Raw genomic sequence first — 54,903 nt, forward strand, 5'->3', positions numbered from 1 at the left:
GATGCTCGACCACTACCAGCAGACCAAGAACCTGCTGGTGAGCTACGACATCAACCCGCTGGGCTTCTTCTAGTAGGACCCCGGACCGGCCGCGACCGCTCTTTCCCGGAGCGGTCGCGCCGGCTCGTGAAACACGCCGCCGAGGCTGACGGCGGCGCCCCTTCCACCTCCTCGCCAGGCCGATTGCAGAGCGGCTGGCATAGCTATTGCCTGCGTTCACCACGTACAGCACACCACCGGGAAAACCGGGGTCGATAACAACAAGATTGAGGTGAAAAACCCATGTCCCTCGAACAAACCGGCCATGCGCCCACAACTTCCGGGGTCGACTTCGAAAGCGTCGACGCCGACTACTTCCAACACCGTCAACTGAAGAAAGGCGCCGCCGGCTGGGTCCTGCTGGTCGGGCTCGGCGTCGCCTACGTGATCTCCGGCGACTACGCCGGCTGGAACTTCGGCCTGGCCCAGGGCGGCTGGGGCGGGATGTTCCTCGCCACCCTGCTGATGGCTACCATGTACCTGTGCATGTGCTTCTCGCTCGCCGAGCTGTCTTCGATGATCCCTACCGCCGGCGGCGGCTACGGCTTCGCCCGCAGCGCCTTCGGGCCCTGGGGCGGCTTCCTCACCGGCACCGCGATCCTCATCGAATACGCTATCGCCCCGGCGGCCATCGCCTGCTTCATCGGCGCCTACTGCGAGTCGCTGTTCGGCGTCGGCGGCTGGCTGATCTACCTGGTGTTCTACATCGTATTCATCGGCATCCACATCCTCGGCGCCGGCGAGGCGCTGAAGCTGATGTTCGTCATCACCGCGGTGGCGGCCATCGCCCTCGGCGTGTTCATTGTCGCGATGGTTCCGCACTTCGACTCGGCCAACCTGTTCAACATCCCGCAGACCGCGGCGACCGGCGCCAGCAGCTTCCTGCCGTTCGGCTATGTCGGGGTCTGGGCGGCGATCCCCTACGCGATCTGGTTCTTCCTCGCCGTCGAAGGCGTGCCGCTGGCCGCCGAGGAAACCAAGAACCCCAAGCGCGACCTGCCGCGCGGACTGATCGGCGCCATGTTGGTGCTTCTCGCCTTCGCCGCACTGATTCTGGTCGTCGGTCCCGGGGCCGCCGGAGCCAAGGAGCTGATGGGCTCGGGCAATCCCCTGGTGGAAGCGCTGGAGTCGGCCTACAAGGGTTCGACCTGGATGAGCCAGTTCGTCAACCTGGTCGGCCTGGCCGGGCTGATCGCCAGCTTCTTCTCGATCATCTATGCCTACTCGCGGCAGATCTTCGCCCTCTCCCGCGCCGGCTACCTGCCGCGCAGCCTCTCGCTGACCAACCGCAAGAAGGCGCCGGTACTGGCCCTGGTGGTGCCGGGGGTGATCGGCTTCGGCCTGTCGCTGACCGGCCAGGGCGACCTGCTGATCCTGGTCGCGGTGTTCGGCGCGACCATCTCCTACGTGCTGATGATGGCCGCGCACATCACCCTGCGCATCCGCCGCCCGGACATGCAGCGCCCCTACCGCACCCCTGGCGGCATCCTCACCTCCGGCGTAGCCCTGGCGCTGGCCTGCGTCGCGGTGGTCGCCGGCTTCCTGGTCGACCCGCGGGTCGTGGTCGGCGCGGTGGCGATCTACGCTGTACTGATCGGCTACTTCGCCCTGTACAGTCGGCATCACCTGGTGTCCGGCACCCCGGAAGAAGAGTTCGCCGCGATCCAGGCGGCGGAACAGGACCTGCGCTGAGAGCGACAACGACAAAGCCCGGCCCGCCGCATGGCGAGGCCGGGCACTGGAGACACACATGGCACGTTTCACCCATAGCGTCGGCGGCGAAACCTACCGCTTCGACAGCCTCAAGGACGTGATGGCCAAGGCCAGCCCCGCGCGCTCCGGCGATTTCCTCGCCGGCGTCGCGGCGAGCAACGACGGCGAGCGGGTCGCCGCGCAGATGGCCCTGGCCGACATCCCGCTCAAACACTTCCTCGACGAGGCGCTGATTCCCTACGAGGACGACGAGGTCACCCGCCTGATCATCGACACCCACCAGCGCGACGCCTTCGCCCCGGTGTCCCATCTCACCGTCGGCGGCTTCCGCGACTGGCTGCTCGGCGACGCCGCCGACGAGGCCAGCCTGCGCGCCCTGGCTCCGGGCCTGACGCCGGAAATGGCAGCGGCGGTATCGAAGATCATGCGTGTCCAGGATCTGGTCCTGGTGGCGCAGAAGATCCGCGTGGTCACCCGCTTCCGCAACACCCTCGGCCTTCGCGGCCGGCTCTCCACCCGCCTGCAACCGAACCACCCGACCGACGACCCGGCCGGAATCGCCGCGAGCATCCTCGACGGCCTGCTGTTCGGCAATGGCGACGCGATGCTCGGGATCAATCCTGCCACCGACAGCATGGTCTCGATCTGCGCCCTGCTGGAGATGCTCGACGCGATCATCCAGCGCTACGAGATTCCTACCCAGGCCTGCGTGCTGACCCACGTCACCAGCTCCATCGAGGCGATCAACCGCGGCGTGCCGCTGGACCTGGTGTTCCAGTCGATCGCCGGCACCGAGGCGGCCAATGCCAGCTTCGGCATCAGCCTGAAGATCCTCCAGGAAGGCTACGAGGCCGGGCTCAGCCAGAAGCGCGGCACCCTCGGCAACAACCTGATGTACTTCGAGACCGGCCAGGGCAGCGCGCTCTCGGCCAACGCCCACCACGGCGTCGACCAGCAGACCTGCGAGACCCGCGCCTATGCGGTGGCTCGTCACTTCAAGCCGTTCCTGGTGAACACCGTGGTCGGCTTCATCGGTCCCGAGTACCTGTACAACGGCAAGCAGATCATCCGCGCCGGCCTGGAAGACCACTTCTGCGGCAAGCTGCTCGGCGTGCCGATGGGTTGCGACATCTGCTACACCAACCATGCCGAGGCCGACCAGGACGACATGGACATGCTCCTGACCCTGCTGGGCGTCGCCGGGATCAACTTCATCATGGGCATTCCCGGCTCCGACGACGTGATGCTCAACTACCAGACCACCTCCTTCCACGACGCCCTCTATGCGCGCCAGACGCTGGGCCTGAAGCCGGCGCCGGAATTCGAGGACTGGTTGCAGCGGATGGGAATCTTCACCCAGGCCGACGGGCGCATCCGCTTCGGTGACGAGTTACCGCCGGCGTTCCGCCAGGCCCTGGCGCAACTGGCCTGAGGAGATGCCGATGAACGACAAGCACCTGCCCGACGCCAGCGCCGAGAACCCCTGGCTGCCGCTGCGCCAGCTGACCCCCGCGCGGATCGCCCTGGGCCGCACCGGCACCAGCCTGCCGACCCGCCCGCAACTGGACTTCCAGTACGCCCACGCCCAGGCGCGCGACGCCGTGCACCTGCCCTTCGACCATGCGGCCATCAGCGACGGCCTGCGCCAGCGCGGCCGCGACAGCCTGCTGCTGCACAGCGCCGCCGCCGACCGCCACGTCTACCTGCAACGCCCGGACCTCGGCCGGCGCCTCGACGAGGCCTCGGTGCAACGCCTGCGCGAACACGCCGCCGGCTACGACGGGCAGATCGACCTGGCCATCGTGGTCGCCGACGGCCTCTCCGCGCTGGCCGTGCAGCGTCACACCCTGCCCTTCCTCGAACGCCTGGAGGAACAGGCGCTGGCCGAAGGCTGGTCGCTGTCGCCGGTGGTCCTGGTGGAACAGGGACGGGTGGCGGTGGCCGACGAGATCGGTGAATTGCTGCGGGCGAAGATGAGCGTGATCCTGATCGGCGAGCGTCCCGGCCTCAGCTCGCCGGACAGCCTCGGCCTGTACTTCACCTGGGCCCCGCGGGTCGGCCTCACCGACGCCTATCGCAACTGCATCTCCAACGTCCGCCTGGAAGGCCTCAGCTACGGCATGGCCGCGCACCGCCTGCTCTACCTGATGCGCGAGGCCTGCCGGCGGCAGCTTTCCGGGGTCAACCTGAAGGACGAGGCGGAGGTCCAGGCGCTGGACGGCGAGGCTCCGCGCACCGGCAACTTCCTCCTGGCGAGGGACTGAGCCTCCCGGCCGAAGGATGGGCCGGCGCGCGTCGCCCCTCCTTCGGCCGATTCAAACGTTCGCTTGGATTGCGCTTTCCAGGGAGATTGGGCAGCATCGAAGCGTTGCTGGCATGCAGCCTGCATCGTCCCGGCAGCCCCTTCCCGCAATGCGAGGCCCGTCATGCGAATCGTGCAAGCCACCCTCGAACACCTCGACCTGCTGGCGCCGCTGTTCGTCAAGTACCGCGAATTCTACGGCATGCTCTCCTACCCCGAGTCCTCGCGGAAATTCCTCGAGAAACGCCTGCGCCGCAAGGAATCGGTGATCTACCTGGCGCTGGCCGACGAAGAAGACCGGCTGCTCGGTTTCTGCCAGCTCTATCCGAGCTTCTCCTCGCTGTCGCTCAAGCGCGTCTGGATCCTCAACGACATCTACGTCGCCGAGGAGGCGCGCCGGCAACTGGTCGCCGACCACCTGCTGCAACACGCCAAGCAGATGGCCCGGGAAACCCATGCGGTGCGCATGCGTGTCTCCACCAGCGTCGACAACGAGGTAGCGCAGAAAGTCTACGAGTCGATCGGCTTCCGCGAAGACCAGGAGTTCAAGAACTACACCCTGCCGATCAGCGACGAACTAAGCTGAAGACAAAGGCACGGCACCTCCCAACCGATCGCTCAGAGCAGAGGCATCCATGGGTTCGCGCACCTGGCACTGGCCCGGCGTCCTGCTCGGCCTGCTCCTCGCCACGGCCGGCGCGCAGGCCGACACCCTGCGCGTGGCGACCCTCGACTGGGCGCCCTACGTCGGCCCCGACCTGCCGGGCAAAGGCCTCGCCAGCCGCATCCTCGACGAAGCCCTGGCCCTCGACGGGCACCGCGCCGAACTGGTGTTCCTGCCCTGGCAACGTGCCCTGAAGGAAGCCGCCGAGGGGCGCTTCGACGCTCTCATGCCGGCCTACCTGTCGCCCGAGCGGCGCGAACTGTTCCACGCCACCATCCCCCTGCTCGACTCGCAACTGGGCTTCTTCCGCCAGCGCGAGCGCCTGCTGCCGGTCAATCCCGCGCATCTGGAAAGCCTGCGTCCGTACCGCATCGGCGTGGTCCGCGGCTACGTCAACCGGGAGGATTTCGACGCCGACCGCAGCCTGACCAAGGACGCGGTGACCAACGACTGGCAGAACCTCGAGAAGCTCCTGCGCGGGCGTATCGACCTGGCCGTGGTCGATCGCTACACCGGCTACCACCTGCTGGCGCGCAACGTGCCGGCGCTGAAGGATCGCCTGGTGTTCATCGAACCGCCGCTGGAGGTCAAGCCGCTCTATGTACTGGTGCCGAAAAGACACGCCCGCGGCGCCGCCCTTGCCGCCAGCCTCGACCGCAACCTGCGCCTGATGCGTCGCAGCGGCCGGCTGGAACAACTGATCGCCGAAGCGCACCTCGAACGCAGCGGGCAGACCCGCACGCTGGCCGTCGATCCGTTAACCGGCCAGGCCGACCAGCAGCGCAGCCCCGGCCAGGAGCAGGACCAGGGCCAGCACGCCCCGTTGCAACCGGCGTGGCGCGAAGACCCGCTGGGGATGCGCTAGCGGCTTCTGCAAGGCCAGCCAGAATTCCGACAACGCTTCGAAGCGCGCCTCCGGACGCGGCGCCAGGGCCCGCGCCAATACCCCATCCCAGCCGACCGGCAGGTCCGCCTGACGCTCGCCCAGGGGCTGGTAGCGGCATCCGCCGTCGCTCTCCGGGCAGGCGATCGACGGCCAGCGACCACAGAGCAGCCAATAGAACAGCGCCGCCAGGGCGAACTGGTCGGCCCGGCCATCGAGCGCCTCGCCGCGACGCAACTCCGGCGCCAGCGGCACGCTGTCCGCAGGCAGCGCCTGGCGCGCCACCCCCGGCAGGATCGCCGCCGCCTCGGGGAGGAACAGCAGGCGCCCGCCCTCGTCCAGCAGGATCTGCCGCGGCGCCAGCCACAAGCCCTGTACGCCGCGCCGCTGCAAGGCGCGAACCGCATCGATAAGTTGCTCCAGGAGGACCAGCGCGCATTGCGGTTCCAGCGGCAGGTGCGCTGGCGCCCAATCCAGCAGGCTGCGCATCGGCCAGCGCGGCGGAGCGAACAACTGGAAGGCATGACGACGCAACCGGGGCGACGACAATACTCGCGGCAGGCTCTCCGCACGGCAGCGCCGCAATGCCCATTCGCGCTGCCAGAACGCTTCGTCGGCATCGACCGCCGCGAGCAGCAGCAACGCCTCGCGTCCTTGCTCGTCGCAGGCGCGGAATAGCCGCCCGGGCGGGCCGAACGCGCAAGCTGCCTGCAAGGTCCAGCCATCCACGCAGTCGCCGGGGCACGCCGCGCCCAGCGCTGGCCAGCCGGTATGCCGTGGCGCCGCCGGGGCGCCCTCGAGCGCCCCCGGCAAGACCAGCGCCACCGCCCCCGGCGCATGCAGCAACGGCTGCAGCACGCCCTCCAGGCGCCCCGTGGCCAGCCCGGCACAACGTTCTCCGAGGGCGCGCAGGTCGGCCACTTCGAGCAGCGGCTGGGGCGCCAGCAACAAGGGCTCGCCGGCCACCTGGGTCAGGTTGTGCTGGACCAGCGCCAGCTCCGCGCTGCTACCCAGCGGCTGGCCGCTCCCTCCCAGGCGCTGCAGGCTGCCCTGGCGATAACGCAGCAGGCCGACGGCGCCGCACTGGAGAAAGTGCACGCCTCCGGCATGGACCAGCAGCAACCCCGCCGCCAGCTCGAGCACGCCCGGCTCGCCTTCGCGGCGCCGGCGATAGAGCTGCATGTTCAGCGAAGCCAGGACCTGCCGCGCCGCCTGCGCTTCCGGCCAACCCTCGGGGGTACAGGCGTAGTCGGCGAACAGGGCGTCGAGATGGCCTTCGATGGCCTGCACCACGTTGGCGCAACCGCGTCCCCAGAGCAGCGCCAGGAGAAACGCCGGAGCCCGTCCGGGGCGAGGCGCGAGCCATTCGGCGCGAACCCGCGCGGCCTGCCCCGGGAGGTCGCGCCCGGCGCCCAGGGCGAGACTGAGCGGTGGCTGGGTAAAAGGCTGGAGTGTCATCGCACGCCCTTCCCTGCTAGAAATTTCTCCTGTTCTTGCAGACTTTATGCCGACCAATTTCGGAAAAATTACCGAAACATCCTGCAATCAGTGGTTTTGCCGGGATCGCGACAAACAGCCCCCCACCCATCCGGACGCCCCCCTATAATGGCGGCCCTCTGCCGCTCAACGCGTTGTCTCCGCAGGTTGCTCAATGGACTTCAACCCAATCGATCTGATTCTCCACCTGGATACCTACCTGGCCATGCTGGTCAGCAACTATGGCGTCTGGATCTACGCCATCCTGTTCCTGGTGATCTTCTGTGAAACCGGCCTGGTGGTGACTCCGTTCCTCCCCGGCGACTCGCTGCTGTTCATCGCCGGCGCCATCTGCGCCACCGGCGGCATGGACCCATGGCTGCTCGGCGGGCTGCTGATGGTCGCGGCGATCACCGGCGACAGCACCAACTACGTGATCGGCCGGACCCTCGGCAAGCGGCTGTTCAGCAACCCCGACTCGAAGGTATTCCGCCGCGACTACCTCGACCGCACCCATGAGTTCTACGAACGCCACGGCGGCAAGACCGTGACCCTGGCGCGCTTCCTGCCCATCGTGCGGACCTTCGCGCCCTTCGTCGCCGGCATGGCGAAGATGCACTACCCGCGCTTCGTCATGTTCAGCGTGGTGGGCACCGTGGCCTGGGTCGGCGGCCTGGTGACCCTGGGCTACTTCTTCGGCAACGTGCCGTTCATCAAGAAGAACCTGTCGCTGCTGGTGATCGGCATCATCCTGCTGTCGCTGCTGCCGATGATCCTCGGCTTCATTCGCCATCGCCTGCAGGCGAGCGCCGCCAAACAGGCCAAGGCCCAGAGCGACTGAGCATGTGGTCGTTCCGCGCCTGGCGGCGCCGGCGCCTGCTGGCACGCCACCCGGTGGCCGAAGAGCTCTGGCAGCGGGTACGCCGGCACCTGCCGATCCTCGACGGCCTGGACGCCGACGAGGACCGCCGCCTGCGCGAGCGGGCCGTGCTGTTTCTCGCCGACAAGCACCTGACCGCACTCGCCGGCGTCGATCTCGACGACTTCGGCCGCCTGCTGCTGGCGGCGCAGGCGCAACTGCCGCTGTTGCACCTGCCGGAGCTGAACTGGTACCAGGGCTTCCACGAGCTGGTGCTGTATCCCGATGATTTCGTCAGCCCGCAGAAACACCGCGACGCCAGCGGCGTAGTCCATGAGTTCGACGACGAACGCAGCGGCGAGACGTCCCTGCAAGGGCCGGTGGTCCTGGCCTGGCCCGGCGTCGTCGGCGGGGGTGGCTGGGATGCCTACAACCTGGTGATCCACGAACTGGCGCACAAGCTGGACATGCTCAACGGCGACGCCAACGGCCTGCCGCCGCTGCACGCCGGCATGCGCATCGGCGACTGGGCGAGCGCCATGCAGGCCGCCTACGACGAGATGAACGCCCTGCTCGACCGCGACCCCGACGCGCAGACCGCCATCGCCCCCTATGCGGCGGAAGATCCGGCGGAGTTCTTCGCCGTTACCAGCGAGTATTTCTTCACCGCCCCGGATCTCCTCCACGAGGCCTATCCGGCGGTATACCGGCAGCTCCAGTTGTTCTACCGCCAGGACCCGCTGCAACGCCTGCGCCGCCTGCAGGCCGAGCATCCGGACTACCGCGAGGCGGCGGGCGACACGACTAACGGCTGAATGCCGGTACATGGCATCGACAACCGAATATGCCTATAATCGCGGCCTCTTTTTTGGCCAGAAACCTCTGGAGTCACCCATGAGCTACAGCAAGATCCCGGCCGGCAAGGACCTGCCGAACGACATCTACGTCGCTATCGAGATTCCGGCCAACCATGCGCCGATCAAGTACGAGATCGACAAGGACACCGACTGCCTGTTCGTCGACCGTTTCATGGCCACCCCGATGTTCTACCCGGCCAACTACGGCTTCATCCCGAACACTCTGGCCGACGACGGCGACCCGCTGGACGTGCTGGTGGTGACCCCCTATCCGGTCGCTCCCGGTTCGGTGATCCGCGCGCGCCCGGTTGGCGTCCTGCACATGACCGACGAGGCAGGCGGCGACGCCAAGCTGATCGCCGTGCCGCACGACAAGCTGAGCGTCCTGTACAAGGACGTGAAGGAATACACCGACCTGCCGGCCCTGCTGCTGGAGCAGATCAAGCACTTCTTCGAGAACTACAAGGATCTCGAGAAAGGCAAGTGGGTCAAGGTCGAAGGCTGGGGCAACGCCGACGCCGCCCGCGCCGAGATCACCAAGGCCGTGGCCGCGTTCCAGAAGTAAGCGCGCCTCGCCGAAAAGAAGCCCCGCAGCCGCGGGGCTTTTTCATTCTCCCTCGCCGACCGCCAAGGTCGGTCTCGCCCCCGCGCCGCTCAGTCGACCGTCGCCACGCTCTCCAACCGATATCCGTAGCCGTAGATGGTCAGCAACTGCCAACCACGCTCGGCGGTCAGGCCAAGCTTGTTGCGCAGGCGATAGATGTGCGTATCCAGCGGCCGCGAGGACAACACTTCCTCGTGGGGCCAGAAGCGCTCGTAGAGATATTCCCGCGATAACGGCCGTCCCAGGTTGGCGAACAGGCAGCGGGCCAGGCGGTATTCGCGCTCGGTCAGGCTGATCGGCGCGCCGGCCCGGGTCACGGTCAGCTCGGCATCGTCGAAGCTGAGGTCGTTGAAAGTCTGCACCTCATGCTGCGCGGGACGCGTTCCCCCGTGGCGACGCAGCACGGCGGCTACCCGCGCCTTCAGTTCGTTGGGCCGGAACGGCTTGCTGACATAGTCGTCGGCGCCGCTGTTCAACGCCTGCACGATGTCCTGTTCGGCGTCACGGCTGGTCAGCATGATCGCCGGCGGCGGCGCATCCAGATGCTCGCGGCTCCAGCGCAGCAATTGCAGGCCGCTGAGGTCCGGCAACTGCCAGTCGAGGATCAGCAGGTCGAAGGTTTCCCGCTTGAGCTGCTTGAGCAGGTCCTCGCCACGGGCGAAACGGTGCACCGTCCAGGCCTGTTCGCCCTGCGCGGGTATCTGCTGCAAGGTCTGCTCGACCCGGTCCAGTTCGGCCGACTCGTCGTCCAGTATCGCGACACGCATAAAAGCTGGTCCTGTTCAATCGGGCTAACGCCCCTTTTTCGCTCCAGGAACGGCGAATTACGTACAAATCTGAAGAATTGTGACGAATCTCTCTGGTCGCGACCAGCCCTTGATAGCCTGATTCCAAATAGCCATTAAGCGGGACGAAGAGCCCGTGAGCCAGCGCCAGCCTGACCTATCAAGGAGTCGTAGCCATGGGTTTCCGGCCAGTTAGCCAACGTTTGCGTGACATCAACCTGCAGGCCCTCGGCAAGTTTTCCTGCCTTGCCCTGGTCCTCGGCCTGGAATCGGTGAGCCATCCGGCCGGTCCGGTCCAGGCCCCATCGTTCAGCCAGGGCACCGCCAGCCCGTCCTTCGCCACTCCGCTCGGCCTCGACGGCCCGGCCCGCGCCAGGGCCGAGATGTGGAACGTCGGCCTGTCCGGCGCCGTCAGCGTGCGTGACGAGTTGCGCTGGGTGTTTTGAACGCGACGAATCTGAAATAGCGCGGAAGAATCTGAAGAAATATGGCAAATCTCACAGCAGACAAATCGCGCTTGGTAGATTTCCAACCGCTGAGTAGGCCAAGGAGCAAATGGATTGCTCCGACACAGGGATGTGTAAACCCGCTCCGGCGGGCCGTGGGACGAGACCACTCGAACCACAGTCAGGGGTCGGTGACGGACGATCGCCCCAGGCAACCGAGCCAATCCCCCCAGGGCTGGCTTCGACACACGGATGTGTCATCTCCCCTTCCTTGTTCGAATCATCCCCTCCCGCTATCCGGACGCCTCGATCCGCGTCCCACCCTGGATCTGAAAAGGACCTCATCATGAAGCAATACGGAGCAGAGTTCTTCGGCACCTTCTGGCTGGTATTGGGCGGCTGCGGCAGCGCAGTGCTCGCCGCCGGCGTACCGGAACTGGGAATCGGCTACCTCGGCGTGGCCCTGGCGTTCGGCCTCAGCGTGCTGACCATGGCCTATGCCATCGGCCCGATCTCCGGCGCCCACCTGAACCCCGCGGTATCGGTAGGCCTGTGGGTCGGCGGGCGCTTCCCGGCCAGCCAACTGCTGCCCTATGTCGTCGCCCAGGTCCTCGGTGGCCTCGCCGCCGGCGGCGTGCTGTACCTGATCGCCAGCGGCAAGGCCGGCTTCGACCTGGCCGCCGGCTTCGCCTCCAATGGCTACGGCGAACACTCGCCGGGCGGCTACTCGTTGCAAGCCGCGCTGGTCAGCGAAGTGGTACTTACCGGCATGTTCCTGCTGATCATCCTCGGCGCCACCTCCAAGCGCGCGCCGCAGGGCTTCGCGCCGATCGCCATCGGCCTGACCCTGACCCTGATCCACCTGATCAGCATCCCGGTCACCAACACCTCGGTGAACCCGGCGCGCAGCACCGCGGTCGCCCTGTACGTCGGCGACTGGGCGGTTTCCCAGCTGTGGCTGTTCTGGGTCGCGCCGATTCTCGGTGCGGTACTCGGCGCCCTGGCCTATCGCCTGATCGGCGACAAGAACGACTGAACCGAAGCGCCTGGCCCAACCGCCAGGCGCTGCGGCCGAGGAAACGACAAGGGAGCCTGCGGGCTCCCGATGTCGTTGCAAGGATTGCGAAACCGGCGCCCGATCAGGCAGATTGCAGCCTGACCGGACCGCCAGCGATACCTGACCCGCCGCCCAGTGAAGCCTATGACAGCCCTCGCCCTTACTTCCCGATCCCTCTTTCCGGCTTGCGCCGCCCTGGCGCTGGGCGGACTGTTGACGCTGCTCGCCGGCTCCGTCGCGGCCGCGCCGGCCAAGACGAAACGGCCACCGTTCATCGAGCAGGGCGAAACGTGCCTGCCCCAGCCGCTCCCCGCCAGCGTGCTCTATCTCGCCGGCGACGCCTGGAAGCTCGACGCCAAGGGCAACCAGACGCCCCTGGAAGAAGGCATGGACATCGACGAACTGGAAGGCGTCAAGACCTCTCCGACCGCCTTCGTCAGCCTGCTGCTCGGCGACGGCAGCCGCATCGTCCTGCCCTCCAGCTCGGAAGTCACCCTGCACCTCGACGAGGACACCGGCATTCCGCAGATCGCCCTGCGCGCGGGGCAGGTCGAGTCCTATGTCCTGAAGAGAAAGAGCGATCACGACCGCTTCCAGGTGTTGACCCCGGTCGGCGTACTGGGCGTGCGCGGTACCCACTTCCGCGCCCGCACCGAAGACGGCCAGGCGCTGACCGAAGTGCTCGACGGGCGCGTCGCGGTGAACCGCGAGCTGACCAGCGACGACCTGCCGCTCAACGGCAGGCGCCCGGCCCGCAAGGCGGCGCAGGCCGAGCCGGACGAGGACGTGCTGGTCGACGCCCGCCGCGGCCTGAAGGTCAAGCCGCAGGGCAAGCTGACGCCGGTGGACCTGCTACCCGCCCCGCAATTGCGCGGCCAGGGCGGCGAGCACGGCGAGTCGCCGGTTTGGAAGCTCTATCTTGCCCCGCTGCACGGCGCCAAGCGCTACCGTGCCCAGGTAGCCAGCGATCCGGACTTCCTGCGCATCCAGCAGGAGCGTTTCTCGAGCACCCCGGAAGTCAGTTTCAGCGGACTCAAGGCGGCCTTCTACCACGTCCGTCTCTCGGCCTTCGACAACGACGGCCTGGAGGGCGAGACCAGCGTCTACGACATTCTCTACTACCCGCGAGGCGGCAGTGCCCGATAGGGCGCCGGGGCCTCGCCGATGAAGGCGCTCGACCGCCAGGACGAGCCCAGCCAGGCGCAGCGGCTGTTCCGCGGCCTGGTGCGCGAATGGCTGCTGGTCAGCCTGCTGCTCCTTCCGCTCACCGCCCTGCTTTCGCTGAGCAGCGGCCTGCCGCTGAACAACCTGCTCTACGACCGCCTGCGCAACCTCGCCCCGCTGGCCGTCGATCCGCGCATCCTCGTCGTCGCCATCGACGACCGTAGCCTGGAAAGCCTCGGTCGCTGGCCCTGGCCGCGCAGCGTCCACGCCGAGCTGCTGGATCGCCTGGCCGCCGCCGGCGCACGCAGCGTACTGCTCGACGTGATCTTCAGCGAACCCTCCTCCAATCCGGACAGCGACCGCCAGTTGGCAAGATCGCTGTGCCGGGCCGGCAACGTCCTCCTGCCACTGCTGCGCGAAAGCGTGCCGCGCTACGGCGAACCGCCACGGGAGATACCGCCGACCGCGCCGCTGGCCGGCTGCGCCGCCGGCATCGGGCATATCAACGTCGAAGCGGACAGCGACGGCACGGTGCGCAGCGTCTACCTGCGCGAAGGACCGCTCGGCCAGCCGCGCCCGCTGCTCGCCTGGCAAGCATTCGCCGATGCCGGCGCCATGCCCATGCCCGGCCTCGACGACATGCGCAACCTGCCCGGCTGGCAGCGTGACCACGCCATCCGCATTCCCTTCATCGGTGCCGACGCGGGCTTCCCCAGCGTGCCCTACGTCAGCGTGTTGCGCGGCGAGGTGCCAGACAGCCTGCTGCGCGACCGCCTGGTCCTGGTCGGCGCCACCGCGCCGGGCCTCGGCGACCGCTATGTCACCCCGCTGTCGGCCAGCCTCGGCACCACGCCGGGGGTGGAGATCCAGGCCAACATTCTCAACGGCCTGTTGCAGCAGCGCACCGCCGTCGACCTGCAACCCTGGCTCGCCGCCCTGCTCTCCGCCGCCAGCGTAGCGCTGCTGCTCGGCCTGATGCTGTTCCGCTCGCGCCACGCCTTGCTCCTCACCCTGGCCTGCGCGGCCCTGGCCCTGGGTCTTTCCTGGGCGCTGCTGCTCAACGGCTGGTGGTGGTCGCCGCTGGCCAGCCTGGTCGGCCTGCTGCTGGCCTACCTGATCTGGAGCTGGCGCCGGCTGAACGCGGTGCTCGCCTACTTCGGCTGGGAACTGGCGCGCCTCGACCGCGAGCCCAAGGTGCTGCCCGAGCGGGCCAGCCCCCCGCGCGCCGGCAACGATCCATTGCAGAACCGCATCGCCGCCCTGGAGCAGGCGGTCAGCCGCACCCGCGACAGCCGGCGGTTCATGGCCGACGGCCTGGAAGGCCTGCCGGTGGCGACCCTGATCTGCGACCCGCAGGGGCAGATCCTGCTGGCCAACCGCAAGGCACGCGACCTGTTCGGCGGCGAGCTGCGCGGCGCCGAACTGCGCCAGCGCCTGGCCGAACTCGGCCATCCGAGCCTCGCCGGTGGCGCCCGCCCAACGCTGGAAACCCTGGAAGCCATCGAGTTCCGCGACCACCGGGAACGCGACCTGCGCCTCGACCTGGCGCGCCTGCTGCCGGTCGAAAGCGAAACCGCCATCGGCTGGCTGGTGAGCCTGATCGACCTGAGCGCCGAACGCGATGCCGAGCGCCAGCGCGCCACCCTCCTGCGCTTCCTCTCCCATGACCTGCGCGCGCCGCACTCGGCGATCCTCGCCCTGCTCGACGTCCGCCCCGCCGAGGACGAAGCCGGCCAGCAGGTCTACCGACAGATAGAGCAGCAGGTCCGTCGCGCCCTGGGCCTGACCGACGCCTTCGTGCAACTGGCCAAGGCCGAATCCGACGCCTACCGCTTCGAAGCGTGCATGTTCACCATGTTGGCGATGGACGCCGCCGACCAGCTCTGGCCCCTCGCGCAACAGAAAGACATCGACCTGCGGCGCGACTGGGACGACGAGCAGGAACCGATGGTCTGGGCCGACCCCGGCCTGCTCACGCGCGCGCTGTTCAACCTGCTGGAGAATGCGGTCAAGTACAGCCCGGCGGGGACCGTCGTCAGCCTGAGCATCCGCCTCGAAGGCGACTGGCTGAGCTGCCGGATCGTCGATCAGGGCAAAGGTATCGCGGCCGCCGAACTACCGCGCCTGTTCAGCCAGTACCAGCGCTTCGCTTCCGCCGAGGGCAGCGCCGGCCTGGGCCTGGGGCTGGCCATGGTCAAGACGGTGATCGACCGGCACGGCGGCAGAATCGGCTGCCAGAGCCAGGTTGGCCAGGGCACCACTTTCGAGATTCGCCTTCCGCTGCTGAAAGGCGAGGAATAACCGCTACTGGCGGAAGTCGGGTTTTCCTCCAACTTGCATTGGTCTCGAAGTTCGGAAGATCCAGGCGGCCGGGCTATTCCGCTTCCCGTCTATCGAAACGGCAACTGCCTTCCCTCGTGAAACTCCGCAGGGGGAATCGACGCGTCCCCAACATAGGCACCAGCGAGCGCGACATGGCCGCGTTCCCACAGCGGAACCAAGGCGCTGCGCCAGCTACAGGGCTGCCCTGGAAGTCTCGATAACTTCCATCTTTTAACGAGAGTTCGTAGGAAGTTTCCCAACAATATAAGTAACTAATCTTAAAAAGAGCCCACTGGAAAAACCAGCCAATAACTCCCGGTAATCTACCGCGCTCATGCGATCCCCTACGCATATCAGCAAACGGCTCAACTTCCAGTGAAACCATGATCGACATAGACAGACTGAGCAAACGCTTTTCCGGCCGGACGGTGGTAAACGACTTGAGCTTCCGCATCGACCGGGGAGAGATCGTCGGTCTCCTCGGCCCCAACGGAGCGGGCAAGTCGACCACCCTGAAGATGCTTTCCGGCTTCCTCGCGCCGAGCGCCGGCAGCGTACGCATCTTCGGCTTCGACATGCAGGACAAGGCGCGCCAGGCACAGAAGCTGATCGGCTACCTGCCGGAGAACGCTCCCAGCTACGGAGAAATGACGGTCGAGGGCTTTCTCGCCTTCGTCGCGTCCATCCGCGACTACAGCGGACGGGAAAAACGTCGGCGCATCGACAGCGCCATGGACTGCATGGAGCTGCGGGATGAGCGCAGGAGCATCATCGAAACCCTGTCCAAGGGCTTCAAGCGCCGCGTCGCGCTGGCCCAGGCGATCCTCCACGATCCCGAGCTGCTCCTGCTCGACGAGCCCACCGACGGCCTCGACCCGAATCAGAAGCACCAGGTCCGGCAACTGGTGAAGAACCTCTCGGAAAGCAAGATCGTGGTGATTTCCACGCACATCCTCGAGGAAGTCTCGTTCATGTGCAGCCGCGCCCTGGTGATCAACGGCGGCCGCCTGCTGGCCGACAACACCCCGGGCGAACTCAGGACCCGCAGCCGCTACCACCATGCCGTCAGCCTCAGCATCGAAGCACCGGTAGACCCGCTGGCCATCGCCATGCTCCCCGGCGTCGCCGGTATCGAAGGACGCCCCGACCGGGCCGGCACCCTGACCATTCTGGCCCGCCCCGGCGCGCAGATCCTTCCCGCGCTCAACCGCCTGATCCACGGCAGCGGCTGGCGGGTATCCGGGGTGCGTACCGAACACGGCCAACTGGAAGAAGTGTTCCGCCAACTGACCCGAGAAACCCCCGCATGACCGCCATCGGCACCATTTTCAGACGCGAGCTGGGCAGCTACTTCGCCACGCCGCTCGCCTATGTGTTCACCCTGGTATTCCTCGTCCTCTCCGGCGTGGCCACCTTCTACCTGGGCGATTTCTTCGAGCGCGGCCAGGCCGACCTGGCGCCGTTCTTTTCCAGCCTGCCCTGGCTCTACCTCCTGCTGATCCCCGCGCTGGCCATGCGCCTGTGGGCCGAGGAGCGCAAGTCCGGCTCCATCGAGATGCTGATGACCCTGCCCGTCTCCCGCGCCACCCTGGTCACCGGCAAGTTCCTCGCGGCCTGGTTCTGCGCCGGGCTGGCGTTGCTGCTGACCTTCCCGATGCCGCTGACGGTGAACTACCTCGGCTCGCCCGACAACGGCGCGATCATCGCCGGCTACCTGGCCGGCTGGCTGCTGTCCGGCGGCTACCTGGCCATCGGATCCTGCATGTCGGCGCTGGCGAAGAACCAGATCATCGCCTTTGCCCTGACCGTTCTCGTCTGCCTGCTATTCGTCGGCGCCGGCACTCCCCACGTACAACAGGCGCTCTCCGGCTGGCTTCCGCAATGGCTGCTGGACGGCATTGCCTCGCTGAGCGTGCTGGTCCGTTTCGAGGCGCTCGGCCGGGGCGTGCTCGACGTCCGCGACCTGGCCTACTTCTGCAGCCTGATCGTCGCCTGGCTGGTCGCCACCACCATCGTCATCGACCTGAAAAAGGCAGCGTAGGAAACATCCATGAAACGAACCCTGTACTCGGGCGTCGGCCTGCTGCTGGTCGGCCTGCTGTTCCTCGCTTTCAACCTGCTGTCCAGCCTGCTGCTGCGCGACCAGCAGTTCGACCTCACCCAGCAGAAGCTCTACACCTTCAGCGCCGGCACCCAGGAAGTCCTCGACAGTCTCGACGAACCGCTCAACCTCTACCTGTTCTTTTCGAAAAGCCGCGCCAGTGACCTGCCCGCCCTGCGCAACTACGCCCGCCGCGTCGAGGAAGTGCTGGACCTCTATGCACGGCGGAGCCATGGCAATGTCCGATTGTTCGTGATCGATCCCCTGCCATTCTCCGACGACGAGGACCGTGCCGCGCGCTTCGGCCTGCAGGCGCCGCCCATCGGCCCGAATGGCGAAGCCATCTACTTTGGCCTGGCGGCCACCAACCCGACCGACGGCCTCCAGGTGATCCCGTTCTTCTCGCCGGAAGAAGAGCCGCTTCTGGAGTACGATCTCAGCCGCCTGGTCCAGGCACTCGCACAGCGGGAACGCACGGTAGTCGGCCTGATGAGCTCGCTGCCGATGACCGGGCAGGCGCCCACCGACGGGCAGCCGGGCAGCAGGCCCTGGGCGATGATGGACAAGCTCTACCAACAGTTCGACATCCGCACCCTGGGGCTCGCCTCGACGGAAATCCCCGCCGACATCTCGGTGTTGATGCTGGTGCACCCCAGGCAATTGTCCGAACAGACCCAATACGCCATCGACCAGTTCGTCCTGCGCGGCGGCAAGCTGCTGGCCTTCGTCGACCCTCTGAGTCTCGCCGATGCAGACGGCGGGAAAAGCTCCGACCTGGCCCCGTTGCTGCGCTCCTGGGGCGTCCAGTTGCGGCCGGATACCCTGCTGGCGGATGCCTCGTTCGCCATGATCAAGCCCAACGCCGAACGTCGCCCGGAGCGCAATCCGACCTGGCTACACCTCCCCGGCGACACGTTCCCCCACGACAACGTGCTGACCACCGGCCTGGAAAGCCTCAACCTCGCCAGCGTCGGCCTGCTCGAACCTCTCGGCGGAGCCTCGACGCGCTTCATTCCGTTGCTGCACAGCTCGGCGCACAGCATGCCGCTGTCGCTGGAACGCTTCCGCCAATCCTCGACGGAGCAGCTCAACGCGACCCTGGTCCCGACCGGGGAACGCTACGTGCTGGCCGCCAAGGTCGAGGGGCCGGCGACGAGTGCCTTCCCTGCGGACCGCGGGAAGCAAGGCGAAGGCCTGAGCGACAGCGCGAACATCCATGTGCTGTTGGTCGCCGATACGGACCTGCTGAGCAATCCGCTCTGGCTCCAGGAACAGCCCGGCCACAATGAGCCGCAGGTATGGGCGGACAACGACCTGTTCGTCGGCAATGCCCTCGACTACCTCTCCGGTTCGGACGCGCTGATCGACCTACGCTCGCGAGGCCATACGAAGCGCCCGTTCACCCGCGTGGAAGCGCTCCGCCGCGAGGCCGGGCTGCGCGCCCAGGAACAGCTCAACGCGCTGCAGCAAAGCCTCAACGACACCGACAGGAACCTGCGCACCTTGCAGCAATCGATGGACGCCGGCGACCAGGAGGTGACTCCGGAAATGGAAGCGACGCTGCGCCGCTTCATCGATGACAAATTGCGCATCCGCCAGCAACTGCGTCAATTGCAGTTCCAGCTGAATGCCGATGTCGAGCGCCTGGGGGAACAGGTGAAACTGGCCAATACGGTCCTGCTGCCGGCACTGCTCACCCTGTTCCTCCTGCTGCATTGGAGCTGGCGCAGCATGCGCCGGAGGAGGGGCTGACATGCGCCTGCGTAACGTAGCGGGACTCGCTCTCGCCCTGGCGCTGTTCGCCGGAATCTTGGGCTGGCTCCACGAACGGCAGCAACCGCCCGCGCAACCGCCTGCGAGCCGCGCCTGGCTGCCAGGGCTGAAACCGCACCAGGTGACCGCGCTGTGCATCGCCACCCCCGGCCAACCGACGATCCGCGCCAGGCGCGATGGCAAGGACTGGACGCTCGCCAGCAAGGACGGCTATCCCGCCTCGGGGGAAACCATCCGGCAGCTGTTGCGCAGCCTGGCCGACGCGCGCCTGCTGGAGGAAAAGAGCGCCTCGCCGGAAAACCGCGAACGCATGGGACTCTCCGACCAGGGCAAGGGCCAGGCCAGCCGGATCACCCTGGAGCGCGGCGACGCGCCGCCGCTGGTCCTGTTGCTGGGCAAGCGCACCTCGCAGGGCGGGCAGTTGGTCAGGCAGGCCGACGATGAGGGGGCCTGGCTGATCGACCGAACGGTCGGCCTGCCGGTCAACGACCTGGCCCTGCTCGACCCTCGGTTGACCGACCTGCCATTCGAACAGTTGCGCGAACTGACCCTGTCCTATGGCAACGGCGTACGGCTGAACATTTCCCGAGCCAGTGAAAAGGACGATGGCATCCGCCTGCGACAGTTCCCATCCAGGCCACAGTTGATGGGCGAGGCGGAAGCCGAGCAGGCCGCACGCCTGTTCGCTGCGCTCAGGCTGCTGGAGGTCGCGCCGGCCAAGGCCTCGCGGCAAAAACCGCTGCTGACCTTCACGCTCAAGAGTTTCGCCGGCGGCACGCTGCAGGGCCAGCTTCTGGAACTGGAGCGCCAGTACTGGTTGCAACTGACCGACAGCAAGGGCTTCGCCGACGGGCAGGTCTCAGCCGTCAAGGGTTGGCGCTACCGCGTGGAGGGTCTGAGTCCGGATACCGCTCCCGCGCCCCAGCCACCCAAGGCATCGCCGGTGAAGCAAAGCAAGCCGGCCAAGCCCTCGTCGCCCAAGTGCTGAGCGCTCTCGCCAGGCGCCGCTCGCAGCCGGCGAAATAGAGCCCCGCGGGATGCTGGGCAGGACTGGCCGAGTTTGCTAGAGTAGCGCTTCCTTCATGAGCCCTCGGCTCGTCGATGCAGAATTCCTAAGGCAGGCGCGGCTTATCAGAAGTAAGCCAACCCCACCCCAGAAAAGCCGGCCACAAGCCGGCTTTTTTAATGCCTCCGCACAACCCCAGCCAATCACCGTTCTCTAGGCCTCCAGAAGCTTGCGGAACAGCCCGGCAAGTGTCGCCTGGCGCTCGAAGCCGATACCAGGCGATTGTGGCAATCCCGCCAATCCCGAGGAAAACGGCAGGGCACCGGCGAAATCGTCGAATGGCCGGAAAGCCGACGGCGTAGCCTCGGCCCAGCCCAGGCGCAGGGCCGCCACCAAGTGCAGGCTGAACAGGTAGCCGGCGTGCGGGCGGAAGGCCGCGCGCGGCCAACCCCGGGCGCACAGGTGGTCGAGTATCGCCAGGTAGCCCGGCAGGCCATAGCAATGCACGGGGTCGAACACCAGCACGTCGCGCTCCCGCCGCACGCCGCCATAGAGATCCAGCAAGCGAGCCTCGGCCAGAGAGAACAAGGCCTCACCGGCACCGATGGGCCCCGGATAGATATCCGCCACTTCGGCCTGGGTAGGGAAATCGTGGGGGTCGCAGATGTCCTCGAACCACCACAACCCCAGCGGCGCCAGGGCTTTCGCTGCGTCGACCGCGCCCTCCGCGTCGTAGCGGTTCATCGCGTCGACCGCCAGCCGCGAAGCGTCGCCGAGAACCCGCAGCGCCCTGTCGATACGGCGCCGGTCCTGGTCCAGCCCGGCCGCGCCGATCTTGATCTTGGCGTGGGTGTAGCCGAGATCGACGAAGCGCCGCAGTTCCTCTTCCAGGCGTCCCAGGTCGTCGTGCGGATAGGGGTAGCCGCCGCCGGCGTAGACCGGTACGCGCTGCGGATAGTCTTCCGCCAGCCCCAGGCGTCGCGCCAGGAAGCGATGCAGCGGCAGGCCGGCGGCCTTGGCCGCGGCATCCCACAGCGCCATGTCCAGGGCGCCCACCGCGACGCAGCGTTCGCCGTGGCCGCCGGGCTTCTCGTCGCGCATCATCAGGTCCCAGGCACGCAACGGATCGATGCCACTGCCGTCGTCGCTCGCCAGGCTGTCCGCCGGAGCCCCCAGCAGGCGCGGGGCGAAACGCTCGCGGATCAGCCCGCCCTGGGCGTAGCGCCCTACCGAGGCGTGGCCGTAACCGACCACACGCCGACCGTCGCGCACGATATCGGTGAGCACCGCCACCAGGCTGGTGCTCAAACCACCGGTGGCAGCCGCCACGCCGGCGTAACGGGAAAGGGGAATACTGCGTTCCCGGACCTCCTGGATGCGCATCGCCTGTCGGCTCCTCCTCGCTGGACCTCTCTCCACCTTAGCCAAGGCCGCCGCCATGGTCGTCCCGATCGGTCGTAGCGACCTTCCGCCGATTTGCCCGGCCCCCGCCCCTCTGCTAGTGTCGCGGGGTTTTGTACACCTCGCCGAGACTCCCCCGATGGCCCGCAAGAAAACCCTCGATTTCGAACAGTCCCTCACCGAGCTGCAAACCCTGGTGGAACGCCTGGAAAGCGGCGAGCTGTCGCTGGAAGAGTCGCTGGGCGCCTTCGAGCAGGGCATCCGCCTGACCCGCGAATGCCAGACGTCGCTGAGCCAGGCCGAACAGAAGGTACAGATCCTCCTCGAACGCGACGGCGAGCTCAGCGAAGCGCCGTTCGATGCGGAAGGCGACGAGGCATGATCGCGGCCTACCAGGCGCGCTGCCAGGCGCGCGTCGATGCCGCCCTGGACGCCCTGTTCGTCGCTCCCCGCGAAGAACTGCAACGCCTCTACGAGGCCATGCGCTACAGCGTGATGAACGGTGGCAAGCGGGTTCGCCCGCTGCTCGCCTACGCCGCCTGCGAGGCCCTCGGCGGAGCGCCGCAGCGCGCCGACGCCGCGGCCTGCGCGGTGGAGCTGATCCATGCCTACTCGCTGGTCCACGACGACCTGCCGGCGATGGACGACGACGACCTGCGCCGTGGCCAGCCGACCACCCACCGGGCCTTCGACGAAGCCACCGCGATCCTCGCCGCCGACGGCTTGCAGGCGCTGGCCTTCGAAGTGCTCGCCGACACCCGGCGCAATCCGCAGGAACATGCCGTCTGTCTGGAAATGCTCACCCGCCTGGCGCGCGCCGCAGGCTCCGCCGGCATGGTCGGCGGCCAGGCGATCGACCTCGGCTCGGTCGGCGTGGCCCTCGACCAGGCGGCCCTGGAAGTCATGCACCGGCACAAGACCGGCGCGCTGATCGAAGCCAGCGTGCGCCTCGGCGCCCTCGCCAGCGGTCGCGCCGAGCCCGCCTCGCTGGCCGCCCTGGAGCGCTACGCCGAAGCGATCGGCCTGGCCTTCCAGGTGCAGGACGACATCCTCGACGTGGAAAGCGACACCGCCACCCTCGGCAAGACCCAGGGCAAGGACCAGGCGCACAACAAGCCGACCTATCCCGCCCTGCTCGGCCTGGAGGCCGCCAAAGGCTATGCCCTGGAGCTGCGCGACCTGGCCCTGGCCGCCCTCGACGGTTTTCCGCCGAGCGCCGACCCGCTGCGCCAACTGGCCCGCTACATCGTCGAGCGACGCAACTGACCGACGGGTCGTCGGAAGTCCCCGGCAAAGGTAGGGGCTCCCTTGCTTGGGCGCGGCCGGTGCATCAGGTAAACTGCTGGCCTCTCCGGATTGCATAACGACAGCCTGATGCCCAAGACGCTCCATGAGATTCCCCGCGAGCGCCCCGCCACGCCCCTGCTCGACCGCGCCTCTTCGCCGGCCGAACTGCGCCGGCTGGGCGAGGCGGACCTGGAAACCCTGGCCGACGAGCTGCGCCAGTACCTGCTGTATACCGTCGGCCAGACCGGCGGTCATTTCGGCGCCGGCCTCGGCGTGGTCGAGCTGACCATTGCCCTGCACTACGTCTTCGACACTCCGGACGACCGCCTGGTCTGGGACGTCGGCCACCAGGCCTATCCGCACAAGATCCTCACCGAGCGCCGCGAGCTGATGGGCACCCTGCGCCAGAAGAACGGCCTGGCGGCCTTCCCGCGCCGCGCAGAGAGCGAGTACGACACCTTCGGCGTCGGCCACTCCAGCACCTCCATCAGCGCCGCCCTGGGCATGGCCATCGCCGCCCGCCTGCAAGGCAAGGAGCGTAAGTCGGTGGCCGTGATCGGCGACGGTGCGCTGACCGCCGGCATGGCCTTCGAGGCACTCAACCACGCCTCGGAAGTCGACGCCGACATGCTGGTGATCCTCAACGACAACGACATGTCGATCTCGCACAACGTCGGCGGCCTCTCCAACTACCTGGCGAAGATCCTCTCCAGCCGCACCTATAGCAGCATGCGCGAGGGCAGCAAGAAGGTGCTCTCGCGCCTGCCCGGGGCCTGGGAGATCGCCCGGCGCACCGAGGAATACGCCAAGGGCATGCTGGTCCCCGGCACCCTGTTCGAGGAGCTCGGCTGGAACTACATAGGCCCGATCGACGGCCACGACCTGCCGACCCTGGTGGCTACCCTGCGCAACATGCGCGACATGAAGGGCCCGCAGTTCCTCCATGTGGTGACCAAGAAAGGCAAGGGCTTCGCCCCGGCCGAACTGGATCCGATCGGCTACCACGCGATCACCAAGCTGGAAGCTCCCGGCAGTGCGCCGAAGAAGACCGGCGGACCCAAGTATTCCAGCGTCTTCGGCCAGTGGCTGTGCGACATGGCCGCCCAGGACGCGCGCCTGCTCGGCATCACCCCGGCGATGAAGGAAGGTTCCGACCTGGTGGCCTTCAGCGAACGTTATCCGGAACGCTACTTCGACGTCGCCATCGCCGAACAGCATGCCGTGACCCTGGCCGCCGGCATGGCCTGCGAGGGCATGAAGCCGGTGGTAGCGATCTACTCGACCTTCCTCCAGCGCGCCTACGACCAGTTGATCCATGACGTCGCCGTGCAGCACCTCGACGTGCTGTTCGCCATCGACCGCGCCGGCCTGGTCGGCGAGGACGGCCCGACCCACGCCGGTAGCTTCGACATCTCCTACCTGCGCTGCATCCCCGGCATGCTGGTGATGACCCCCAGCGACGAGGACGAGCTGCGCAAGCTGCTCACCACCGGCTACCTGTTTGATGGCCCGGCCGCGGTGCGCTATCCGCGCGGCAGCGGCCCCAACCATCCGATCGATCCGGACCTGCAACCGGTGGAGATCGGCAAGGGCGTGGTCCGTCGGCGCGGCGGCAGGGTCGCACTGCTGGTCTTCGGCGTGCAGTTGGCGGAGGCGATGAAGGTCGCCGAAAGCCTCGACGCCACGGTCGTCGACATGCGTTTCGTCAAACCCCTCGACGAAGCCCTGGTACGCGAATTGGCGGGCAGCCACGAACTGCTGGTGACCATCGAGGAAAACGCCGTGATGGGCGGCGCCGGCTCGGCGGTCGGCGAGTTCCTCGCCAGCGAGGGCCTCGAAGTCCCGCTGCTGCAACTGGGCCTGCCCGACTACTACGTCGAACACGCCAAGCCCAGCGAGATGCTCGCCGAATGCGGCCTGGATGCCGCGGGCATCGAAAAGGCGGTACGCCAGCGTCTCGACCGGCAGTAGCGCCAAACCCAGCGACAACGGCGGATAACCGCGTTGCGGTTATTCGCCCTACCCCCCAATTGCCGTAGGGCGAATAACGCCACCGGCGTTATCCGCCGATACACCACCATACCGACATACCCCGCCGACTGGCAGCGATAACCGCGTTGCGGTTATTCGCCCTACCCCCCAATTGCCCGTAGGGCGAACAACGCCGCCGGCGTTATCCGCCGATACAGCGCGCGATACCGGCAAGCATTCAGCGCGCCCCGGCGAGCGAGCGGCAGAGTTTCTCGGTCGCCGCCAGCATGGCGAAGCTCGGCCGCTCGAGGTTCTTGTCTTCGATCCGGTACAGCTGTCCGCGCCGCGTCGCCGCCAGCGCCGGCCATTGCCGCCAGAGTTCGAGTTGGGCGTGACTGCCGGCGACGATGACCGCCGGATCGCGCGCCAGAACCGCCTCGACGCTGACCTGCGGCGCCGGCTGCGGCAGGTCGCCGAATAGGTTCTCGGCGCCGCAGACGCGCAGCGCATCGCTGATCACCTGGCGTCCGCCAATGGTGTACAGCGGCCGGTCCCAGACCTGGTAGAACACTTTCAGCGGCTTGTCCCGCCGGTAGCGCTCGGCCAGGCGCCGCATGCCTTCGCGGAACCTGGCCGACAACCGCTGGCCGGCCTCGGCCTCGCCCAATGCCTCGCCCAGCGCAGCCAGTTGCTGGGCCAGTTCGTCGAGGCTGTGCGGTTCGGCGATGAAGAGGGCGATGCCGAAGTCCCGCAGGCGCTGCAACTGCGCCTCGGGCACGCTGCCGGGCCAGACCAGGATCAGGTCGGGCTGCAGTTCCAGCAGGCGTTCGAGATTGACCTGGCCGTAGCGGCCGACGGAAGGCAGGTCGCCAATCGCCGCCGGACGCTCGCCGCCATCCAGCACGCCGACCAGGCGGCGCGCTGCGCCGAGTTCGAGGACGCTGTCGGTCAGCGAAGGCGCCAGGCTGACCACCCGCTGCGCCGCCCCGGCGGAAAGGCTGAGGAGCAGGCAGGCGAGCAGCCAGAACGAGCGCATCAACCGAGTTGACGCGGAATACGGTAGAGCCAGAACAGCACCAGGCTGGTGACCCCGAGCAGGATCAGCGCAACGCCGTTGAGCCCGGCGAACACACCCGGCACGCCGATCCAGGCCGGCAGGCTGGCGCCGAACAGGGCCTTGCGGCGCACCTGCGCCAGACGGGTCCAGGCGGCGGCTTCCTCCGCCGTATCCAGCGCTTTCTGGGTGGCGATGAGACCACGCTTGTAGGCACCGAACAGCGGCAGGTTGACGAACATCGACAGCAGCGCGGCGATGAACAGCGGCATCGCCAGGCCATGGGGAAGGGGTTGCAGTTCGCCGAGGAAGAACTCGACCAGGATCAGCGGCAACAGCGCCAACGCCAGTTGCAACCACCAGGCACGTCCCAGCGCGCCGCGGGCTTGCTGGCGACTCACGTGGTTTCCGCCTCGCCCTGGTGCAGGCTGCCGAGCATGTGCCCGAGCTTGCCGGCCTTGGTCGCCAGGTAGCGCCTGTTGTGCTTGTTCAGGCCCTTTTGCAGCGGCACGCGCTCCGCCACGGTGATGGCGTAGCTTTCCAGCGCCTTGACCTTGCGCGGATTGTTGGTCATCAGGCGCAGGGAGGAGACGCCCAGGTGCGCGAGCATCGGCTGGCACATGGCGTAGTCGCGCTGGTCGGCGCCAAAACCCAGTTGCAGGTTCGCCTCGACGGTGTCGGCACCGCCATCCTGCAATTCATAGGCACGGATCTTGTTCAGCAGGCCGATGCCGCGACCTTCCTGGCGCAGGTAGAGGAGCACGCCGCGGCCCTCCTCGGCGATGGCGGCAAGCGCGCCTTCCAGCTGGAAACCGCAATCGCAGCGCAGGCTGAACAGCGCGTCGCCGGTCAGGCATTCGGAATGCAGGCGACCAAGCACCGGCGCGCCATCGGCGATGTCGCCCATGCTCAGGGCTACATGTTCCTTGCCGCTCTCCTCGTCGAGGAAACCATGCATGGTGAATTCGCCGAAGGGAGTCGGCAGTTTGGAGGCGGCGACGAACACGACGGACACCGGGGAACTCCTAGGGAAACGGAAGTCCGCCATTGTACCAGCAGCGTCCGGCGCCCGGTCAGCTCGAAATGCCGCAAATACCTATCGAGATGGACGATGAATAGAACCCCGGGTTATGAGCGAGCGACATTCAATGCTTGGCCTCGATAAGCAGCATTCCCTGTTCCTCGCGCCAACGCACCCGGTTGAGGAAACTCATGCCGAGCAGGGCTTCGGTCGGATAGCCACCCTCGATCACCGCCGCCTCGACACCCAGCAACTCGATACCGCCGATCTTCACCCGGTCCAGGGTCACCCGCCAGCCGCGCGAGGTTCCGCTGGCAGTGGAGGCGACCATCGGCTTGCCGTCCACCCGGTAATCGATACCCAGGCGGCGCGCCTCGTTCTCGTTCATGGCGATGCTGGTGGCGCCGGTATCCACCAGGAACTGCATGTTCTGCCCGTTCACCGAGCCAGCCACCCAATAGTGCCCGCCCGTACCGCGGGCGATGCTGAAGCTTTGCCGCTGCGGCGCCGAATAGCCTGCCTCGTTGTATTCGCGGCTCAGTTCGTAGGTGCGCTCGACGCCGTCGATCCGCAGCACCGCCTTGCGGCTGTCGGCGCTGACCACCTGGACGCCCTGCGGGCCGGTCTGGCCGACCCTGACCAGCTTGCGCTGGCCATCGACGTTGAGTACCGCCGCGCCGGGGAACAGGCCGACCACGAACACCTGGGGCGCGGCCAGCGAGGACAACGCGAGAACGCTGGAAAACAGGGCGACGCACAGCCGCAGCATGATCACTCCTTGGGTGGCAGGATTGCCTTCAACGGCGCATAGGGCCAGTTCCAGCGGGCGAAGATCCGCTCCAGCTCGCCGCTGGCATGCAACTGCCGCATGCGCCGGTCGAACAGCGCCAGCAGCTCACGGCCCCTGGGGGAATCGGAGAAGCCAAGATACAGCGGCAACCGAGTGACGTCGGTGATGCGGTACTCAGCCGCCAGCGCTCCGGCCCCTGCGAGCATTTCCTCGAGTTCCGGACGCGAATCGATGAAATAGTCGACCCGGTGGTTGAGCAGCATCGGCAGCGCCGAGGTGCGGCGCTGCAACTCGCTGTGCGGGGTCAGGGTAGGGAAATAGCGGGCGAAGGCGTAGCCACGCATCCATGACAGGCGGAACCGGCTCAGGCCCTCCAGTGGCGGCGGCGGATTGTCTTTCAGGGAAAGCACGGCGATCGGATCGACGTCATAGGGCCAGCGAGGATAAAGCGCTTCGTCGATTTCCCCGCGGTAGGCGCCGACCCAGGCGTCGGCCTCGCCGCGCAGGACCAGGCCGACCGCCCGGGTATAGGGCTCGTTGGCGATCCGCAGGCGTACCCCGGCCGGCTCGTAGACGGCCCGCAACAGGTCCCAGGCCACCCCGCGACCGTCCTCCTGGGTGTAGCGCGTCCAGGTTTCGCTGACCACGCGGATCTCGCCCACGGAGGGGGCGGCGGAAGCGACGCCGGGCAGCAGCCACAGGCAGCAGAACAGGACGAGCAGACGCATGGGAGGCCTCAGACCAGCCAGTGTACCCATCCCCAGACTAGACCCTGCATGACCAGCCAGGCGAATACCCCGGCCAGGACGTCGTCGAGCATGATCCCGACGCCGCCGTGCACGTTGCGGTCCACCCAACTGATCGGCCAGGGCTTGAGAATATCCACGATGCGGAACACGACGAAGCCGATCAGCAGCCACCACCAGCCCTCCGGCACCAGCCAGAGGGTTATCCACATGCCGACCATCTCGTCCCAGACGATGCCTTCGTGGTCGTGCACGCGCAGGTCGTCGGCGACCTTGCCGCACAGCCAGAAGCCGAACAGCATGGTCACTCCCAGCATCAGCCAGTAGCCCCAGTCCGGCAGCATCTGCCACAGCGGGATGAACGGGATGGCCACCAGCGACCCCCAGGTGCCCGGCGCCTTGGGCAGGGTGCCGGAGCCGAAGCCGAAGGCGAGGAAATGCCAGGGATTGCGCCAGACCGACGGCGGCACCGGCTGCGCCGGCGCCTGATCAGGATGCTCAGTCACGTTGGGTTCCGAAATGTTGGTAACCGGCCGCGGCCGGTATGAGTTCCTTTCCGTCGGCGTCGAGCAGGTGCACCCCCTGTCCCGCCTCGACCCGGCCGATGACGGCCGTGGCCGGCCACGCGGCGCGAATCTCGCCAAGGTACTCAGGCGGCAGGGTGAAAACCAGCACGTAGTCGTCGCCGGCGGCCAGTTGCTGGCGCAAGGCTTCCTCGCCGGCGAGCAGGCCGCTCAACGCGGCGCTTGCCTGCAAGCGCTGGCATTCGACCAACAGGGCAACGCCGGAAGCGCGGGCGATATGCCCGCAGTCGGCGAGCAGCCCGTCGGAGATGTCCAGGGCGGCGCTGGCCTTGCCGCGCAGGGCGAGGCCCAGACCGAATTGCGGGGCCGGCGTCCAGTAGCGCGCCAGCAGCGGTTCGGCCACCTCGGCGGGCGCCGATCTTCGCTCCAGCACCAGTTCCAGCGCCGCTCCAGCCTCGCCGAGCGGGCCCCCGACGCAGAGCAGGTCGCCCGGGCGCGCACCGGCGCGGGTCAGCGCCTGGCCGGCCGGCACCCTGCCGAATACGGTCAGGGTCATGCTCAGCGGGCCGCGCGTGGTGTCGCCGCCGACCAGGGCCAGGCCGCACTGCCGGGCCATGGCGTCGAGGCCGCGGGCGAAGCCCTGCAACCACTCGGCGTCGGCCTGCGGCAAGGTCAGGGCCAGGGTGAAGGCCAGGGGCGCGGCGCCCATCGCCGCCAGGTCGCTGGCGGAGACCGCCAGGGCGCGCTGGGCAAGAAGGAAAGGGTCGCAACCGGCGGGAAAATGCACGCCTTCCACCAGGGTATCGGTGGAGACCGCCAGTTGTTCGCCGGCTGGCGGCGCCAGCAGGGCGCAGTCGTCGCCGATGCCGAGGGCCACGTCCGCCGCCGGCGCCGCGCAGGCGGCCGCGGCGAAGAAGCGGCGGATCAGCTCGAACTCACCCATGACGCCGCCGGCGCGGGATCAGCGCTTGCCGCCGCGCAGCTCGGCGGCGCGCAGGCGCGGCGCCAGCTTGTCGAGCACGCCGTTGACGAACTTGTGGCCGTCGGTGGCGCCGAAGGTCTTGGCCAGCTCGATGCCCTCGTTGATCACTACCTTGTAGGGCACGTCGATGCGGTTGCGCAGCTCGTAGGTGGACAGCCGCAGGATGGCCAGCTCGACCGGGTCGATCTCGGCCAGCGGGCGGTCCAGGCAGGGCTCGAAGGTGGAGTCCAGCTCGCTCTTCTGTCGCGGCACGCCGTGCAGGATCTCGTGGAAGTAGGCGCCGTCGACCTCGGAGAAGTCGTTGTCGGTGCGGAACTGCGCCTCGATCTCGTGCAGGGGCTGGCCGGCGATCTGCCAGGAGTACAGGGCCTGGACGGCCAGGCTGCGGGCCTTGCGGCGAGCGGCGGTCTTGCCTTTCGGCGGCTTGGCTGCCGGGTTGCCGCTGTCTTGATTGCTCACTTGGCCTCCAACTGCGCCAGCAGGCTGACCATTTCCAGGGCCGACAACGCGGCTTCGGCGCCCTTGTTGCCGGCCTTGGTGCCGGAGCGCTCGATGGCCTGCTCGATGGAGTCGACGGTGAGGACGCCGAAGGCGACCGGGATGCCGAACTGCAGGGACACCTGGGCCAGGCCCTTGGTGCACTCGCCAGCCACGTATTCGAAGTGCGGGGTGCCGCCACGGATCACCGCGCCGAGGGCGATGATGGCGTCGAAGCCGCCTTGCTGGGCGACCTTCTGGGTCACCAGCGGGATCTCGAAGGCACCCGGGGCGCGGATGATGGTGATCTCGCTTTCAGCCACGCCGTGGCGGACCAGGGCGTCGACGGCGCCGCTGACCAGGCTTTCCACGACGAAGCTGTTGAAGCGGCCGACCACCAGGGCGTAGCGGCCTTTGGGGGCAATGAAGGTACCTTCGATGGTCTTCAGGGTCATGAGCAGGTCTCATCTGTTAAAGAGCCGGGACGCCGTTGCGCCCCGAGCGAAAAGGGTCGAAAGGTCCGTCCAGCATAGCGCCCACCGCGATCTTGCACGCGGCGGGCGGGACAGGCCTTATTCGGCGGGCAGGTATTCTACAACTTCCAGGTCGAAACCGGATATCGCATTGAAGCGCATCGGCGCACTCAGCAGGCGCATCTTGCGCACGCCGAGGTCGCGCAGGATCTGCGAACCGGCACCGACGGTGCTGTAGGTGGTGGTGGCCTTGGGCGCCGGAGCCGGCGCCGAAGCGATCTCGCGGACATGGGCGAGCAGGTCGTCGCCGCCGATCTGGTGACCGAGCAGCAGCACCACGCCGCTGCCCGCCTCGGCGACCCTGGTCATCGCCGCGCGCAGGCTCCAGCGGCCCGGCTGGTTGACCTGCAGCAGGTCGCGCAGCGGGTCCATGTTATGCACGCGGACCAGGGTCGGCTCTTCCGCGCAGACCTTGCCGAGGGTCAGCGCCAGGTGCACGTCGCCCTCCACCGAGTCGCGGTAGGTGATCAGGTTGAAGTGGCCCAGTTCGCTGTCGAGCGGCTGCTCGGCGATGCGCTCGACGGTGCGCTCGTGGATCAGCCGGTAGTGGATCAGGTCGGCGATGGTGCCGATCTTGATCCCGTGCTCGGCGGCGAACGCCTCCAGTTCGGGCCGGCGAGCCATGCTGCCGTCGTCGTTCATCACCTCGCAGATCACCCCGGACGGCTCGAACCCGGCCATCCGCGCCAGGTCGCAGGCCGCCTCGGTGTGCCCGGCGCGAGCCAGGGTACCGCCCGGCTGGGCCATCAGCGGGAAGATGTGGCCGGGGCTGACGATGTCGGCGGCCACGGCGTTCTTCGCCGCCGCAGCCTGCACGGTGCGGGCGCGGTCCGCGGCGGAGATGCCGGTGGTGACGCCCTCGGCGGCCTCGATGGAGACAGTGAACTTGGTGCCGAAGCCGGAGCCGTTGCGCTGCACCATCAGCGGCAGGCCGAGGCGCTCGCAACGCTCGCGGGTCATCGGCATGCAGACCAGGCCGCGGGCATGCTTGACCATGAAGTTGATGTCTTCGGTGCGGACGCATTCGGCGGCCATGATCAGGTCGCCTTCGTTCTCGCGGTCCTCGTCATCCATCAGGATGACCATCTTGCCTTGGCGGATGTCTTCGATCAGTTCGTCGATCGTGTTGAGTGCCATGGGCACCCCCTTATGCAATTCGTGGGTTACTTGAGAAAACCGTTCTCGGCGAGAAACGCTTCGCTGATGCCGGAGGCGCTGGGCTCGGCGGCCTTGTCGCCAAGCAGCAGGCGCTCCAGGTAACGGGCCAGCAGGTCGACCTCGAGGTTGACCCGGCGTCCGGGCTGGTACTCGGCCATGATGGTTTCGCTGAGCGTATGCGGGACGATGGTCAGCTCGAACTCCGCGCCGTTCACCGCGTTCACCGTGAGGCTGGTGCCGTCGACGGTGATCGAGCCCTTGTGCGCGATGTACCTGGCCAGTTCGCGCGGGGCACGCACGGTGAACTGGATGGCGCGGGCGTTCTCCTCGCGCTTGAGCACCTCGCCGACGCCGTCGACGTGGCCGCTCACCAGGTGTCCGCCGAGGCGGGTGGTCGGCGTCAGGGCCTTTTCCAGGTTCACCCGGCTGCCCACCTTCAGGTGCTGGAAGGCGGTGCGCGCCAGGCTCTCGCGGCTGACGTCGGCCCAGAAGCCATCGCCGGGCAGTTCCACCGCGGTCAGGCAGACGCCGTTGACCGCGATGCTGTCGCCGAGCTTGACGTCGCCCAGGTCGAGCTTGCCGGTGGCGATGTAGACCCGCAGGTCGCCGCCCTTGGGCGTCATTGCGCGGACGCTGCCGATCGACTCGATTATGCCGGTGAACATGCGACCTCCCGTTTTTCCGCCGCACAGGCGCACAGCATGGCCGGCGCGACGCCGAGCGGCCTGCGTGCCATAGCGCGGGTATTCCAAGATGAAGACATATGACGAACTCCTGTTTCGTGAAAAACAGGGCTTTTTGGATCGAAGGGGATCTTGCGGGCGCACAGGGTACGCCCAGGCAGGCAATCCCGTTCTCTCTTTATCCGGACTATGACCGTCGGCCCCGGAATCGCACCGGGTCTGCTGACCTTGTCGTCCGGCGGTGGCCGGTCCGGCAAGCGCTCGCGGGCTAGGCGCCTTGCGCGCCATTACCGCCGGTGGGGACTTTCACCCCGCCCTGAGAACGTTACGGCCACCGAGATGGCCGTGTGGCGTTTTACCACAGTTGCGCCGCTTGTGCATCGTCCGCCGCGTCGCCGCGCAGCGAAGTTCAGGCGTCCCGCGGATGGGGCCGCGCGGTGACCAGCCAGTCGTCGCCCACCGCGCGGATGTCGTCGATCCGCAACTGCGCCGCATCGGCCATCCGCGCCAGCGGCCAGTCGAGCAAAGGACGGGCGCTGGAGCCGAGGAACTTCGGCGCGACGAACAGCCGGTACTCATCCACCAGCCCCAGCCGGGCGAAGGCGCCGGCCAGACGCGGGCCGGCCTCCACCAGCACTTCGTTGGCGCCGCGCGCCGCCAGTTCCAGGAGCAGCTTGTGCAAATCGACGTGGCCCTCGGCGGAGGGCAGCGCCAGCAGTTCGTGGCCGGCGTCCTGGAAGCGTTCGCGCGCCGAGGCGGCGGCGCAGGTCGCCACCAGCGCCGGACCGGCCTGGTAGAACGCCGACTCCAGCGGCACCCGCAGGCGCCCGTCGACCAGCACCCGCAACGGCTGGCGAGCCGCGGCGAGCGCGGTAAGCTCGGCGTTCAGGCCCAGTTCGTCGGGGCGTACGTTGAGCCGCGCATCGTCCGCCAGCAGCGTATCGGCGCCGGACAACACCACGCTGGAGCGAGCGCGCAAGCGCTGCACCGCCGAACGCGCGGAGGGCCCGGTGATCCACTGGCTTTCCCCGCTGGCCATGGCGGTGCGCCCGTCCAGGCTCATCGCCAGCTTGACCCGGACGAACGGCAGGCCATGTTCCATGCGCTTGATGAAACCGATGTTGAGTTCCCGCGCCTCGACCTCGAGGACGCCGCTCTGCACCGCGATGCCGGCCTGCATCAGACGCAGCAGGCCGCGACCGGCGACCTCGGGGTTGGGATCCTGCATCGCCGCGACCACCCGCGCCACCCCGGCGCCCACCAGCGCATCGGCGCACGGCGGGGTGCGGCCGAAGTGGCTGCAGGGCTCGAGGGTCACGTAGGCGGTGGCGCCGCGTGCATTCTCGCCGGCCTGGCGCAGGGCATGGACCTCGGCGTGCGGCTCGCCGGCGCGGACGTGCCAGCCCTCGCCGACCACCTGGCCGTCCTTGACCAGCACGCAGCCGACGCGCGGATTCGGATGGGTGGAGTACAGCCCCTGGCGCGCCAGTTCCAGGGCGCGGGCCATGTACAGCGGGTCAGCGGCGCTCATTCCTTGGCCGGCTCGCGGGCGAGGCGTTCGATCTCCTCGCGGAATTCGTTGAGGTCCTGGAAGCGCCGGTAGACCGAGGCGAAACGGATGTAGGCGACTTCGTCGAGCTTCTGCAGCTCGGCCATCACCAGTTCGCCCAGCACCCGCGACTTGATCTCGCGCTCGCCGGTGGCGCGCAACTGGTGCTTGATGTGGCCGATGGCCGCTTCCAGGCGCTCGACGCTGACCGGACGCTTCTCCAGGGCGCGCTGCATGCCGGCGCGCAGCTTGTCCTCGTCGAACGGCTGGCGGCTGCCGTCCTGCTTGATCAGGCGCGGCATGACCAGCTCGGCGGTCTCGAAGGTGGTGAAGCGTTCGCCGCAGGCCAGGCACTCGCGGCGCCGGCGCACCTGATCGCCCTCGGCGACCAGTCGCGAGTCAATCACTTTGGTGTCATGGGCACCGCAGAAGGGACAATGCATGGTGCTGATACAGGCGTAGCTGAAGGAAGCCGCATGGTAGCGCATCCGCGCCCGACCGAGCACCCGCAGAATCGACCGGCGCCGGCACGCTGGGAAAGGCGAGAGGAATCGGACGTTGCGGCCTACGCGAAGCGCGACAAGAATCACACTTTGCGCTATACAAGCGCCGCCCGGATTCCACCGCTATGGAGCAGCCCATGACCCTGCGCCCGATCGCCCTGCTGGCCGTCCTTCTCCTCGCCGCTTGTTCCAGCGACAAGCCGAAGCCTGCGCCAACGCCGCAAGCTTCGCGCAGCGTGACCATGGTCGAGCCGGTGCTACCGGCCCACCTGCGCGAGCTGAGCGGAACGCTGAGCAGCATCCAGGGCAGCCTGCCACGCGGCAGCGAGGTGCAGATGGCACTGCTGGTGATCGACGAGCGCGACCGTCCACAGCGGCTGCTGGCCAGCGAGACGGTGCTGGCCACCGGCGAACTCATGCCCTTCCGCCTGCCGTTCAACCCCGAATCCTTCCCGCCGGCCGGTGGCGCGCTGCGCGTCGAACTGCACGCGCGGGTGATCCAGTCCGGCCAGTTGGCCTGGCGCCTGCATCCGTTGCGGATCGCCCAGCCGACCACCCAGTCCCTCGGCGAACTGCGCCTGGTACGCGCGCCGTGACGGCACCGCAAGCCCTGACCCAGGCGCTGGGCGAGCTGCTCGGCGACGCCCGGCTCAGCGCCACCGCGCTGCCCGGCACCGACCTGCGCCTGTGGCTGATCGACGCGCAGAACATGGACCGCCAGTTCAGCCCGGAGGAAACCCGCCGCATCCTCGAAGAGCCGCCGTACTGGTGCTTCTGCTGGGCCAGCGGGCTGGTCCTGGCGCGCTGGCTGGCGGAGCGCCCGCAGTGGGTCCGCGACAAGCGCGTGCTGGACTTCGGCAGCGGCTCCGGGGTGGCGGCGATCGCCGCGGCCCGCGCCGGCGCCGCCGAGGTGGTGGCTTGCGACCTGGATCCCCTGGCGCTGGCAGCGAGCCGGGCGAACGCCGAACTGAACGGAGTGGAGCTGAGCTATTCGGCGGACTTCTTCGCCGAGGACGATCGCTTCGACCTGATTCTGGTGGCCGACGTGCTCTACGACCGCGCCAACCTGCCGCTGCTCGACCAGTTCCTCAGCCGCGGCCGCCAGGCGCTGGTCGCCGACTCGCGGGTCCGTGACTTCCGTCATCCGCTGTACCGACGCCTGGACGTGCTCGAAGCCTGTACCTGGCCGGACCTCGCCGAGCCCGCCGAATTCCGCCTGGTCAGCCTGTATCACGCCGAACGCGGGCAAGCCTGAGGCACGGGCTTGTTTGCGCGCGGCGCGCCCCCACTTATAGTGGTCACCACCTTGCGTTTCCGAGAATCGACATGAGCGATACGCCCTACATCTTCGACGTCACCGGCGCCAACTTCGAGCAGCTGGTCATCGAGAACTCGTTCCACAAGCCGGTCCTGGTGGACTTCTGGGCCGACTGGTGCGCCCCGTGCAAGGCGCTGATGCCGCTGCTGGCGCAGATCGCCGAGTCCTACCAGGGCGAATTGCTGCTGGCCAAGGTCAACTGCGACGTCGAGCAGGACATCGTGATGCGCTTCGGCATCCGCAGCCTGCCGACCGTGGTCCTGTTCAAGGATGGCCAGCCGGTCGACGGTTTCGCCGGCGCCCAGCCCGAATCGCAGATCCGCGCCCTGCTCGAACCCCATGTGAAAGCACCGGCGCTGCCCGACGAAGACCCGCTGGAAGTGGTCCAGGCGCTATTCGCCGAAGGCCGCATCGGCGACGCCGAAGCGACCCTGAAAGCCCTGCTGGCGGAGAACAACGAGAACGCCGCGGCGCTGATCCTCTACGCCCGCTGCCTGGCCGAGCGCGGCGAACTGGAAGAGGCGCAGGCCATCCTCGACGCGGTGAAGAGCGACGAGCACAAGCAGGCCCTGGCCGGCGCCCGCGCGCAGCTGACCTTCCTGCGCCAGGCTGCCGACCTGCCCGACAGCGCAGAGCTGAAGAGCCGCCTGGCGGCCGATGCCGGCGACGACGAGGCAGCCTACCAGTTGGCCGTCCAGCAGCTCGCCCGACAGCAGTACGAGGCGGCCCTGGACGGACTGCTCAAGCTGTTCCTGCGCAACCGCGGCTACCAGGACGACCTGCCGCGCAAGACCCTGGTGCAGGTCTTCGACCTGCTTGGCAACGACCACCCGCTGGTCACCGCCTACCGCCGCAAGCTGTACCAGGCGCTCTACTGAGTCGCCGAGCCCCGTCCGCGGGGCTCAGTCCTCCAGCCAGACGAACACCTGGGTGCCGTCGACCACCTCGACCTTGACCCGGGCGTCGTGCCGCAGGCGCACCAGCAGTTGCTTGGCGGCGCCGGCATTGCCGCTGAACCCCTCCAACTCCGCCAGCAACTGCGGCCCCTCGATCCGCCCGCTGCCGCGCAGCAGGTCCTGGGCGGTCTGCCATAGGCGATCCACCGGCGCTGCCGGCGCCGGCGCCCTGGCCGCCGCGACCTGCGGCTCGCCCAGCGGCGGCGGGGGCACGTGTTGCGCCAGCTGGCGCCAATCCTCGGCGTCCAGTTCCAGGGTCAGGTCCACCGGCCAGTCGCCGATGCTTCCGCGAATCCGCACCATCTCGTTTCTCCACAAGCGAATCGCGCCATGCTCCCACGTCGGCGCGTAGGGGCCAAATCGGCCAGGCTAGGCAGGCGGAAAAATTCGTTATAACGTAACAAACTCTTTTCCTTCCTTGCCGGAGTCCCGTTCATGCGCCCACTGCTGTTAGCCCTCGTCTTGCTGCCGTTCGCCGCCCAGGCCCATGACGACCACGACCATGACCACGCCCATGGCAGCCTGGGCAAGCACGAGCACGGCGTCGCCCAGTTGAACGTGGCGCTGGACGGCAAGACCCTCGAACTGGAGCTGGACAGCCCGGCGATGAACCTGGTCGGTTTCGAACACGCCGCCAGCACCGACGCGGACAAGGCCGCCGTGGCCAAGGCCCGCGCGCAGCTGGAAAAACCGCTGGAGCTGTTCGCCCTGCCGGTCACCGCCGGCTGCTCGGTGGCCAGCCAGGAACTGCGGAGTCCGCTGTTCGGCGACAAGGCGCCGGCCCACGCGCACAAGGAGAAGGCAGGCCACGAACACGAACACGGTCATGCCGATATCCACGCCCATTACCAGCTCAGTTGCGAGAAGCCCGAGCTGCTCAAGCTGCTGACCCTCGCCGAGTTCTTCAAGCGCTTCCCCGCCACCCAGAAAATTCAGGTACAACTGATCGGTCCCGACGGCCAGAAAGGCGCCGACCTGGCTCCGGCCAGCGCCGAGCTGAAGCTGTAGGATCGTTCCGGAGGCGCCGCGAGGGATTCGGCGCGGCGCCCCTCCATCCATTCTCGAGGCTCCGGCGGAGCGTTCCGCCCCTACCCCCATGAGCGCACTGATCACCCTGACCAACCTCGGCTTCGCCTGGCCCGGCCAGGCGGAGTTGCTGGACATTCCCAGCTTCCATCTCGAACGCGGCGAGAGCCTGTTCCTCAAGGGGCCTTCCGGCAGCGGCAAGACCACCCTGCTCGGCCTCCTCGGCGGCGTGCAGAAGCCCGGCCGCGGCAGCATCCGCCTGCTCGGCGAGGACCTGGAAAAGCTGTCCGCCGCGCGCCGCGACCATTTCCGCGTCGACCACACCGGCTACATCTTCCAGCAGTTCAACCTGCTGCCATTCCTCTCGGTACGCGAGAACGTCGAGCTGCCCTGTCACTTTTCCGCGTTGCGCCGTCAGCGCGCCCGCGAACGCCACGGTAGCCCGGCGCAGGCCGCCAGCCATTTGCTCGGCCAGCTCGGCCTCGGCGGCGAACTGCACGAACGCCGCGCCGACAGCCTGTCCATCGGCCAGCAGCAGCGGGTCGCCGCCGCCCGCGCGCTGATCGGCCAGCCGGAGCTGGTGATCGCCGACGAGCCGACCTCGGCGCTCGACGCCGACAGCCGCGAGGCGTTTCTCCAGTTGCTCTTCGCCGAATGCCGCGAGGCCGGCGCCAGCCTGCTGTTCGTCAGCCACGACCAGAGCCTGGCCGGGCTGTTCGACCGCAGCCTGTCCCTTTCCGATCTCAACCGCGCCGCCCGGCCGGCAGGACTCTGAGCATGTATCTCTTCCGACTGGCACTGGCCAGCCTGGCCAACCGCCGCTTCACCGCCCTGCTGACGATCTTCGCCATCGCCCTCTCCGCCTGCCTGCTGCTCGCGGTGGAGCGGGTCCGCACCGAGGCCAAGGCCAGCTTCGCCAGTACCATCTCCGGAACCGACCTGATCGTCGGCGCGCGCTCCGGCTCGGTGAACCTGCTGCTCTACTCGGTATTCCGCATCGGCAACGCGACCAACAACATCCGCTGGGACAGCTACCGGCACTTCGCCGAAAACCCGCGGGTGAAGTGGGCGATCCCGATCTCCCTCGGCGACTCGCACCGCGGCTACCGGGTAATGGGTACCGATGCCGGCTATTTCGAGCACTACCGCTACGGCCGCGGCCAGGAACTGCAACTGGCCGAGGGCCGCGCCTTCGGCCAGGACCTGTTCGACGTGGTGCTCGGCGCCGAGGTGGCCGAAGCCCTGCACTACAGGCTCGGCGAGAAGATCGTGCTGGCCCATGGGGTGAGCACGGTGAGCCTGGTCAAGCACGACGACAAGCCGTTCACCGTGGTCGGCATCCTCCAGCGCACCGGTACCCCGGTGGACCGCACCCTGCACATATCCCTCGCCGGCATGGAGGCGCTGCACGTCGACTGGCGCAACGGGGTGCCGGCGATGGGCGCCGGGCGCGTCAGTGCCGAGCAGGCGCGGCACATGGACCTGCAACCACAGGCGATCACCGCGTTCCTGGTCGGCCTGAAGAGCAAGGTGGCGACCTTCGCCCTGCAACGCGAGGTCAACGACTATCCCGGCGAACCGCTGATGGCGATCCTCCCCGGTGTCGCCCTGCAGGAACTGTGGGGCCTGATGGGCACCGCCGAGAAGGCACTGTTCGTGGTCTCGCTGTTCGTCGTCCTCACCGGCCTGATCGGCATGCTCACGGCGATCCTCACCAGCCTCAACGAGCGCCGCCGGGAGATGGCCATCCTGCGCTCGGTGGGCGCGCGCCCCTGGCACATCTTCGGCCTGCTGCTGGCCGAGGCCTTCAGCCTGGCGCTGGCCGGCGTCGCCCTCGGCCTGGGCCTGCTCTACCTCGGCATCGCCGCCAGCCAGGGCTACGTCCAGGCCAACTACGGCATCTACCTGCCGCTGGCCTGGCCGAGCGACTATGAGTGGAGCCTGCTCGGGGCTATCCTGGCGGCCGCCGTGCTGATCGGCTGCGTGCCGGCCTGGCGCGCCTACCGCCAGTCCCTGGCCGATGGCCTGTCGATCCGCCTATGACCCGGAGATATTCCCCGATGCTGCGCTCCCTGACCGTCCTCCTGCTGGCTTTCGCCCTGCTCCTGGGCAGTGCCGTGGCGCGCGCCGCGCCGCGCGAACTGACCTGGTCGCAACTGATCCCGGCCGGCGCCCCGCCCGCCCCGGCGCCGCTGCCGATCCACGACCTCGCCAACGCCCTCAGCGAAGCCGGTCCGGCTGCCAGCCAGCAGAGCCCCAACGCCCCGGTGGTGAAGGCACTGGACGGCATCGAGGCCAAGCTGCCGGGCTACATCGTGCCGCTGGAAATCAGCGAGGCCGGGCTGGTCACCGAGTTCCTCCTGGTCCCCTACTACGGCGCCTGCATCCACGTACCGCCGCCGCCGTCGAACCAGATCGTCTACGTGAAGACCGCCAAGGGCGTGCAGATGGACGAGTTGTACCAGCCATTCTGGGTCGAGGGCACCTTCAAGGTGGAGAACGCCAGCAGCGAGCTGGCGGCGGCCGGCTACCGCATGCAGGCGAGCAAGGTGACGCCCTACGAATACGAAGGTGGCTGAACGACATGCGACAATCCGCCGCGCCATTTACGTTGCGGCGGTCACATTTGCTCCTAGGATTGATTGAGCTGTGTCAAGGAAGGCAACTGTTAGCTGGCTGACCATTAGCAGCACCAACACTTTCTAATACAAGGAATGGAGCTCATCATGCGTAAGTCCTGGCTTACCGCTTCCCTGCTGGCCCTCACCGTCGCCTCCCCGTTCGCCGCTGCGGATATTCAAGGACACAAGGCCGGTGACTTCATCATCCGTGGCGGCTTCGCCACCGTCGATCCCGACGACAGCAGTTCCGACATCAAGCTGGACGGCGCCAAGCAGCGCGGTACCAAGGCGACTGTCGACAGCGACACCCAGCTCGGCCTGACCTTCACCTACATGTTCGCCGACAAGTGGGGCGTGGAACTGGTCGCCGCCACTCCGTTCAACCACCAGGTCGACGTCAAGGGCCTCGGCCCGGGCCTGGACGGCAAGCTGGCCGACATCAAGCAACTGCCGCCGACCCTGCTGCTCCAGTACTACCCCATGGGCGGTACCAACAGCGCCTTCCAGCCCTACGGCGGCCTGGGCGTGAACTACACCACCTTCTTCGACGAAGACCTGGCCAGCAACCGCAAGGCGCAGGGTTTCAGCAGCATGAAGCTGCAGGACTCCTGGGGCCTGGCCGGCGAACTGGGCTTCGACTACATGCTCAACGAGCACGCGCTGTTCAACATGGCCGTCTGGTACATGGACATCGACACCAAGGCCAGCATCAACGGCCCGAGCGCCCTGGGCGTGAACAAGACCAAGGTCGACGTGGACGTCGATCCGTGGGTCTACATGATCGGTTTCGGCTACAAGTTCTGAGTCGTAGACTGTCGCGGGGCTTGCGCCCCCAACGGGAAAAGGCGCCTTCGGGCGCCTTTTTTCATCCTGCGGAAACGGACCCCATGTACCCCTGGCTGAAGACCCTGCACATCACCTTCGCCCTCAGCAGCGCCGCCCTGTTCGTCTGGCGCCTGGCCTGGAACTGGTCGGGGCGCAAGGCCAGCGGCATCCGCCGCTGGGGACCGCACCTGGTGGACACCCTGCTGCTGCTCAGCGCGCTCGGCCTGGTGCACCTGGCGATGCCCTGGCCGCTGCCGCTCTGGCTGCTGGCGAAGCTGGGGCTGTTGCTGGGCTACATCGTCTGCGCGGCGTTCGCCCTGCGGATGGCGCGGGGCCCCGGCAAGGGCCTGCTCAGCGTCCTCAGCCTCACCCTGCTGGGCGGGATCTTCTACCTGGCGCTGAACAAGCCCTGGTGGTGATCAGCGTCCGAGCAGGCGCGCCAGGCCCACGCCCATCGGCGTCGGCTGGTCGAAGCGGAAACGCCTCAGCAGGCGCTCGTTGTTCGCCCGCGAATGCCTGATGTCACCGGCTCGCGCGTCGGCGTGGGTCACCGGCGGCAGGCCACCGAGCACCTGGCCGATCTCCGCCAGCAACTGCTTCAGGCTGATGCTGCGATTCAGGCCGACGTTCACCGCCCCGGGTTCCACCGCCGTCGCCTCCAGCGCCTGGACCAGGAAATCGACCAGGTCGGCGACGTAGATGAAGTCGCGGGTCTGCTCGCCGTCGCCGAACACGGTGATCGGCGTCCCCTTCAGGGCGCGCTCGGTGAATATGCTGATCACCCCGGAATAGGGCGAGGACGGGTCCTGGCGCGGCCCGTAGACGTTGAAGAAGCGGAAGATCGCCGGCTCCAGCCCATGCTGGCGGCGATAGAAATCGAGGTAGTACTCGCTGGCCAGCTTGTCCGACGCGTAGGGCGTCAGCGGCGACTTCGGGGTGTCTTCGTCGATCGCCGTGCCTTCGCCGTTCTGCCCGTAGACCGCTGCGCTGGAAGCGAACACCACGCGCTTCACGCCCTGCTCGCGCATCGCTTCGCAGAGGTTCAGGGTGGCGATGAAATTGCTCTGGTGGGTGGCGACCGGGTCGTCCACCGAGGCCTGTACCGAGGCGACCGCGGCCAGGTGGGCGACCGCCGCGCAGCCCTTCAGGGCGGCCGCCAGGGTCGCCGCGTCGGCGGCGTCGCCTTCGAGCAGCTCTACCCGTTCGTCGTCCAGGGGCAGGTTGTCGCGCTTGCCGGTGGACAGGTTGTCCAGCACACGCACGCGGTAGCCGCGCGCCAGCAGCGCGTCGGTCAGGTGGGAGCCGATGAAACCGGCGCCGCCGGTGATCAGGATGGGGCGTTCAAACATGCCTGTAGTACCTGTCCAATAGAGCCGGCAAACCTGCGCGCCAGGCGCGCGGCTTGATGCCGAAGGTGTGGAGGATCTTCTTGCAGACCATCACCGCGTGCTGCGGCTCGTCGAGCGCGTCCGGGCGCGCGGCATGGGCCTCCGCCGAAGGCTCCTGGATCAGGTTGGAGCGATAGGTACGCGCCTCGTTGAGGATCACCTGTCCCAGCGCCAGGGTGGTGGTCGCTTCCAGTCCGCCGTAGTGGTAGGTGCCCCACAGCGGCGCCTGGCAGTCGAGCTGCTTGAGCACCGAGAGCACCACCCGCGCGGCGTCGTCCACCGGCGTCGGGTTGCCGCGCCGGTCGTCGGCGAGGAACAGCGGCTGCGGTTGCTCGGCGCGGCTGAGGAAACGTCCCAGCAAGCCGTTCGGGCTTTCGTCCAGCAGCCAGCCGAAGCGGATCAGCACATGTCGCGGGCAGGCCGCGCGCACGCTCTGCTCCATGCGCCAGAGCGCCTGGCCACGCAGGCCCAGCGGAAGGGTCTCGTCCTTCTCGCTGTAGGCGGTGGCGCGGGCGCCGTCGAAGACCCGGTAGCTGGACGGCTGGACCAGCAGGATCTCGTAGTGCTGGCAGAGCTCCGCGAGGCGCTCGACGGCGCGCTCCTGGGCGCCCAGGCGCTCCGCCTCGACCTGCTCGGCCTGGAACCAGTCGTGGTAGAAGGCGAGGTTGATCACCGCGTCGGGGCGCGTTTCGTCCAGCAGGGTGGTGAGGCTGGCGGCATCCCAGCCCTGCTCGGGTGGTCTGGGCGCGAGGAAACCGATGTCTTCCTCCGCCCCTAGGCGGATCAGCGCCTGTCCAAGGGCATTACCGCCGCCCAAAAGCATCAGGCGCATTCGCATGGTGTAGGGGGGCACTCGAAATCTGATAGTGAATAGCGACGCGGCGCACGCCCCAAGGCAATGACATCCTGCGCCTCGCTGGCGACATGAAAGGTGCGGGCATCGGGTGCTGCTTGTCGCGGCAGGTACCCCGGACAGCGCCGCCGTTATTTTCATGCAACCTGACACGCCGCATTCTTGCTGTGCCTCCGGTGAAGCGTCAAGCATTCACCGGGCCAGCTCCGCCTGCGGCGCGGATCGGCGGGACGAATGGCAGCGCGCGGCGGCGTCAGGCCGGTAGCGCGCCGGCCCGATAGTCCTTGGGCGAAACCTCGAACTGCTTCTTGAACGCCCGGCTGAAATGCGCCGAGTCGCTGAAACCCCACTTGAAGGCGATGGAGGTGATCGATTCGCCGCGCAGCCGTGGGTTGCCGAGGTCGGCGGCGCTGCGGCTGAGGCGCTGGCGGAGAATGTAGCGGCAGACGCTGTCGCCCTGCTCCTCGAACAACCGGTACAACTGGCGCACCGAGATGCGCAGGCGGCCGGCGAGCATGTCCGGACTCAGGCGCGGCTCCTGCAGGGATTGCTCGATCAGACGCTCCGCGTGCCGGCGCAGACTGTAGCCATAGAGCCCGGCCAGCGGTCCCTCCAATTCCTCGCCGGCGTGCTGTAGCGCCGGCCCGAGCAGGGCGATCAGCGCCTCCTGCAACGCCCCGCCCTCGTCCGCCACCGCCCACGGCTGCAGTTCTCCGGCGCACACCTGCTGCACCAGCAGGCTCAGCAGGCGACCGCTGGCGCAGTTCGGCGAGAGTTTGCCGAAGGCCCGCTGGCTGGGTGGCAGGTGCCGGCATACCTCTTCGCGGGAGAGATGGAACGAGGTGTGTTCGATGAGTCCGTGGGGAATGATCTCGCAGCCGCCCGCGGAGTCCATCAGCGCCATTTCCCCTGGCGCCAGCTCTATGCTGTCCCCACCCTGGCGCAGTTGCGCATGGCCGCTGCGCTGGACGACCAGGAAGCAGTGGCGGTCGTCGTCATGATCGGCATGGGTGGCCTGGCGGGCGATGCGCCCTGCGTTGGTGCGGATCTGCGCCAACTCCAGACCGCCGAGGTCCTGCCGCGAGATATCGCCGATGAACAGCGTCCGGTTCAGCGCGGGTTGCGATTCGAAGCGCCCGCAGACCTGGCGCAACGCCTGGTTCCAGGCTTCGAAGCTGTTGTGTGCGGAAGACAGGGTATGCACCGGGCACCTCCTGACGGCAACGGCCATCGTTATTGTTGTATGGCGCGGCAATTACCGAGCCACGCAGCGCTGCCGTTATGATTAACATGTTATCGATATACCCACAAGCTAGCGCAAATGGACCGGCGGATACGCATCCGGGAGAGCCGGCAAGGGCCGTTCAGGCGGGAGAAAGCAGGCGCTGCAATTGGGCGAAGGCGCCCAGCAGGGCCAGGCGCTGCTCGGCGACCAGAGGGATGTAGCGGCGATAGGCGGGGAAGCGGTTGACCACCTCGCACGCCCCCAGGTGTTCCAGGCTCACGGTCCAGCCCCTGTCGTCGCGGCAGAGGCGCAAACTCCGGAAGTCCAGCGGCATGAGCTGCTCCAGCAAGACCCGGTCGCCCCCCTGCAAGGCCTCCCGCAACGGCTCGAGCCCGCTCCCGCTGCGTACCTTGCAAAGGATGCCGCGACGCCGCAAACAACCGGCGTGACGCAGCTCCAGGCTGGCCGGCGGCCCCCCGGGCGCCGCCACGAACAGGCTGAACTCGGTGCTGACGATATGCACGAACAGGTGCGCCTGGACCCGCTCGCGAACCTCGAGGCTCAGCTCTTTCGTACGCAGCAACAGCCTGCCGTCCTGCGCCTCGCCGTCGCACGCAGCCAGGTTGCGCCGCACCAGGGCCAGGGTGGCTCCGGGGCGATAGGCGGCTGGCCGCCAGTCGCGCCAGTGACGCTCATACCAGCGCGCCCAGGCGGACATGCGCCCTCTCCCGCTGCTGCTGGTCCTCTTCGGCGAATTCCTTCTCCAGCACCTCTTCCACCGCCAGCGGACGGAACGGATTCACCCGCTGTACGCACAGGGTCCAGAACAGGGCGTAGGCGGCCGCCAGGCCGAGCATCAGGGCGAACGGCAGGTAGATGTCGGCGGGATTCATCCCCGGCGGCGTGATGTAGAACATCCCCAGCAGGATTCCGACGCTGGAGAACAGCTGCGGCAACGGGAACAGCGGCGAGCGGTAGGCGCGCGGCAGGTCCGGGCGACGGATGCGCAGCAGCACCACGGAGAGGGTCACCAGCAGGTAGGCGGTGCCCCAGGCGCAGACCGCAGCCAGGACCAGGTGGATGATCCCTTCGCTGTCGCCGCCCAGCCACCAGGCGTGCAGGCAGGGAATCGCCGCTGCCACGGCGATGCACAGCAACGGTGTCTTGAAGCGCGGGTGCAGGTAGGTGAAGGCCTTCGGCAAGGCGCCATCCAGCGCCATCCCGTAGAGAATCCGCGGCAGGCCGGCCATCAGGGTGTTGATGGTGGCGGCCCCGGCGAACAGCAGGCCCACGCCCAGCCAGATGCGTCCGAACGGTCCCATCACCTGCTCGGCGAATCGCGGGATCGCCATCGGCGTCTCCAGCAGGTGCAGGCCGCCGCCGAGGTCGAGGTTTTCCACCTGCCGGCGCATCGCCGCGCCATAGAGGAACATGCAGCAGGCCACCCCGATCAACCCCAGGGCCATCGCCCGCGGCAGGGTCCGCGAAGCGTGGCGCACCTCCGGCGTCAGCGGCGTGACGAATTCGCAACCGACGAACATGAACATCGCCATGCCCACCAGCGACAGCAGGGTCGGCAGGTCGTCGCCGACCATCGAGGCCCCGAACCAGCCCTGCAACTCCACCGCGGGCAGGCGCAACAGGCCGGTCACGGCGAAGATCATCAGGGTGCTCCACATGCCGAAGGTGAGGATCACTTCGGCGCGACCGAAGGCGGTGATCCCCAGCGCATTCAGCAGGCCGAAGCAGAGCACCATGCCGACGCCCACCAGCCAGGCGCCGCCGCCCGGCTCGGTGAGGGTATTCAGCGACTCGAAGTTGACCAGCGCCATGGTGCCGCTGAGCATGGTTTCGGCGGTGCCGGCGAACACATGGACGATCAGGTAGGCCGACAGCGTGCCGGTGATCGCGAAGAAGCGCCCGAGGCCGCACGACAGGTAGTCGTAGACCGAGCCACGGGTCGGCAGCAGGCAGGCGGCCTCGGCGAAGGTGGTGGACTGCGCCAGCATCAGCAGCAGCGCCACCAGCATCGCCACGGCGAAGGTTCCGCCGCCCAGGCCGAAGCCGGTGGTGGCGGTGAGGATCACCGGGCTGGCCATGATCAACCCGACCGAACTGGCCAGGGCGGTGGGGAAACCAACCCGCCCGCGGAGCAGGTGCTGGGTGAGTCTGGAGTTGGACATCGACGTATCCTCGACGGCAGCGTTGCTGTTGTTGTTCTTGCGTCAGGCCCTGCGGGACGCACCGGCGTCCCGTACGCTCCGCCGGCAGGCGAGGCGTGTCGAACAAAAGGCTGCCGCGGAGGGCAGCGAAAGAGCCGAACGAATCGGCTCCCCCCGATTCATCGATATCAGTAGGCGATGCACACCGACTTGTTCTCGGTGTACGCCTCGATCGCCGCATGGCCCATCTCGCGTCCGATGCCGGACTGCTTGAAGCCGCCGAACGGCATCGACGGGTCGAGCAGGTTGTGGGCGTTCACCCATACCGTGCCGGCCTTGATCCTGGGTACCAGGTCCATGACCTGGCGCAGGTCGTTGGACCAGATGCTCGCACCGAGCCCGTAGATGCTGTCGTTGGCCAGGCGCACCGCTTCGTCGAGATCGTCGAAGGGCGTCGCCACCAGCACCGGCCCGAAGATTTCCTCGCGCACCACCTGCATCCCCGGGGTGACGTCGGCAAGGATCGTCGGCTGCACGTAGAACCCCGTCTCGCCCTGGCGCGCCCCACCGCAGACCACGCTGGCGCCCTCGGCCACCCCGCTTTCGATCATCCCCAGCACCCGCTCCTGCTGCCTGGCCGAGACCAGCGGGTTGATCTGCGTGGTCGGATCCAGGCCGGGGCCGATGCTCAGGTCGCCGGCGATGGCCGCCAGGCGCTCCAGCACCTGGTCGAAACGCTTGCGCTGCACATAGAGGCGCGAGCCAGCGGTGCAGACCTGCCCCTGGTTGAAGAAGATCGCGCCGGCGGAACCGGCGGCAGCCATGTCCAGGCTGGTGTCATCGAGGATGATCACCGGGGATTTGCCGCCGAGTTCGAGGGAAAAACGCGTCATGTTCTCCACCGCCGCATGCCCGATCAGCTTGCCCACCGGGGTCGAGCCGGTGAACGCCAGCTTGTCGATGCCCGGGTGCGCCGCCAGTGCCGCGCCGGCCTCGGCGCCCGTGCCGGTGACGATGTTCACCACTCCTGGCGGAATCCCCGCCTCCAGGCACAACTGGCCGAGGCGCAGGGCGGTCAGCGGGGTTTCGTCGGCCGGCTTGAGGACCACGGTGCAGCCGCAGGCCAGGGCCGGGACGATCTTCCAGATCGCCATCAGCAAGGGGAAATTCCACGGCACGATGGCTCCAACCACGCCCACCGGCTCCGGCACCGTGTAGGCTCGGTAGCGCGCGCCTGGGACCGCGGCGATCGACAGGTCGAGGCTGCGGCCCTCGATCTTGGTCGCCCAGCCGGCCATGTAGCGGATGAACTCGACCGAGGCGCCGACCTCCAGGGCCCGCGACAGGTTGATCGACTTACCGTTGTTCAGGGTCTCCAGCTGCGCCAGTTGCTCGCCATGCGCCTCGATCCGTTCCGCCAGTCGCAGCAGCAGGCGCTCGCGATCGGCCGGGCGCTGGCCTGCCCAGTTGCCTTCGAACGCACGCCGCGCGGCGGCGACCGCCCGATCGACGTCTTCGGCGCCGGCGCGGGCCACGCGCGCCAGCTCGGTACCGGTCGCCGGGTCGTACAGCGGCATGTCGGCGCCGGAACGCGCCGGCCCGGACTCGCCGTCGATCAGCAGGCCATGGGGACTGCGCAAGAAGGCGCTGACGGACGGGTCGATGGCAATACTCATGTGTGCTCCTCGGCTTGGCGACGGCGCTGCGTCATGCATGCGCCTACTACCCGGGAATACTCTGGACCCGCCGCTCCCCCGCTCGCTTGCTCCAGCCTGCCGGGTTTCTTGCCGCTGCCTGCCAAGCCAGGCAGAGAGAGACAAGACGGCGCGCCGGGGCATGGACATTCTGCCCGGCAGGCGGGACAGTGGACGTCCCGCCGCCTCGTCCCACGGGAGTCCCGCGCCATGCCTTCGACCCTGTCGCCCGACCTCGGCCCGCGCTGCATGCAGGCCTTCACCCAGGTGGTGCCGGCCAGCCTGTGCGTGTTCTATCGCATCGACGAGGATTGCCGCGCACACGATTTCCAGCTCCTGCGGATGCCGGCCGGCATGCACCGCGACTACCTGCGCCACTACCGCGACTACGATCCGCTGCAGCCGCGCCACTGCCTGGCCAGCGCTTCGCCGGTGGTGCCGCTGCGCCAGGGCATCGCCCGCCAGCCTGCGGAGGACAGCGCGCTGTACCAGGGCTTCCTGCGACGCCACGGGATCTGCGACGTGGTCGAGGTGCTGGCGCATGCGCATCAGCGTCCGGTCGCGGCCCTGTCGTTGCTGCGCGACGCCCGCCTAGGGGCCTTCTCCGACCAGGAGCTGCGACAGTTGCGCGCCCTGCATGGCCTGATGGAGCTGGCGGCGCAGGCATGCGCCACGCCAACGGCCAGCGCCGAGCGCCTGCAAGGCCTGACACCGAGGGAACGGGAGATCGCCCTGCTGCTGCGCGACGGCGTCAGCAACAAATGCCTGGCGCAGTGCCTCGGACTCGGCCTGCCGACGGTGAAGACCCACCTGCTCAACCTGTTCCGCAAGACCGGCGCGCGCAGCCGCACCGAGCTGGTGAAGCGACTCTTCCTCTAGCCGCGCGCGGCCTGGGGGCTGCGCGCCTCCAGCCAGAAGAGGAACTGCCGCACCGCCAGCGGCTTGCCGCTCTCGTGCAGGCCGCGCAGGCGCTCGCGGTGGCGCCTGAAGGAAAAACCGGGAAATACCCAGGACAGGTTCAACAGGTACCAGGCCAGGGCGCCGACATCGGCGAAGTGCAACACCTCCCAACCTTCGCCGCCTGCCACCGGCGGCAACTCCGCGGCCTCCAGCTGGGCCCGGGCGAAACCCAGGTTCCAGTGCGGTGCCTCCGGCGTCGGCGCCGGTTCGCCGAGCAACGCATAGAACTCGCGGTTGAAGTCGCCGGCCACCTGCTGGGTGAGGAAACAGCCGCCGGGCGCCAGCACCCGCCGGACCTCCGATGGCAGATAGGACTCGTGGCGGTTGCCGACCAGGTCGAAGGTGCCATCGGCGAACGGCAACGCCCCGCCGCCATCGCCCTCCCGGCCCTGGCGATGGTTGTCCGGCGCGCCCTCCACCTCGACCACGCGGATGCCCAGGGGCTCCAGGCGCCCCCGGGCAATCTCCAGGTTGGGCGCCCAGCCCTCGGTAGCCACGGTGAGCGGCGGACGATACGGCAGCCGGCTCAACCATTCGCCGCCGCCGGTGCCCATGTCCAGCAGGCTGGCGGCGGCCCGGCAGCGCTCCAGCATGCGCCCCGGGAAATCCCATGGCGGCGGCTCCAGGCGGATGCGCCCGCCATAGTCGTATTCCCAGCCGCGCATCGGTGTGCGGCCGGCTTCCACCAGCAGCGCGTCGAATTCGTCGCCCGTCGCCATTTCGCCGTTCTCCCAGAGACCGCCCGCTACCATCCCCGAGTCTCCTCGCCAAGGCAAGCCCATAGAGAATGTAAAGCTTGCTTGACAAAGAAGAGCATCCCGGCCAATGTAAAGCCCCCTTTACATGGACGGTTCAACCATGACCCACAAACGTTTCTTCCTCGAACTGCTTCTCGCGCTGGTCGGCTATGCCGCTGCCGTTCTGATCAGCGGCCAGTTGCTGGCAGGCACGGAACCGGGCGCCGGCCGGGTCTTCCTCGCCCTGCTGCCGGTGCCACCGATGGTCGCCCTGGCGCTGGTGGTGATCCGTTACCTGCGGCGCCTCGACGAAATGGCCCGGCGCATCCATCTCGAAGCCCTCGCCCTGGCCTTCGTCGGCACCGCCCTGCTCACCTTCGCCTACGGTTTCCTCGAAACCACCGGCTTTCCGAAACTCTCGATGTTCTTCGTCTGGCCCCTGATGGGCGCGTTCTGGGCCATCGGCTGCGTCCTGGGACTGAGGCGCTACGCATGAGGAACCGCATTCGCGAGTTGCGCGCGGAGCGCGGTTGGTCACAGGCGGAGCTGGCCGGAAAGCTGGAGGTATCGCGGCAGACGGTGAACGCCATCGAAACCGGCCGCTACGATCCAAGCCTGCCCTTGGCCTTCAAGCTCGCCCGGGTGTTCGGACTGGCGATAGAAGCGATCTTCGACGACCGGGAAGGCCAGCTGGACTGAGTCCGGTCCCGCTTCCGAAAACGTCCGGGGCGCCCCCTGGCGACCCCGGCGGCGAGCCCCCCTTACCCTGTACCAAATGGCAGTTGCCGCATTTCCCCTCGGGGCTAGCCTTGGACCAGGCCTATCGCCAGCCTTCCCCCTGGTCCCCGCTCGATACGCTGAAAAACCACGGATAACGTCTTTTCAACCGGCAAGACAGGAGTCTCAGCCATGTCGAAAGATTCTGTTCTTGGCTTATTCAGGCAACACGCAGATACCCATCCCGAACGCCCCGCCCTCGTCGATCGCGAGCGCTCGTTCAGCTACCGCGAACTCGACCGGCTCAGCGACCGGCTGGCCGCCCACCTGGCCAGGCGCGGCGTCGCCCGCGGCGAGCTGCTGCCCCTGCTGGCCGAACGCTCGGCCGAACTGGTCATCGCCATCCTGGCGGCCGCCAAGTGCGCAGCGGCCTACGTACCGGTGGACCGTCGACAACCCGACAGGCGCAAGCGGGAAATCCTCCGCCAGTGCCAGGCCCCCTTGGCCCTCGCCACCCAGGCCGAGGACCTGCCGGGGCAACCGGTGGAGGTCATCGCACAGGCGCTCGCGACGAGTGCGGCGGGTGCCGCGCCGAGACCGGCGCTCGACGGCAGCGAAGCGCTGTATGTGATCTTCACCTCGGGCACCACCGGCGAACCCAAGGGCGTGGTGATCGAGAGTCGCTCCCTGGCCAACCTCGTGAGCTGGCACAACCGGCGCTTCAATATGGATCAACGGAGCCGCACCACCCTGATGGCCGGCGTCGGCTTCGACGTTTCCCAATGGGAAATCTGGTCCACCCTGTGCGCAGGCGCCTGCCTCCACCTGGTACCCGACGAGGTGCGCCCAGACCCGGCGGCGCTGCTGGCATTCTTCGCCGAGCAGCGGATCAGCCACGCCTTCGCGCCTACCGTGATGGTGCCCGCGCTGGCGGAGCAGCCCGCCCCGCCGTCGCTGGCGCTGCGCTACCTGTTCTGCGCCGGGGAAAAACTGCCGCCGGTCGCAACCGGCGGGCTGCCCTATACCGTGGTGGATTACTACGGCCCGACCGAGGCCACGGTCTTCGCCACCTGCCGCATCGTCGACGCCGAAGCACATCGGCGACCCGCCTCGATCGGCACGCCCATCGACGGCTGCGAGGCATTCATCCTCGACGCCGACGACCGGACTTGCCATGGCGACCGACCCGGTGAACTGAACCTGGCGGGCGTCTGCCTGGCGCGCGAATACCTGCGCGACCCGGACATGACCGCCAGGCGCTTCCACTACTCGCAGGCACTGCGGCGTCGGCTCTACCGCACCGGCGACAAGGCCCGCTGGTTGGCCGATGGCAGCCTGCAGTTCCTCGGTCGGCTGGACGACCAGGTGAAGATCCGCGGCCACCGCGTCGAACTCGGCGACGTCGAGGCCGCGCTGTTGCGCCAGCCGGCTATCCACGGCGCGGTGGTGCTGGCGCATGCCGACCCACGCTCCGGTAGCCAGCAATTGAGCGCCTTCGTGGTCCCCCGCCAGCAGGACGGCGATGCCAGGGCCGTGCTCGCCGCCATCAAGACCGCACTGCGCCAGGAACTGCCCGACTACATGCTGCCCAGCCGCTACCTGTCGCTGGACAGCCTGCCGACCACGGTCAACGGCAAGATCGACCGCCAGGCCCTGCGTCGACACCTGGACGAACAATGCCAGGAACGACTCGACGAGCAACGCTTCGGCACCCCCGGCGAACTGCAAGTGGCCCTGTCCTGGCAGGAAGTGCTGGGGCATACCGACTTCGGCCTGGACGACAGCTTCTTCGAGGTCGGCGGCCATTCCCTGCTGGCCGCCGCCCTGGTGCGCGAATTGAGCCGACGCTTCGGCAACCGTGCCTACATCCACGACATCTACCGCACCCCGAGCGTGCGCCAACTGGCGGCCAGCCTGGCGCGGCGCGCCGGCGAAGCGCCGCCGGCGCTGGACAGCGAACCGGCCCAGGAGCTGCAACGGGACGTGCGCCTGCCCGCCGACGTGGATTTCAGCCGCCCCATGGACACCGCCCAATTGCTGGCGCCACGGCACATCCTGCTCACCGGCGCCAGCGGGCTGATGGGCGCCCACCTGCTCGCCGAGCTGCTGGCCAGCCGCGAGGCCGACCTGCATTGTCCGGTCCGTGCGCAAAACGACGCCCATGCCCTCGAACGCCTGCGCCAGGCCGCCCGGCAGCACCGCATCGAACTCGCCGAGACGGACTGGCGACGGGTCAGGGCCTACGCCGCCGACCTCGCAGAACCAGGTTTCGGACTACCGGCGGAAACCTATCGCGAGCTGGCCGGCAGCGTCGACCAGGTCTTCCATTCCGCCAGCGCGGTGAACTTCATCCAGCCATACAGCTACATGAAGCGCGACAACGTCGAGGGGCTCGGCCAGGTCCTGCGCTTCTGCGCCAGCGGCCGCTGCAAGCCGCTGATGCTGCTGTCGAGCATCTCGGTGTACAGCTGGGGCCACCTGCATACCGGCAAGCGCCTGATGCGCGAGGACGACGACATCGACCAGAACCTGCCGGCGGTGGTCACCGACATGGGCTACGTGCGCAGCAAATGGGTGATGGAAAAGATCGCCGACCTCGCCGCCGAACGCGGCCTGCCGCTGATGACCTTCCGCCTCGGCTACGCCACCTGCCACAGCCGTACCGGCGCCTACGCCGACTACCAGTGGTGGAGCCGGCTGGCGCGGACCTGCCTGGAGTACCGGGCCGTGCCGCTCCTGCGCGAGCTGCGCGAGGGCCTGACCACGGTGGACTACATGGTAGAGGCGATCAGCGTCATCGCCCGCCAGCCTTCGGCGCTGGGCAAGAAATTCAACCTGGTGCCGAGCATTCCGCGCTGCCTGACCCTGGACGAGTTCTTCGGCCGTCTCGGGCGACGCGCCGGGCGTCCCCTTCGGCAGATGCCGTTCGACGACTGGGTAAGTCTCTGGGAAGACAATCGCGACGCCCCGCTCTATCCCCTGCTGAGCATGTTCCGCGACAACATGTACGCCGGCCGCAGCACCGTCGAGTTGTACCAGGACACCTATCTCTGGGACTGCACCAACGTCGAGGAACACCTGCGCGGGAGCGCCGTGCGCGAGCCGGAGTTCGACGACCGCCTGCTCGACCTGTACCTCGCCGGCCTGGGCGGCAGCGCCATGCGGTAAGGTCGAGGCCGCCGCGGCCGGTCGCCGCGGCGGTTACCGCAGCGGGACGCGCTTGGGTATCCTGTCCGCTTTATCGCCCGGAGAACCTCATGCACAACGTTCTGATCGTCGGCGCCTCGCGCGGCATCGGCCTGGGACTGGCGGATGCCTTCCTGCAACGCGGCGCACAGGTATTCGCCGTCGCCCGGCGACCGCAAGGCTCTCCCGGGCTACAGGCACTGGCGGAGCGGGCCGGGGAGCGCTTGCAAGCGGTGACCGGCGACCTCAACCAACACGATTGCGCCGAACGCATTGGCGAGATGCTGGGCGAGCGGCGGATCGATCGCCTGATCGTCAACGCCGGCATCTACGGCCCGCAGCAACAGGATGTGGCGGAAATCGACGCCGAGCAGACCGCCCAGCTATTCCTGACCAACGCCATCGCGCCGCTGCGCCTGGCCAGGGCACTGTCCGGCCGGGTTAGCCGGGGTGGCGTGGTGGCGTTCATGAGTTCGCAGATGGCCAGCCTGGCGCTGGGCCTGTC

Annotated in this window: 58 protein-coding genes and 1 riboswitch (1 of these 59 only partly in view); of the genes, 34 read left to right on the plus strand and 24 right to left on the minus strand. The window is 67.9% G+C overall.

The window, feature by feature from the left end; translation table 11 throughout:
• The 6 genes from JHD77_RS33120 to JHD77_RS22990 all read left to right on the plus strand — a co-directional run.
• On the plus strand, positions 1-73 hold a 73-nt coding region (locus JHD77_RS33120), incomplete at its 5' end, for an aldehyde dehydrogenase (protein WP_073648088.1).
• Positions 74-282: 209 nt separating this feature from the next.
• Positions 283-1,731 (plus strand): ethanolamine permease, encoded by a 1,449-nt coding sequence (gene eat, locus JHD77_RS22970; protein ID WP_016852472.1) that lies wholly within the window; start codon positions 283-285, stop codon positions 1,729-1,731.
• 58 nt (positions 1,732-1,789) lie between these two features.
• Entirely contained in the window at positions 1,790-3,184 is a 1,395-nt protein-coding gene (locus JHD77_RS22975; RefSeq protein ID WP_031756063.1) for an ethanolamine ammonia-lyase subunit EutB, read from the plus strand.
• Positions 3,185-3,194: 10 nt separating this feature from the next.
• Positions 3,195-4,016 (plus strand): ethanolamine ammonia-lyase subunit EutC, encoded by an 822-nt coding sequence (gene eutC / locus JHD77_RS22980; protein ID WP_003114907.1) that lies wholly within the window; start codon positions 3,195-3,197, stop codon positions 4,014-4,016.
• Positions 4,017-4,178: 162 nt separating this feature from the next.
• Positions 4,179-4,640, plus strand: coding sequence for a GNAT family N-acetyltransferase (locus JHD77_RS22985; protein WP_003093235.1), 462 nt, complete (start codon positions 4,179-4,181; stop codon positions 4,638-4,640).
• Between the two features lie 49 nt (positions 4,641-4,689).
• Positions 4,690-5,583 (plus strand): substrate-binding periplasmic protein, encoded by an 894-nt coding sequence (locus tag JHD77_RS22990; RefSeq protein WP_003102782.1) that lies wholly within the window; start codon positions 4,690-4,692, stop codon positions 5,581-5,583.
• On the opposite strand, the gene JHD77_RS22995 is transcribed toward JHD77_RS22990, so the two are convergent.
• Positions 5,476-7,059 (minus strand): protein kinase, encoded by a 1,584-nt coding sequence (locus tag JHD77_RS22995; protein WP_031756062.1) that lies wholly within the window; start codon positions 7,057-7,059, stop codon positions 5,476-5,478. The genes JHD77_RS22990 and JHD77_RS22995 overlap by 108 nt on opposite strands.
• A gap of 193 nt (positions 7,060-7,252) precedes the next feature.
• On the opposite strand from JHD77_RS22995, the gene JHD77_RS23000 reads away from it, so the two are divergent.
• The 3 genes from JHD77_RS23000 (at position 7,253) to ppa (ending at position 9,358) form a co-directional block, all read left to right on the plus strand.
• Positions 7,253-7,918: a DedA family protein gene (locus tag JHD77_RS23000; RefSeq protein ID WP_003093241.1), complete on the plus strand. Its 666-nt coding sequence runs from the start codon at positions 7,253-7,255 to the stop codon at positions 7,916-7,918.
• Between the two features lie 2 nt (positions 7,919-7,920).
• Complete coding sequence (locus JHD77_RS23005; RefSeq protein ID WP_031756060.1) at positions 7,921-8,751, plus strand: zinc-dependent peptidase; 831 nt, start codon at positions 7,921-7,923, stop codon at positions 8,749-8,751.
• Between the two features lie 79 nt (positions 8,752-8,830).
• A complete protein-coding gene (ppa, locus tag JHD77_RS23010) occupies positions 8,831-9,358 on the plus strand; it encodes an inorganic diphosphatase (protein WP_003093248.1) in 528 nt (175 codons plus the stop codon).
• Positions 9,359-9,447: 89 nt separating this feature from the next.
• Here the strand turns inward: ppa and JHD77_RS23015 are convergent, their stop codons facing one another.
• Entirely contained in the window at positions 9,448-10,164 is a 717-nt protein-coding gene (locus tag JHD77_RS23015; RefSeq protein WP_003093250.1) for a response regulator transcription factor, read from the minus strand.
• A gap of 194 nt (positions 10,165-10,358) precedes the next feature.
• On the opposite strand from JHD77_RS23015, the gene mucE reads away from it, so the two are divergent.
• From mucE to JHD77_RS23055, 8 genes are all read left to right on the plus strand, one after another.
• A complete protein-coding gene (mucE, locus tag JHD77_RS23020; RefSeq protein ID WP_003093256.1) occupies positions 10,359-10,628 on the plus strand; it encodes a mucoid induction factor MucE in 270 nt (89 codons plus the stop codon).
• A 346-nt stretch (positions 10,629-10,974) separates the two neighbouring features.
• Positions 10,975-11,664, plus strand: coding sequence for an aquaporin Z (gene aqpZ / locus JHD77_RS23025; protein WP_003102790.1), 690 nt, complete (start codon positions 10,975-10,977; stop codon positions 11,662-11,664).
• A gap of 165 nt (positions 11,665-11,829) precedes the next feature.
• The gene (locus JHD77_RS23030; RefSeq protein ID WP_003110517.1) at positions 11,830-12,831 is read left to right on the plus strand and encodes a FecR family protein; all 1,002 of its coding nucleotides are present in this window, start codon (positions 11,830-11,832) and stop codon (positions 12,829-12,831) included.
• An 18-nt stretch (positions 12,832-12,849) separates the two neighbouring features.
• Complete coding sequence (locus tag JHD77_RS23035; RefSeq protein ID WP_003114910.1) at positions 12,850-15,150, plus strand: CHASE2 domain-containing protein; 2,301 nt, start codon at positions 12,850-12,852, stop codon at positions 15,148-15,150.
• Positions 15,151-15,554: 404 nt separating this feature from the next.
• Entirely contained in the window at positions 15,555-16,481 is a 927-nt protein-coding gene (locus JHD77_RS23040; protein ID WP_003118243.1) for an ABC transporter ATP-binding protein, read from the plus strand.
• Positions 16,478-17,212 (plus strand): ABC transporter permease, encoded by a 735-nt coding sequence (locus JHD77_RS23045; RefSeq protein ID WP_003102804.1) that lies wholly within the window; start codon positions 16,478-16,480, stop codon positions 17,210-17,212. Before JHD77_RS23040 ends, JHD77_RS23045 begins: the two co-directional genes overlap by 4 nt.
• Positions 17,213-17,221: 9 nt before the next feature.
• The gene (locus tag JHD77_RS23050; protein WP_034022839.1) at positions 17,222-19,024 is read left to right on the plus strand and encodes a GldG family protein; all 1,803 of its coding nucleotides are present in this window, start codon (positions 17,222-17,224) and stop codon (positions 19,022-19,024) included.
• A gap of 1 nt (position 19,025) precedes the next feature.
• Positions 19,026-20,033, plus strand: coding sequence for a DUF4340 domain-containing protein (locus tag JHD77_RS23055; RefSeq protein ID WP_003102810.1), 1,008 nt, complete (start codon positions 19,026-19,028; stop codon positions 20,031-20,033).
• Between the two features lie 231 nt (positions 20,034-20,264).
• On the opposite strand, the gene JHD77_RS23060 is transcribed toward JHD77_RS23055, so the two are convergent.
• On the minus strand, positions 20,265-21,434 hold the full coding sequence (locus JHD77_RS23060; RefSeq protein ID WP_003114914.1) for a mandelate racemase/muconate lactonizing enzyme family protein: 1,170 nt from the start codon (positions 21,432-21,434) through the stop codon (positions 20,265-20,267).
• Between the two features lie 157 nt (positions 21,435-21,591).
• Between JHD77_RS23060 and JHD77_RS23065 the strand changes: the two genes are divergently transcribed.
• The 3 genes from JHD77_RS23065 (at position 21,592) to dxs (ending at position 24,710) form a co-directional block, all read left to right on the plus strand.
• Positions 21,592-21,834: an exodeoxyribonuclease VII small subunit gene (locus JHD77_RS23065; protein WP_003093283.1), complete on the plus strand. Its 243-nt coding sequence runs from the start codon at positions 21,592-21,594 to the stop codon at positions 21,832-21,834.
• Positions 21,831-22,718 carry a polyprenyl synthetase family protein gene (locus JHD77_RS23070; RefSeq protein WP_003114915.1) on the plus strand — a complete coding sequence of 296 codons (888 nt, stop codon included), beginning with the start codon at positions 21,831-21,833 and terminating at the stop codon, positions 22,716-22,718. The genes JHD77_RS23065 and JHD77_RS23070 overlap by 4 nt, the downstream gene beginning before the upstream one ends.
• A gap of 108 nt (positions 22,719-22,826) precedes the next feature.
• A complete protein-coding gene (gene dxs, locus JHD77_RS23075; RefSeq protein WP_003102816.1) occupies positions 22,827-24,710 on the plus strand; it encodes a 1-deoxy-D-xylulose-5-phosphate synthase in 1,884 nt (627 codons plus the stop codon).
• Positions 24,711-24,948: 238 nt separating this feature from the next.
• Here the strand turns inward: dxs and JHD77_RS23080 are convergent, their stop codons facing one another.
• The 13 genes from JHD77_RS23080 to nrdR all read right to left on the minus strand — a co-directional run bounded on the left by JHD77_RS23080 (position 24,949) and on the right by nrdR (position 34,670).
• Positions 24,949-25,746 carry a cobalamin-binding protein gene (locus JHD77_RS23080; protein ID WP_033936210.1) on the minus strand — a complete coding sequence of 266 codons (798 nt, stop codon included), beginning with the start codon at positions 25,744-25,746 and terminating at the stop codon, positions 24,949-24,951.
• Positions 25,746-26,165: a hypothetical protein gene (locus JHD77_RS23085; RefSeq protein ID WP_003102818.1), complete on the minus strand. Its 420-nt coding sequence runs from the start codon at positions 26,163-26,165 to the stop codon at positions 25,746-25,748. The genes JHD77_RS23080 and JHD77_RS23085 overlap by 1 nt, the downstream gene beginning before the upstream one ends.
• The gene (gene ribA, locus JHD77_RS23090; RefSeq protein ID WP_003110510.1) at positions 26,162-26,779 is read right to left on the minus strand and encodes a GTP cyclohydrolase II; all 618 of its coding nucleotides are present in this window, start codon (positions 26,777-26,779) and stop codon (positions 26,162-26,164) included. The genes JHD77_RS23085 and ribA overlap by 4 nt, the downstream gene beginning before the upstream one ends.
• Before the next feature lie 130 nt (positions 26,780-26,909).
• The gene (locus JHD77_RS23095) at positions 26,910-27,554 is read right to left on the minus strand and encodes a TIGR02281 family clan AA aspartic protease (RefSeq protein WP_003093301.1); all 645 of its coding nucleotides are present in this window, start codon (positions 27,552-27,554) and stop codon (positions 26,910-26,912) included.
• 2 nt (positions 27,555-27,556) lie between these two features.
• Positions 27,557-28,303 carry a substrate-binding periplasmic protein gene (locus JHD77_RS23100; protein WP_003102821.1) on the minus strand — a complete coding sequence of 249 codons (747 nt, stop codon included), beginning with the start codon at positions 28,301-28,303 and terminating at the stop codon, positions 27,557-27,559.
• 8 nt (positions 28,304-28,311) lie between these two features.
• Entirely contained in the window at positions 28,312-28,827 is a 516-nt protein-coding gene (locus tag JHD77_RS23105) for a phosphatidylglycerophosphatase A family protein (protein ID WP_003093304.1), read from the minus strand.
• Positions 28,820-29,788: a thiamine-phosphate kinase gene (thiL, locus tag JHD77_RS23110; protein ID WP_003454180.1), complete on the minus strand. Its 969-nt coding sequence runs from the start codon at positions 29,786-29,788 to the stop codon at positions 28,820-28,822. The genes JHD77_RS23105 and thiL overlap by 8 nt, the downstream gene beginning before the upstream one ends.
• 18 nt (positions 29,789-29,806) lie before the next feature.
• Complete coding sequence (gene nusB, locus JHD77_RS23115) at positions 29,807-30,286, minus strand: transcription antitermination factor NusB (RefSeq protein ID WP_003093308.1); 480 nt, start codon at positions 30,284-30,286, stop codon at positions 29,807-29,809.
• A complete protein-coding gene (gene ribH / locus JHD77_RS23120) occupies positions 30,283-30,759 on the minus strand; it encodes a 6,7-dimethyl-8-ribityllumazine synthase (protein WP_003093311.1) in 477 nt (158 codons plus the stop codon). Before ribH ends, nusB begins: the two co-directional genes overlap by 4 nt.
• 117 nt (positions 30,760-30,876) lie before the next feature.
• A complete protein-coding gene (gene ribBA, locus JHD77_RS23125) occupies positions 30,877-31,974 on the minus strand; it encodes a bifunctional 3,4-dihydroxy-2-butanone-4-phosphate synthase/GTP cyclohydrolase II (RefSeq protein WP_003454181.1) in 1,098 nt (365 codons plus the stop codon).
• Between the two features lie 26 nt (positions 31,975-32,000).
• Positions 32,001-32,660, minus strand: coding sequence for a riboflavin synthase (locus tag JHD77_RS23130; RefSeq protein ID WP_003093316.1), 660 nt, complete (start codon positions 32,658-32,660; stop codon positions 32,001-32,003).
• A 183-nt stretch (positions 32,661-32,843) separates the two neighbouring features.
• Positions 32,844-33,006: riboswitch (FMN riboswitch) on the minus strand.
• Positions 33,007-33,087: 81 nt separating this feature from the next.
• Complete coding sequence (ribD, locus tag JHD77_RS23135; RefSeq protein ID WP_031755671.1) at positions 33,088-34,209, minus strand: bifunctional diaminohydroxyphosphoribosylaminopyrimidine deaminase/5-amino-6-(5-phosphoribosylamino)uracil reductase RibD; 1,122 nt, start codon at positions 34,207-34,209, stop codon at positions 33,088-33,090.
• Positions 34,206-34,670: a transcriptional regulator NrdR gene (gene nrdR, locus JHD77_RS23140; RefSeq protein WP_003107181.1), complete on the minus strand. Its 465-nt coding sequence runs from the start codon at positions 34,668-34,670 to the stop codon at positions 34,206-34,208. Before nrdR ends, ribD begins: the two co-directional genes overlap by 4 nt.
• 185 nt (positions 34,671-34,855) lie before the next feature.
• On the opposite strand from nrdR, the gene JHD77_RS23145 reads away from it, so the two are divergent.
• The 3 genes from JHD77_RS23145 (at position 34,856) to trxA (ending at position 36,926) form a co-directional block, all read left to right on the plus strand.
• The gene (locus tag JHD77_RS23145) at positions 34,856-35,326 is read left to right on the plus strand and encodes a YbaY family lipoprotein (RefSeq protein WP_003113050.1); all 471 of its coding nucleotides are present in this window, start codon (positions 34,856-34,858) and stop codon (positions 35,324-35,326) included.
• Positions 35,323-35,985, plus strand: coding sequence for a class I SAM-dependent methyltransferase (locus tag JHD77_RS23150; protein WP_003158811.1), 663 nt, complete (start codon positions 35,323-35,325; stop codon positions 35,983-35,985). Before JHD77_RS23145 ends, JHD77_RS23150 begins: the two co-directional genes overlap by 4 nt.
• 71 nt (positions 35,986-36,056) lie before the next feature.
• Complete coding sequence (trxA, locus tag JHD77_RS23155; protein ID WP_116849999.1) at positions 36,057-36,926, plus strand: thioredoxin; 870 nt, start codon at positions 36,057-36,059, stop codon at positions 36,924-36,926.
• A gap of 24 nt (positions 36,927-36,950) precedes the next feature.
• On the opposite strand, the gene JHD77_RS23160 is transcribed toward trxA, so the two are convergent.
• Positions 36,951-37,307 carry a hypothetical protein gene (locus tag JHD77_RS23160; RefSeq protein WP_003105273.1) on the minus strand — a complete coding sequence of 119 codons (357 nt, stop codon included), beginning with the start codon at positions 37,305-37,307 and terminating at the stop codon, positions 36,951-36,953.
• A gap of 132 nt (positions 37,308-37,439) precedes the next feature.
• On the opposite strand from JHD77_RS23160, the gene JHD77_RS23165 reads away from it, so the two are divergent.
• The 6 genes from JHD77_RS23165 to JHD77_RS23190 all read left to right on the plus strand — a co-directional run bounded on the left by JHD77_RS23165 (position 37,440) and on the right by JHD77_RS23190 (position 41,895).
• On the plus strand, positions 37,440-38,012 hold the full coding sequence (locus tag JHD77_RS23165; RefSeq protein ID WP_003105271.1) for a DUF2796 domain-containing protein: 573 nt from the start codon (positions 37,440-37,442) through the stop codon (positions 38,010-38,012).
• A gap of 88 nt (positions 38,013-38,100) precedes the next feature.
• Positions 38,101-38,805 (plus strand): ABC transporter ATP-binding protein, encoded by a 705-nt coding sequence (locus JHD77_RS23170; RefSeq protein ID WP_003093325.1) that lies wholly within the window; start codon positions 38,101-38,103, stop codon positions 38,803-38,805.
• Positions 38,806-38,807: 2 nt separating this feature from the next.
• On the plus strand, positions 38,808-40,073 hold the full coding sequence (locus JHD77_RS23175; RefSeq protein ID WP_003118230.1) for an ABC transporter permease: 1,266 nt from the start codon (positions 38,808-38,810) through the stop codon (positions 40,071-40,073).
• 17 nt (positions 40,074-40,090) lie between these two features.
• Positions 40,091-40,609: a DUF3299 domain-containing protein gene (locus tag JHD77_RS23180; protein WP_003105266.1), complete on the plus strand. Its 519-nt coding sequence runs from the start codon at positions 40,091-40,093 to the stop codon at positions 40,607-40,609.
• Between the two features lie 147 nt (positions 40,610-40,756).
• Positions 40,757-41,455 carry an outer membrane protein OprG gene (gene oprG, locus JHD77_RS23185; protein ID WP_003093337.1) on the plus strand — a complete coding sequence of 233 codons (699 nt, stop codon included), beginning with the start codon at positions 40,757-40,759 and terminating at the stop codon, positions 41,453-41,455.
• Between the two features lie 83 nt (positions 41,456-41,538).
• Entirely contained in the window at positions 41,539-41,895 is a 357-nt protein-coding gene (locus JHD77_RS23190; RefSeq protein ID WP_003118228.1) for a SirB2 family protein, read from the plus strand.
• On the opposite strand, the gene JHD77_RS23195 is transcribed toward JHD77_RS23190, so the two are convergent.
• The 6 genes from JHD77_RS23195 to JHD77_RS23220 all read right to left on the minus strand — a co-directional run bounded on the left by JHD77_RS23195 (position 41,896) and on the right by JHD77_RS23220 (position 48,780).
• The gene (locus JHD77_RS23195; RefSeq protein WP_003093339.1) at positions 41,896-42,825 is read right to left on the minus strand and encodes an NAD-dependent epimerase/dehydratase family protein; all 930 of its coding nucleotides are present in this window, start codon (positions 42,823-42,825) and stop codon (positions 41,896-41,898) included.
• Positions 42,818-43,702 (minus strand): dTDP-4-dehydrorhamnose reductase, encoded by an 885-nt coding sequence (locus tag JHD77_RS23200; protein ID WP_003113045.1) that lies wholly within the window; start codon positions 43,700-43,702, stop codon positions 42,818-42,820. The genes JHD77_RS23195 and JHD77_RS23200 overlap by 8 nt, the downstream gene beginning before the upstream one ends.
• 268 nt (positions 43,703-43,970) lie before the next feature.
• Positions 43,971-44,921, minus strand: a complete 951-nt coding sequence (gene feaR / locus JHD77_RS23205; protein WP_003105262.1) for a transcriptional regulator FeaR — start codon at positions 44,919-44,921, stop codon at positions 43,971-43,973.
• A 160-nt stretch (positions 44,922-45,081) separates the two neighbouring features.
• On the minus strand, positions 45,082-45,660 hold the full coding sequence (locus tag JHD77_RS23210; protein ID WP_191519401.1) for a DUF3156 family protein: 579 nt from the start codon (positions 45,658-45,660) through the stop codon (positions 45,082-45,084).
• Positions 45,635-47,125: an APC family permease gene (locus JHD77_RS23215; RefSeq protein WP_023116463.1), complete on the minus strand. Its 1,491-nt coding sequence runs from the start codon at positions 47,123-47,125 to the stop codon at positions 45,635-45,637. The genes JHD77_RS23210 and JHD77_RS23215 overlap by 26 nt, the downstream gene beginning before the upstream one ends.
• Before the next feature lie 167 nt (positions 47,126-47,292).
• Entirely contained in the window at positions 47,293-48,780 is a 1,488-nt protein-coding gene (locus tag JHD77_RS23220) for an aldehyde dehydrogenase family protein (protein WP_003118226.1), read from the minus strand.
• 228 nt (positions 48,781-49,008) lie between these two features.
• Here JHD77_RS23220 and JHD77_RS23225 point away from each other — a divergent pair, with 228 nt between their 5' ends.
• Positions 49,009-49,677, plus strand: coding sequence for a helix-turn-helix transcriptional regulator (locus JHD77_RS23225; RefSeq protein ID WP_003113042.1), 669 nt, complete (start codon positions 49,009-49,011; stop codon positions 49,675-49,677).
• Here the strand turns inward: JHD77_RS23225 and JHD77_RS23230 are convergent.
• Positions 49,674-50,510, minus strand: coding sequence for a class I SAM-dependent methyltransferase (locus JHD77_RS23230; RefSeq protein WP_031755673.1), 837 nt, complete (start codon positions 50,508-50,510; stop codon positions 49,674-49,676). The genes JHD77_RS23225 and JHD77_RS23230 overlap by 4 nt on opposite strands.
• 106 nt (positions 50,511-50,616) lie before the next feature.
• On the opposite strand from JHD77_RS23230, the gene JHD77_RS23235 reads away from it, so the two are divergent.
• The 4 genes from JHD77_RS23235 to JHD77_RS23250 all read left to right on the plus strand — a co-directional run.
• Complete coding sequence (locus tag JHD77_RS23235) at positions 50,617-50,991, plus strand: hypothetical protein (protein ID WP_003093356.1); 375 nt, start codon at positions 50,617-50,619, stop codon at positions 50,989-50,991.
• Positions 50,988-51,194, plus strand: a complete 207-nt coding sequence (locus tag JHD77_RS23240; protein WP_003161707.1) for a helix-turn-helix transcriptional regulator — start codon at positions 50,988-50,990, stop codon at positions 51,192-51,194. The genes JHD77_RS23235 and JHD77_RS23240 overlap by 4 nt, the downstream gene beginning before the upstream one ends.
• 210 nt (positions 51,195-51,404) lie before the next feature.
• Positions 51,405-54,380, plus strand: a complete 2,976-nt coding sequence (locus tag JHD77_RS23245) for a non-ribosomal peptide synthetase (protein WP_031755675.1) — start codon at positions 51,405-51,407, stop codon at positions 54,378-54,380.
• An 89-nt stretch (positions 54,381-54,469) separates the two neighbouring features.
• Positions 54,470-54,903, plus strand: partial view of an SDR family oxidoreductase gene (locus tag JHD77_RS23250; protein ID WP_003113039.1) — the 5' portion only. Its footprint extends 256 nt past the window's final position; only the first 434 of its 690 coding nucleotides appear in the window; the start codon lies at positions 54,470-54,472; its stop codon lies beyond the right edge, outside the window.

Origin of the sequence: Pseudomonas sp. P20 (genome assembly GCF_016463925.1) — a bacterium.
In the GTDB taxonomy this organism is placed as follows: domain Bacteria; phylum Pseudomonadota; class Gammaproteobacteria; order Pseudomonadales; family Pseudomonadaceae; genus Pseudomonas; species Pseudomonas aeruginosa.

Bases quoted from the DNA above. Each gene is read 5' to 3' on its own strand.
- ribBA (WP_003454181.1), bottom strand. From the start codon at position 31,974: ATGGCACTCAACACGATCGACGAACTGATCGAAGACATCCGCCAAGGC.
- JHD77_RS23100 (WP_003102821.1), bottom strand. From the start codon at position 28,303: ATGCGTCTGCTCGTCCTGTTCTGCTGCCTGTGGCTGCTGCCCGGCGTC.
- JHD77_RS22985 (WP_003093235.1), top strand. From the start codon at position 4,179: ATGCGAATCGTGCAAGCCACCCTCGAACACCTCGACCTGCTGGCGCCG.
- JHD77_RS23005 (WP_031756060.1), top strand. From the start codon at position 7,921: ATGTGGTCGTTCCGCGCCTGGCGGCGCCGGCGCCTGCTGGCACGCCAC.
- JHD77_RS23080 (WP_033936210.1), bottom strand. From the start codon at position 25,746: ATGCGCTCGTTCTGGCTGCTCGCCTGCCTGCTCCTCAGCCTTTCCGCC.
- JHD77_RS22995 (WP_031756062.1), bottom strand. From the start codon at position 7,059: ATGACACTCCAGCCTTTTACCCAGCCACCGCTCAGTCTCGCCCTGGGC.
- JHD77_RS23095 (WP_003093301.1), bottom strand. From the start codon at position 27,554: ATGCTGCGGCTGTGCGTCGCCCTGTTTTCCAGCGTTCTCGCGTTGTCC.
- JHD77_RS23190 (WP_003118228.1), top strand. From the start codon at position 41,539: ATGTACCCCTGGCTGAAGACCCTGCACATCACCTTCGCCCTCAGCAGC.
- JHD77_RS23065 (WP_003093283.1), top strand. From the start codon at position 21,592: ATGGCCCGCAAGAAAACCCTCGATTTCGAACAGTCCCTCACCGAGCTG.
- JHD77_RS23170 (WP_003093325.1), top strand. From the start codon at position 38,101: ATGAGCGCACTGATCACCCTGACCAACCTCGGCTTCGCCTGGCCCGGC.
- JHD77_RS23070 (WP_003114915.1), top strand. From the start codon at position 21,831: ATGATCGCGGCCTACCAGGCGCGCTGCCAGGCGCGCGTCGATGCCGCC.
- JHD77_RS23050 (WP_034022839.1), top strand. From the start codon at position 17,222: ATGAAACGAACCCTGTACTCGGGCGTCGGCCTGCTGCTGGTCGGCCTG.
- oprG (WP_003093337.1), top strand. From the start codon at position 40,757: ATGCGTAAGTCCTGGCTTACCGCTTCCCTGCTGGCCCTCACCGTCGCC.
- JHD77_RS23045 (WP_003102804.1), top strand. From the start codon at position 16,478: ATGACCGCCATCGGCACCATTTTCAGACGCGAGCTGGGCAGCTACTTC.
- JHD77_RS23145 (WP_003113050.1), top strand. From the start codon at position 34,856: ATGGAGCAGCCCATGACCCTGCGCCCGATCGCCCTGCTGGCCGTCCTT.
- JHD77_RS23000 (WP_003093241.1), top strand. From the start codon at position 7,253: ATGGACTTCAACCCAATCGATCTGATTCTCCACCTGGATACCTACCTG.
- JHD77_RS23220 (WP_003118226.1), bottom strand. From the start codon at position 48,780: ATGAGTATTGCCATCGACCCGTCCGTCAGCGCCTTCTTGCGCAGTCCC.
- JHD77_RS23015 (WP_003093250.1), bottom strand. From the start codon at position 10,164: ATGCGTGTCGCGATACTGGACGACGAGTCGGCCGAACTGGACCGGGTC.
- JHD77_RS23035 (WP_003114910.1), top strand. From the start codon at position 12,850: ATGAAGGCGCTCGACCGCCAGGACGAGCCCAGCCAGGCGCAGCGGCTG.
- aqpZ (WP_003102790.1), top strand. From the start codon at position 10,975: ATGAAGCAATACGGAGCAGAGTTCTTCGGCACCTTCTGGCTGGTATTG.
- JHD77_RS23060 (WP_003114914.1), bottom strand. From the start codon at position 21,434: ATGCGCATCCAGGAGGTCCGGGAACGCAGTATTCCCCTTTCCCGTTAC.
- JHD77_RS23240 (WP_003161707.1), top strand. From the start codon at position 50,988: ATGAGGAACCGCATTCGCGAGTTGCGCGCGGAGCGCGGTTGGTCACAG.
- JHD77_RS23040 (WP_003118243.1), top strand. From the start codon at position 15,555: ATGATCGACATAGACAGACTGAGCAAACGCTTTTCCGGCCGGACGGTG.
- JHD77_RS23230 (WP_031755673.1), bottom strand. From the start codon at position 50,510: ATGGTAGCGGGCGGTCTCTGGGAGAACGGCGAAATGGCGACGGGCGAC.
- ppa (WP_003093248.1), top strand. From the start codon at position 8,831: ATGAGCTACAGCAAGATCCCGGCCGGCAAGGACCTGCCGAACGACATC.
- JHD77_RS23055 (WP_003102810.1), top strand. From the start codon at position 19,026: ATGCGCCTGCGTAACGTAGCGGGACTCGCTCTCGCCCTGGCGCTGTTC.
- dxs (WP_003102816.1), top strand. From the start codon at position 22,827: ATGCCCAAGACGCTCCATGAGATTCCCCGCGAGCGCCCCGCCACGCCC.
- mucE (WP_003093256.1), top strand. From the start codon at position 10,359: ATGGGTTTCCGGCCAGTTAGCCAACGTTTGCGTGACATCAACCTGCAG.
- trxA (WP_116849999.1), top strand. From the start codon at position 36,057: ATGAGCGATACGCCCTACATCTTCGACGTCACCGGCGCCAACTTCGAG.
- ribH (WP_003093311.1), bottom strand. From the start codon at position 30,759: ATGACCCTGAAGACCATCGAAGGTACCTTCATTGCCCCCAAAGGCCGC.
- JHD77_RS23215 (WP_023116463.1), bottom strand. From the start codon at position 47,125: ATGTCCAACTCCAGACTCACCCAGCACCTGCTCCGCGGGCGGGTTGGT.
- JHD77_RS23210 (WP_191519401.1), bottom strand. From the start codon at position 45,660: ATGTCCGCCTGGGCGCGCTGGTATGAGCGTCACTGGCGCGACTGGCGG.
- nrdR (WP_003107181.1), bottom strand. From the start codon at position 34,670: ATGCATTGTCCCTTCTGCGGTGCCCATGACACCAAAGTGATTGACTCG.
- JHD77_RS23195 (WP_003093339.1), bottom strand. From the start codon at position 42,825: ATGTTTGAACGCCCCATCCTGATCACCGGCGGCGCCGGTTTCATCGGC.
- JHD77_RS23175 (WP_003118230.1), top strand. From the start codon at position 38,808: ATGTATCTCTTCCGACTGGCACTGGCCAGCCTGGCCAACCGCCGCTTC.
- JHD77_RS23200 (WP_003113045.1), bottom strand. From the start codon at position 43,702: ATGCGAATGCGCCTGATGCTTTTGGGCGGCGGTAATGCCCTTGGACAG.
- JHD77_RS23165 (WP_003105271.1), top strand. From the start codon at position 37,440: ATGCGCCCACTGCTGTTAGCCCTCGTCTTGCTGCCGTTCGCCGCCCAG.
- JHD77_RS22990 (WP_003102782.1), top strand. From the start codon at position 4,690: ATGGGTTCGCGCACCTGGCACTGGCCCGGCGTCCTGCTCGGCCTGCTC.
- JHD77_RS23030 (WP_003110517.1), top strand. From the start codon at position 11,830: ATGACAGCCCTCGCCCTTACTTCCCGATCCCTCTTTCCGGCTTGCGCC.
- ribD (WP_031755671.1), bottom strand. From the start codon at position 34,209: ATGAGCGCCGCTGACCCGCTGTACATGGCCCGCGCCCTGGAACTGGCG.
- JHD77_RS23130 (WP_003093316.1), bottom strand. From the start codon at position 32,660: ATGTTCACCGGCATAATCGAGTCGATCGGCAGCGTCCGCGCAATGACG.
- JHD77_RS23180 (WP_003105266.1), top strand. From the start codon at position 40,091: ATGCTGCGCTCCCTGACCGTCCTCCTGCTGGCTTTCGCCCTGCTCCTG.
- JHD77_RS23160 (WP_003105273.1), bottom strand. From the start codon at position 37,307: ATGGTGCGGATTCGCGGAAGCATCGGCGACTGGCCGGTGGACCTGACC.
- JHD77_RS22975 (WP_031756063.1), top strand. From the start codon at position 1,790: ATGGCACGTTTCACCCATAGCGTCGGCGGCGAAACCTACCGCTTCGAC.
- JHD77_RS23235 (WP_003093356.1), top strand. From the start codon at position 50,617: ATGACCCACAAACGTTTCTTCCTCGAACTGCTTCTCGCGCTGGTCGGC.
- eutC (WP_003114907.1), top strand. From the start codon at position 3,195: ATGAACGACAAGCACCTGCCCGACGCCAGCGCCGAGAACCCCTGGCTG.
- JHD77_RS23245 (WP_031755675.1), top strand. From the start codon at position 51,405: ATGTCGAAAGATTCTGTTCTTGGCTTATTCAGGCAACACGCAGATACC.
- thiL (WP_003454180.1), bottom strand. From the start codon at position 29,788: ATGGGTGAGTTCGAGCTGATCCGCCGCTTCTTCGCCGCGGCCGCCTGC.
- JHD77_RS23225 (WP_003113042.1), top strand. From the start codon at position 49,009: ATGCCTTCGACCCTGTCGCCCGACCTCGGCCCGCGCTGCATGCAGGCC.
- eat (WP_016852472.1), top strand. From the start codon at position 283: ATGTCCCTCGAACAAACCGGCCATGCGCCCACAACTTCCGGGGTCGAC.